This is a genomic window from Micromonospora humida (genome assembly GCF_016901255.1).
Classification (GTDB): Bacteria; Actinomycetota; Actinomycetes; order Mycobacteriales; family Micromonosporaceae; genus Micromonospora; species Micromonospora wenchangensis.
Genome location: NZ_JAFEUC010000024.1, coordinates 1 through 55834 on the forward strand (window position 1 = coordinate 1; position 55834 = coordinate 55834).

Below are 55834 nucleotides of genomic sequence, written 5' to 3' on the forward strand. Positions count from 1 at the left end.
CCCCAGACGAGTACGAAACCGCCTGGCACACCCACCAGGCGCAGCACGACGAACCAACTATCGTTCAGCCTGAGCCCACCGGCGCCAGGTAACCAACCCTCCGGCAAACCGGGGGAACCTCATCCAGCAGGGTGTCGCACTGCAGCCAGAAGATCCGGTCCACGACCTGCCGGCCCCGCTCGACCATTCCCAGGGTGCTGCGCGTCGTGTGCACCTGGCGTGCGAGGGCTTCCTGAATGAGTCCCCTCGACCAACGCAGGGCGGCGAGCTTACGGCCGAGATCGTCCCTGGCCTGTTGAAGATCCTGGCGATCAATCATGGGCTCGCCTTTCCGTTCGCATCGACCTGCGTCGAGCCGACTGTTGCGGCGCCCCGACGCACGGCGATTCGACGTTAGCGGATCGCACGCGACCTGGGCGTGGAGCTGGTGCGAATGGCGTGCTGGCCTGGCAGAGAGGGCGCCTGTGTCGAAAACCGGGGGAGCGGGGTTGGCACCTCGAACGTCAGCCACGATCACGGCGGAACACACTTCAGCCATCCCCACTCCCGGCCCAACGGGCACGGCAACCTCAGCCTGCCGCCGTCACCGACAGACACCCCGGACACGATGTGCGAGTTCGGTGGGCATCGGCCCTCTTCGACGAGCGCGGAAGAGCGTGCGGTGATGCCCATAAAGGGCGCGCGGCGCCAGCCCTGCCGCAAGGGCTTTCGGCGGTTCAGTAGCCCCACCGGTGCCGGACGCGGGTTTCGCGTACCGGGATTTCGGGGTGGGGACTTCGGGTTCGTCGCCTACGCCGACACCGACACCGCCCAGGACGTCCTGGTCCGCGTTGTCGGTGGCGACACCGACCCGGGAGCCCAGACCGCCCCCCTCGCACGCGCCCGCGAGTTGTGGTGGCTCTCCCGCGCCGTACGGGCCAAGTTACACCGCCATCTCCCGCGCCGTGCCGCTGCTGCTCGCCGGGTACGCCGGCGCCGCCACCACCGCAGCCCTGGCGATCTGGGCCCGGTGACCACGATGACCGCGACCACCACCCTCGTCGTGCAGGACCCCGTCGACGCCTACGAACTGTTCGCCCACGCCCGCACCGTGCTCAGGCTGCCCCTGGACGGCCGATGGCACCTGGTCGACCACGGCCGCGTCCACATGCTGCAGACCCTGCCCGGACAGGGCGCACCGGCCCTGGCCAGCGTGCACCTCCCCGTCGACGGCAGCCGGCACCCCGGCGAGCCCCACGCCGGCATCCCCGGCGGCTACGCCCTGCTCGCCTTCACCACCGACGGCGGCGACACCAACAGGACCCAGCGCCGGCACCGCGACCTCGCCGGCCAGGCTAGTGCGTGGCTGACCCACCGACGGCTTCGCTGGACCTGGTCACACGCCGACGGGCCCTTCACGACCAACCACGCCGATCTTGCGACCAGGGGCCAAATAGTTGATCTTTTTGGGGGTCTGCGCGGTCCCTGATCGCTGCCACGGTGGTTGACCGCTGTGAGTCGATCTCCTCTGAGCATCGGCGAGCTGGTCGAGCACTGGACCCTTGTCCCTGCTGAGCTGGACCTGGTTGCGTCCAAGCATGGCGAGATACGGCCGGGTTCGCGCTGTTGCGGAGGTTCTACGACCGGTACGGCCGCTTCCCGCGAGGTTGGGCAGATCTGCGCCCGGAGGCGATGGACTTCGCCTCTCGCCAGGTCAAGGCGGAGCCGGGTTACTTGGCGTTCTACGGAGACCAGGGCCAGCGGATCCATCACACCCCCAATCGGCTAGATCAACCCGACAACGCACCCAGAATCCAATCCACGGATTCAGGCTAAGGTCCGGTCCGGCAGCGGAACAGGGGCGCAGGACCGGCGGCAGGGTGGGGCGAGCGCCCCACCCTGCCGTTGAACTCAGCCGACCTGCAGGGTCACGTCGTCCAGCACGAAGCTGGTCTGTAGGTAGGCGTCCTCTCTGCCGGCGAAGGTCAGCGTGACCGTCTGGCCGGCGTACGCGCCGAGGTTGACGGTGCGCTGCGTGTAGCCCGTGGCAGCGTTCATGTTGGACAGCGCCGCCACGGTGGTGCCGTTGGCCTTGATCGTGAACACGTCGTAGGCGAGCGCCCCGTACTCGTTCGTGTCGATGTGCAGCCAGTAGGTCAGTACCGCACTGGTGCAGCCCGACGGGATGGTGACGGTCTGGCTGATGGCCTCGGTCGCGGTGTAGCCGTATCCGCCGAGCCACGCGTACCGGGTGCCGCTGCGCGGCACCTGCCCGATAGAGGTGCCGATCGCGCCGGTGGAGCCGGTCCACGGCGAGGTGCCGCTTTCGAACCCGCCGTTGAGGATCAGCTGGGCGGCGGTGCAGCCGCCCGGCCCGCCGGTCACGGTCAGCGTGTACGTGGTGCTGTGCGACACCGAACCCGCGCCGGTGATGGTGATGGTGTAGGTGCCGCCGGCCACCGACGAGCCGACCGCGATGGTGGCGGTCGACGAGCTGCCGGAGGTGACCGACGACGGGCTGAACGAGACCGTTACGCCCGTGGGGGCGCCGCTGGCGGTCAGGGTAACCGTCTGGGCGCTGCCCGAGGTGGTGGCGGTGCCGACGGTGGTCGTGGTGCTGGACCCCGCGTTCACGGTGCCCGACGCGGGGCTGGCCGAGATCGAGAAGTCGTTGGTCGGCGTCGAGGTGCCGACCGCCCGGTTCCACAGCGTGTAGGCGATGCCGTCGGCAGCCCGGTTCAGCGCGGTGGCGTCGATGTTGCTGAGAGTGTCGCACGAGGAGTGGTAGCAGGAGTCGTAGGACTGACCGGCCGTGCCGCCCCACTTCGACGCCTGGGCCGACGTCTTGGTGGCGCTGGCGCCCATCGCGTAACCGGAGGTCGGGATGCCCGCGTTCTGGAACGAGTAGTCGTCGGAACGGCCCTGGCCCTCGACGTTCTCCTCCGGCTGCAGGCTGAGGGAGTCCCAGTACGCCTTCATCGGCTGCGACGCGGTCGAGGTGATGTTGTTGATGAAGTAGCCGCCGTTCTTCGACGCGATCATGTCGAAGTTGTAGTAGGCCTTGATCGCCGTTCGCTGGGTACTGGTCAGCGAGTTGACGTAGAACTTGGAGCCGTTGAGGCCCTGTTCCTCGTCGGTCCACCAGCCGAAGCGGACCTTGTTCAGCATGGTCGGGTTCTGCGCGGCCAGCGCGAGGGCGACCTCGAGCAGCGCCGCCGAGCCGGAGCCGTTGTCGTTGATGCCCGGACCGACCGAGACGCCGTCCAGGTGGGCGCCGAACATGTAGACGTTGCTCGCGTTACCGCCCGGCCACTCGGCGATCAGGTTCGGGCCTGCACCGCTGGTGCAGCCGGAGGTGCAGGGCTGCTCGGTGACGGTGAAGCCGGCGGCCTGCAGCTTGCCCTTGACGTACGCCACCGACTGCAGGTAGCCCTGGCCGGTCGAGCGGCGGGTGCCGCCGTTGTTGGTGGCGATGGTGCTGAGCTGTGTCAGGTGCGCCTGCACGTTGGCGACGTCGATGTCCGGCGCGGTGCCACCGGGGGTGCCGCCGTTGACCGTGAGCGTGTACTGCGCGGTGTGGGTGATCGAACCGGCGCCGGTCACGGTGATGGTGTACGTGCCCGCAGCCGCACTGGACGTGGTCGCCACCGTCATCGTGGAGCTGTTGCCCGACGTCACCGACGTCGGGCTGAACGACACGGTGACCCCCGACGGGGCACCCGAGGAGGTCAGCGACACGGTCTGGGCGCTGCCGGAGACGGTCGCGGTGTTGACCGTCGCGGTGACCGAGGAGCCCGCGTTGACGCTGCCCGAGGTGGGGCTGACCGAGACGGAGAAGTCGGTGCTGGAACCGGTGCAGGTCGGGTCACCGGTCTGGGCCGGGACCGCGACCGCGTTCCACGCGTCCTTGGTCCGATTGAACAGGACGCACGAGGAGTCCAGGTTCTTCGCGGCGGTCAGGGTCGCGGTGCGGTACTTCTTGTGGGTCATGCCGGAGGTCTTCAGCAGCATGCCGCCGTAGAAGATCTTTCCGGCGGACTGGATGCCCACGCCGGTGACCGACGACGGGCCGCCCGAGCAGATGGGGCTGTTCGGCTTGCCGCCGCCCGGCGCGCTGCCCTCGGCGAGCAGGTAGAACCAGTGGTTGAGCGGACCTGCGGCCGCGTGTACCTCCGTGTTCGGGATCGACGAGGAGTAGCAGTTCGGGTGGCCGCCGACCAGCGAGGGGTTGTACATGTTGCGGATCGGGCCGTCGCCGACGATGTCGATCTCCTCACCGACCAGGTAGTCGGGTTCGTCGTAGGCGCTGGACTGGTTGGCGTATGCCTCGGTCAGGGCGCCGAAGATGTCGCCGGTGGCTTCGCCGAGGCCGGCTTCGGAGCTGGTGCCGCCGGGGGTGTTCTGGTCCATGCCATGGCCGAACTCGTGACCCACCACATCCATCGATGAGATCCAGTTGCCTGCCGAGTTCTTGCCGATCGTGATCGTCGAGCCGTCCCAGTAGGCGTTCTGCTCGTTCAGGCCGACCTTGATCGGCCAGCTGCCACCGTTGCCGTTGTGCCCGTTGCGGCCCAGCCAGGCCGACAGCATGTCCCATTCCTTCTGCGCCGAGTACACCGCGTCGACGCAGCCGGTCTCCTTGCTGGTGCCCACCCCGTTGCCCCAGCTGTCGTCCGCGCCGGAGAAGACGGTGCTGGTGCTGTAGTCCTGGCAGTTCAGGCCGGTGCGCGTGGTGTCGCGCAGGTAGTACGTGCTGCCCGACTGCGACGTGGTGATCGACAACGGGCTGGGCCCGTTCCACTTGCCGGTGCCGGAACCGGCCGCGGCGTCCTCCTGCTTGGCCAGCACCTGGCCGTTGCGCGCGTCCACGAAGACATGCAGGTGGCTGGGGGCCGAGGCGGTGCGCCCGGCGACGACGACCTCCCACGCGAGTCGCGCGGTGCTGTCCTTGACGTGCACCACGAGGGTGCGTGACTCGACCTGGTCGACCTTGGTGAGCAGGCCCTTGGCGGTCTGCTCGGCGCGGTCGGCGGCGACCGTCGGCACGACGGAGACGTTGATCTTCGTCTTGGTGGCGGCCGAGATCGCCCGGATGGCGCCCCGGCCGTCGGCGAGTACGGCGGCGTCGCCGCCGACCACCGGCAGGCCCCGGTAGGTGCGCTCGTAGGCAATGGAGAACAGGCCGTCCACCCACGGGATCACCATGCGACGGTCGTACTGCTCGAAGGGGCCTTTCGCCAGCGCGTCGTGACCGCCGTCGGCAGCGCGGTCGGCTGCAGAGATCGCCAGCGACAGCGGGCTCTGTGCAACCGTGGGTGTAGGGGGCGGGGTGGCTGCGGTCGACTGGGTGGCCACCCCGGTCACGGTGCCCAGGGTAAGCGCAACCGCGACAGCGGCCGCCATGGCAGTTCTTCGATACATCGCAATCCTCCCGCCGAGATGGGTTGAGGGGTGTGGCAGCAGGGCCCGTGTTGATGGGATCTCCGGCAACCGGTGACAGCTCGGCTTTGGCGATGACACTAGGAACGGCGGAGGCTGGCCGAAATCAGGGCAACCCCTTGCTCTGGTGCGCGAAGGACCGTCGGGCGCACTATGATCCGGTGCCAGATTCTGCGACGGCAGTGAATGCGCATCAGGGGGCCACCGGCACCATGCTGCCGGTGGTACCGGGCGTCGTGCGCGGCGCCCGTCGGGTGGTGCTGTTCGGTCCGCCCGGGATCGGCAAGACCGCTGCGGCCGGTGTACTCGGGCAGCAGCTGGGCATGCCTGTCCTAAGGCTGGCTCCGAGCCCACAGGACGCCCAGGTCCCCTACACCGGACTGCTCGAACTCGCACTGGCCCTCCAACCGCTGCCGGCCGCGCGGGAACTCGCGACCGGAATCGACAAGGCCGTCGGAGTGCCGGGCTCTGCCGATCCCGCCGGGACCGCTCTACGGCTGCGCCGGTTGACCGCCACCCTGCTGCTGGACACCCCGCCTCTGACACTGGTGGTGGACAACGCCCAGTGGCTGGATACGGCCAGCGCGGCCGTCTTGCGTTGGGCACTGCGCCTGGCTCCCGACCTTCCCGTCATAGCCGCAGAGCGAATCTGGCGCCCGGGGAGCGAAGGCCACTGGTGCGGCGAGGACCCCTGTGCGGTACGCATCCCGGCGCTGACACCCGATCAGGTCGCAACCCTGCTGTCGCCGTACCGGCTAACCCCCTACGAGGTCACGCAGACCCACATCCGCAGCGGAGGGAACCCGGCCCTAGCCCTCGCATTCGCCGGGGCCCGCAGCCGCGCCACCGACCTGCCGGCCGCTCAGGGTCTCGTAGACGACCTGGTCCTGCCGCCGGCCGCCCGCCGACTGGTGAACGAATGGCTGGGCACTGTGTCGGCCGAAGTTCAGGAACTGTTGACGGTCGCCGCACTCGACGACCGGCCCGACCGCGAACTGCTGAGCCGCCTCGCCGGCCCGCCCGCCGACAACCTTCTCGCAGAGGCCGAGGCAGCCGGACTGATCAACATCGGGCCGGCCGACGGGAAGATCCGGTTCGCCGCCTCCGCGATCGGTGCCGAACTCGCGGCCCGACCGCCGGTCGCCACACGCAGGCTCCTGCACACCCGCCTGGCCGAAGCCAGCCGCGACAGCATCCGCCGCGACCGTCACACCACGCTGGCGGCCGACACCAACGACCCGCAGTCGGCCGACCGCGCCGCCCGCGCCGCCGCCCGCGCCCGGCTGCGCGGAGAACCCGCACTAGCGGCCGAACTCTCCCTCCTCGCCGCCGAACGTACCCCGGAGACCGACGCCGACCTGCTCACCGAACGGGCGCTGACCGCCGTACGCGACGCCGCCCACAACGGCGACCTGCCCCGCGGCCAGGCCGCCGTCCGCCTCGTCCTGCACCACGACAGCAGCCCCGCCAACCGCGTCAACGCCCTCATCTCCCTGATCGACTCAGGCGGACAGCACCTGCACAACGGCGACAAGCTGTTCGCCGACGCACTTCACGAAGCGGCCGGACATCCGGACCTGACCGCGCAGATCCTCATCCGCCAGGCGATCTGGGCCAACGTCAACGGCGATCCCGACCGGGCGTGCGCCCAGGCTGCCCGGGCCGCCAGCCTCGCCCGGAGCGCTGGCGACACCGCCACCACCGCCATGGCCCTCACGATGCAGGCCCGCATCCAACGCATCCTCGGCCGCCCCCAAGCCGAGACCACGCTCGGCCACGCCCTGTCCCTGCCACGCAGCACTCACATCCCCGTCAACGCCAGGCCCGAACAGCTCTCCGCCCGGCACGCCATCTTCGACGACCGTCTGGACGAAGCCCGCAGCGCACTGCTGCCTCTGCTCGTCGAAGCCGAGCGGACCGGAGACGCCGAAGCCACCGTGGATGTCCTGCGCAGCCTCGCCGAAGTCGAGATCCGCGCCGGACGGTGCGGACTGGCCCTCGACTACGCCGGCCGCGCCCTGTCGCTTACCGACAGAGCCGCCTTGGACCCCGCACCAACGTGCTACACCTCCGCCCTGGTCGAGGGCACCGCCTCGTGCACCGACTCCGCCCTCGCTCACGCACGCCGCGGGGCGGACACCTCCCGCCGGGAGGACAACAAAGTCTTCCTCTCCCGAAACCTCTTCGTCCTCGGACATCTTCTCCTGGTCACCGGGCGTCCGAAAGAAGCCCTGGAGGCGCTGGAAGAGGTCCGTACGCTTGAGAAGCGCCAGCAGGTCCGCGACCCGTCCGTCCTGCGCTGGCACGCCGACCTCGCCCAAGCCCTCATCTCCCTCGGCTACCTCGACCAAGCCCGCAAACTGCTGACCGATACCCGTCGCACCGCGACTGATCTAGATAGAAGCTGCGTCCTCCCCGTGCTCGACCGCTCCCAGGCACTCCTGGAAGCCACCCTGGGCAACTACGATGCGGCCGCCGACCTCCTCACCGCAGCAGCCGACCACCTCCGCCACCTGCCCATCGAACACGGTCGAACCCTCCTGGCCCTCAGCCACACCGAACGACGCGGACGCCGACGCGCCAGCGCCCGCACCGCGGCGCAGAGCGCCGCCGACCTCTTCAGCACGCACCAGGCACACCCCTGGATCGAAGCCGCCACCCGCACCCTCCACCAACTGGAGCCCGTCCCCGCGCACAGCAGTACGCTCCCCTGCCTCACCTCCGCCGAACAGCGCTGCGTCGAGCTCGCCGCCAGCGGAGCGACCAACCGCGACATCGCCACCGCCCTCACCATCAGTGTCAAAACAGTCGAAGCAAACCTCACCCGCGTCTACCGGAAGCTCGGCATCCACTCACGCGTCCAACTCGCGCACCTTGCAGCCCTGACGGCAGCGCCGGCAGAAGCCCTGCAGCCCGGCCTGGCGCATCAGCCTGGCAACGCGTTTGCGCCCACTTCCGACTCCGGTGCCCAGGCGTAACTCGGCGTGCGGCGTAAAGGAGCGGGTTGGGCGAGGATCGCACGTGCTTCCCCGGACAGCATCCTCGCTACGTCAAGTCGCAAAATGCCGTGACGAGGATTTAGAATCGAGAAAGTTGACACAAAAAGCAACAGAGGCGGCCGGTTTGCTACTGTAACCGCCAGCAACGGAGCGCAGCAGCTATCCAATGCGACCAACAAACAGAGGTAATGAACGGCTGAATCGCAGGCAGTCGGCCTACCGACATGCATAGATGACGGTCTTAGGAAACCGATGCTCTATCCCCTGAGCTACGAGGGCGCGAGCGCCTAGTCTAGCGACCTGCGGGTTCACCTGGGGTGGCAGGGAGTGGCCCACGTCCGCCCGCAGCACCCGGACCCCCGTTCGCCCAGCCCAGGACCACAGCTCGAGCACACGAACCCCCGTTTGCGACCACGAGCGGCTCTGGTCACCTGCGTTGATGCCGGTTGACCCGGGCTGGCATCTGCTGCCGAGCGCACGTCGCGCACATCGTCGAAGATCATGATGCGCGCGGGTAGACCAATGTCGTCCCGTCGAGGACGTGCTCGGGGCGCACGATCGCCGGGTGTCGGACCGCAGCGTGGAACTGGGCGGCCCCAGCAGGGAACGCCAGATGGGCGCGGTTGTGGCGGTCTTGACGAACCAGCGGCGCTCAGACGCCTCGACGCCGTAGGAGACACACCCGGAGCCTTGGGCATCGAAGACCGTAAACGGGTTGAATATTGACTTGGGTGAGCACGGTTGGGGCGTGCAGTCGCCCTAGCGCGTCGCGTACCTGTCGCGCGGTGGGTTCTGTGGCGGGAGACAGTGCGAGGACGATGTTGTTCTCGGAGTCGGGGGTGACTTCCACGATCGCCACACCGGTCGGCACCGACGGTAAGGCCCGCAATCCGAACACCGGAGGTTCCGCAATTCGAACATGCCCTTGCCGCAGATCGAACGCAACTTCCATCGCAGATCGAAACCACCATAGCTATCATGATGGCGTGCCGACACCGCATCTGATTCCGCGTCGGGCCGCCGCGCAGGTCGACGCCGCCTTGGCCGACACCCGCGTCGTGCTGATCAGCGGAGCGCGCCAGGCAGGCAAGAGCACGCTGGTCCGCATCGTCGCCGGCGATCGTCTCGCCGAGCGCCGTGATCTCGACCGGGCGCAGGACCGAGCGGCGGCGATCGCCGATCCGGTCGGGTTCGTGGACTCGCCCGAACTCCTGGTCATCGACGAGATTCAACGCGCTCCGGAGCTGCTGCTGGCCATCAAGGCAGCCGTTGACGAGGAACCTCGCCCGGGCCGTTATCTGCTCACCGGCTCGTCTCGCCTCTTCGGCATGGTCGCTGCCCCGGACGCGCTGCCCGGCCGGATGGAAACCGTCGAGCTCTGGCCGTTCTCCCAGGGTGAACTCGACGGAGCACCGGACGGATTCGTCGACGCCCTGTTCGCGCTCGGTCCGGATCTGCGACACGAGTCGGAGGTGACCCGCGCCGACTACGCGGCCAGGATCGTGCGCGGCGGCCTGCCCGAGGCCACCACCCGCACCGACCCGCGCCGCCGCCAACGGTTCCTCGACGCCTACGTCCAGGCCCTCATCGACCGCGATGTCCGGCAGCTGTCCGACATCCAGCACAAGGGTGAGCTACGCAAGTTGGTACGCCTTCTCGCGGCCAGATCCGCGACCATCATCACCGCCAACTCCCTCGAATCCGCACTCGGACTGAGCCGGCCAACGATCGCCCGCTACCTCCAAGCCCTGGAAGAGATCTTCCTGATCAAGCGGATCCCCGGATGGTCCCGCAACCTCGGCACCCGCACCACCGCCGCACCGAAACTGATCTTCGTCGACTCCGGCATCGCCGCCAACGAAACCGCGACCGACGCGCGGACGCTGCTCCGGCCCGGTGCACCGTTCGGGCCACTACTCGAATCATTTGTCCTATCCGAACTATCCCGCCAGCTCACCTGGTCCGAACAGTTCGTCGACCTGTCCCACTACCGCGACCAGAGCAGGTACGAAGTCGACGCGGTGCTCGAAAACAGATCCGGCCACGTCGTCGGGATCGAGGTCAAAGCAGCGACCGCCGTCGGGCCCGACGACTTCCGTGGCCTACGCCGACTCGCCGAACGTCTCGGCGACGACTTCATCGCCGGTCTCGTCCTCTACACCGGCACCTCGACGCTGCCGTTCGGCGACAAACTTCGCGCTCTACCAGTCAGTGCCTTGTGGCAGGTTTCCACCCCGCCAGCAGACTGACCTCGCTCCCTCCGCAGATCGCTCCCAGCCGGCCAGAGCGACGGCCACGGGCCGTATGGGACGCGGCTGTCATGGTTCCTGGACTGCATCGGCGGTCTCGCGCCACTGATCGACACCCTCGAACGCGATATCCTGGCCAACGTCCGGAGGATCGGACGCGACGAGGACGTGTTGCCACCGGGGCCGCCCCGCGAGCGACGACCGACGTCCGAGGTGGGCAAGGCCCCCGGTGGGGCATCGGATCTTGGTCGACTGCTGTCTCGCCTGGAGCCTCGCTTCAGGGTCCGCCGCACCCCCTCCGACCTGCAAGGTCAGCCTGGGAAAGACGCAGAGAACGTGTCAGGAACTGCCCGCCGTTTCCGTGGCGCTTCCGTGGGTTTGCGCGGCGACCATGGTGACGAGGGTGTCGATCAGCTCTTCGGCGGTGGTCTGCCATTTGTCGCCGGCGAGCTGGCCGGTGATTTCCATGCCGGCGATGCCGTCGGCGCTGGCGAGGAGGAGGGCGGCGTACCGCCGGGCGTGGTGTTCGCCGGCCACGGCGGCGACTACCCGAAGGGACTCGTCCTGCGTGGGCTGGGCAGCCCGGGCGAACGCGGTGGGATCGCTGGCGGGGCTGCTGAACATCAGGCGGTAGAGATGGGGTTGGCGGCGGGCGAGGTTGATGAAAGCGGCGAGGAGGGCCCGCAGCTTTGCGGCCGGTGTGAGGTCGGGGTCTCGATGGACGGCGCCGATTCGTTCACCGAGTTCGCCCCAGGCCTGGCTGCCGACCGCGATCATGAGGTGTTCTTTGTCCGGGAAGTGCCGGTAGGGGGCTCCGCGGGTGACTCCTGCCCGCGCCCCGACGGCACGGAGGGTCACGGCTTCGAGGCCGCCGTGGTCGAGCAGCTCGGCCGCCGCTTCGAGCAGGGCCTGGCGTGTCGCGGCGGCGGTTTCAGCCCGGATCATCCGCTCATCCTATGGCCGGGTCAGGACGCCTTTGCCGACCGTGGGCGAGGGGTTGTGGCTACCGGCTCCTGAGGTTGCTACGGCTGTTCGGCAAGCGACCCGAGGTGCTGGCCCAGGTTTCGTTCGAGGTCGTCGATCCCGATCCGGGCGACGAGTGCGCCGACGGCCCGCCCGCGAGCCTTGACGCCAGGTCCCGTGGCGGATCGGGCGGACTCGACGAACGACGCCAGCAGGTTCTCCTCCGGCGGCAGGGTGGAGCGGTTCACCTGGGTTTTGACCGCCGTGATGGCGTCTCTGTCGAAGCTGGCGATACGCCGGGCCACAGCGTTGACGACGTCGTCGAGTTCGGCGTCGGGAATCGCCCGGGTGGCCCAGCCGTACTGTGCGGCGCGGTCCGCGTCGTAGTCCTGACCGGTCAGGAGTACCTCCAGGGCCCGGTCGCGGCCGAGGAGGTGGGTCAGTCGTTCGGTGCCGCCGGCACCGGGGACCAGACCGAAGCCGACCTCGGGCTGGCAGAAGATCGCCTGTTCCCGGCTGGCGTAGCGCAGGTCGAAGGCGGCGGTGTACTCCGCGCCGCCACCACGGGTACGCCCCCGGATCGACGCGATGCTGACGAACGGTGCGGCGGCCAGGCGCACGCCGAGTTCGACGAACCCGGGCAGGGGCCCGCTGCCGGCCATGGCCGCGATGGCCGGTATCTGGTCGCTGTCGACGTGGTTGAGGAAGAACCCCGGCGTTGCGCTGTCGAAGATGACGACGCTGACCTGTTCCTCGCCGCTCAGACGGTCGACGACGTCGAACAGTTCTGCCACGGTGTCCGCGCCGATCAGGTTGAACGGTGGACTGGCGAATGTCACTCGACGCACCTTCGACGTCTCGTCGACCACGGTGAACTGACTCATGGAGATTCCTTCCGCTGGTCGGGTGGTGTAGGCGCGAGGTTCAGCGGCCCAGGGTGGGGGAGTGCGCCATCTGCCGGAGTCCTTCTTCCACGGTGATCATCGGCTGGTAGCCAAGCCGACGTCGTGCCCGGGTGATGTCGTAGACGCGGTCGCGGCCCATGAACGAGACGATCCACGGGGTGAGCGGTGGTGCGGTGGTGCGGCGACGGGCTTTCGCGGCGGTCTGCATGAGCGTGGCCAGAGCTGAGGCGACTGCCCGGGGAACGCTGTTGGCCGCGCTGACGTCGATGCCACGGGTCGCCAGCAGAGGGGTGAAGAAGTCGCGGGCGGGGCGGGGGCTGCCGTCGGTGACGTAGCAGACCAACCCGTGATCCCCACGGTCGAGGGCCAGCGTGATGATGTGGGCGAGGTTGTCGACGTGGCAGAAGTCGACCATGTGCCGTCCTCCGTCGATCCAGGAGAATCGGCCGGCCTCGACGGAGTCGACGAATCCCTGCAGGGTGTGGGTCATGCCCCGGCCCCACAGGAACGGCGGCCGGATGACGACCAGCGACGTGTTCCCGTGCGGCAGGGCAAGCAGTTCCTGCTCGGTGCGGAGCTTCACGCGGCTGTAGGCGATGTTCGCCGTGCCCGGGTCGGAGTTCTCGTCGACGGTGTGGTCGTGGTTGGTGCCGGTGGAGACACTGGCCGCGGACACCAGGACGAATCGCTTGACCTGTGCGTCCACGGCGGCCTCGTAGAGGGCGCGGGTCGGCAGCAGGTTGCGGTCGACGAAGACCTGGTCGGGTCCCCAGAAGGCCATGAAGGCCGCCGAGTGCACCACGGCGTCGACCTCGCCGAGGATCGGTAGCCACCCGGGCCCGCTGCCGGACGCGACCAGGTCCGACAGGTCACCGCTGACCGGGAGCCCGCCGGCCGATGTGATCGCGTCCGCGGCGGCCGTGGACCGCGCGAGCGCGTGCACCGTGTGCCCGTCGTCGACCAGCCTCCGGAGGATTGTTCCTCCGGCGAAGCCGGATCCACCCGTGAGAAAGACTTTCATTGATGCTCCTCGACGATTGCGTGACGCCCCTGGATTAGGTGCGGAGGTCGACTCCTGCAGGCCGAGGGCCCCGGCGTTGCAAGATGACAGCGTCATCACAGTCAGCGTAGGGCAATTGAGATGACGCCGTCAACAGTTGGGATGACTTTGTCATCAGGGGGGCGACCCGTGGGCGCGAAGGTGCGGTTTGACGGCGGGCGAGCTCTGCGGCTTTACTATTCTCCTAGTAAAGCAGGAGGGCGCGATGTTCCACTTCCGGCTCGACACCGGCTCCGGCGTACCGCCGTACCTGCAGCTGGTCCACCAGGTCCAGCAGGCGGTCCTGCTGGGTTTCCTCCGCCCCGGTGACCGCCTGCCCCTGATCCGGGAGGTCGTCGAGTCGCTGGCCATCGATCCGAACACGGTGGCGAAGGCACACCGCCAACTGGAGCAGGAGCACCTCGTCACCGGCCGGCCGGGCCACGGCACGTTCGTCACCGACACGCTGCCGGCTGCGGTGCCCCCGGCCACCTACACCTCCCTGCGGAGCGGCCTGCAGACCTGGCTGCGGAGGGCGTACGCCGCAGGGCTCGACGATCAGGCGATCGCCGGCCTGTCCGCCAGCGTCCACCACCGGACCGAGACGAATGCGCAGTCGGCATGACGACCCAACCCGCGCTGCGTACGCAGAACCTCGGCAAGCGTTACCGCAAGGGCTGGGCCCTGCGCGACTGCACCCTGGAGCTGCCCCCCGGCCGCGTCAGCGCCCTGGTCGGCCCGAACGGCGCCGGCAAGACCACGCTGCTGCGCCTGGCGGTCGGGCTGCTCACGCCCACCACCGGCTCGGTCGAGGTGCTCGGCGAGTCGCCCGCCACCAACACTGTGCGCGCGCTGACCCGCATCGGCTTCCTCGCGCAGGACCACCCGCTCTACCGCCAGTTCACCGTGGCGGACCTGCTGCGCTTCGGTCGCTCCTGCAACGTGCGCTTCGACCACGAGCTGGCCGCGCGACGCCTGACCCGGCTGGGCATCCCGCTGCACGCCCGCGCCGGTGCGCTCTCCGGCGGGCAGCAGTCCCAGGTGGCGCTCACGCTGGCGCTGGCCAAGCGACCCGACCTGCTGGTCCTGGACGAGCCACTGTCCAGCCTGGATCCGCTGGCCCGGCAGGAGTTCCAGCGGACCCTGATGGGCGCGGTCGCCGACAGCCGGCTGACCGTGCTGTTCTCCTCCCACGCCCTCCACGAACTGGAACGGGTCTGCGACCACCTCGTGGTGATCAACCACGGCCGGGTCGTGCTCGCCGGCGACATCGAGTCGCTGCTGGCCGAACACCGGCTGCTCGTCGGTCCCCGGGTCGGGACGGACCACCGCGACCCGTCGGTGATCGAGGTCAGCCACAGCGACCGGCACACCACCATGCTGGTACGCCAGGCGGCGACGCCGGTCATCCCCGGCTGGCAGGCGAACCCCGTCGGGCTGGACGAACTCGTGCTGGCCTACCTGCGCCGACCCGCCGACCCCGACGCCGAAGACCGGGAGCAGACCGCATGACCTGGATGATGTGGCGTCAGCACCGTACCGAGGTCCTGGCACTGACGGTCTTCGTCGGCGTCATCGCCGTGGCGCTGTTCGTCCTCGGCCGGCCGATGCACGCCCTGTTCCCGATGGGCCCGACACACTGCCTGGTGCCCCCGCTGGACGAGGGCTGCCGGTCCGCACTGGCCCGGCTCCAACAGGACCACGGCTACAGCACCACCGTGCTGATCCTGCTCAACTTCGTCCCGTACGCGATCGGCGGTTTCCTCGGCGCGCCGCTGCTCGCCCGGGAACTGGAGACGGGCACCTGGCAGCTGGCCTGGACCCAGGCGGTGCCCCGCAGGCGCTGGCTGACCGTCAAGATCCTGGTGCTCGGCACCGTCAGCGTCCTTCTCGCTGCGGGACTGTCGACGGTGGTCGCCTGGTACCGGCAGCCACTCGACCCGCTGGGCGGGTTCGACATCACCGGCTTCGACCTGACCGGGGTCGTGCCCATGGCGCACACCCTGTTCGCGTTCGCGCTGGGCGTCGCCGCCGGACCGGTGCTGCGCCGCAGCCTGCCGGCCGCCGCCGTGGCGTTCCTGGCGTTCCTGGCCGTACGCGTCACCATCGCCGGCTGGATCCGCCCGCACTTCCGCACGCCGGTCACGAGCGTCCAGGCGTTCGTGCCGGGAGCGGGCGACCTCACCGACGGCACCACCAACGCCCGGGACATGATCCTCGACCAGGGGTTCGTCGACGCCGACGGCCGCCACATCACCGGACTCGAGGCCGTGATCATGGAGGGGAGGGCGCGGGAGGCGGGCGGCGACCCCACCATCTACCTCCACGACCACGGCGTCCAACGCTGGGCTGTCTACCAGCCCATCGAACGCTACTGGACCTTCCAGACCATCGAGACCGTCACGTTCGTCGGGCTGGCCGTGCTGTTGCTGGCACTGGTCTTCTGGCGGATCCGCCGCCCCACGTTCTGACCGGACGGGCCCACGGCGAACGCCGGCGCAGGGCGGTTGCCCTATCCGGCGACGGTGGCAGCACGGCGGTCGGCCCGCCGGACGATGTCCTGGAGCATGAGCAGCACCAGCGCCATCATGAGGAACACCGCGAGGTAGAAGCCCCAGGCCACGTTCACCTCCCTGTCGTGGAGCCGGTCACGCACGATGTCGCCGAGCCGGACCCCACCCGCGACCTCGTCCGCCGCGACGAAGCCGTACCCGCCCGGCGCGTCCACCGACGGGATCGCCAGCCAGGAGACGGTTGCCACGAGCAGACCCGTCGTCGCGGTGAGCAGGAACAGCCAGCGCAGCCGCGTCCGCCACCTGGTGGTGGCGGCACCGCAGGTGAGATGGCCGACCGCCGCGGTGACGCCGAGGAGCACGGCCAGCGACCAGGCCGACGAGCTGTGCCATGCCGTGGCCGTGTTGACGTGGTGGGTCTCCTGCCCACTGCCGTACCGGATGACCGTCCAGCTCAACCGGTACCAGGGGAGGAAGCTGTCGACGAGCAGCAGCAGGCCGAGCGCGGCGACGGACCGCTCCCACCAGGGTGCGCGGAGGAGCAGACCGTGCAGGTGGTGTGGGACAGCGACTCGCATGGACGAATGTTGGCCTGTCACCACCTTCCGCGTCATCCGGGGTGGACACCCGGGTGCGGGCCGTGCCCACGGCCGGGCGCACCGTCGTCGCGCTCGACCCCGACGACGACGGGCCGCCGCGCCGGCCCCGGGTGGGCTTGCCCGCGGGGGCAGGGAGGACTGCCCCTAAGACGGTCGGTGCCCGCGTACCGCGGCGACCGGGGTCGGGACAGGGTGGCCGGGTCGACTGTCGCCGATCCGAAAAGAGCGGTCATGACCTGGCAAGAGAACTACTGGGACGATGCCACGCAGAGCCCGGACTACTTCCAGCTTGTCGAGTTCGCCACCGTCCTCGACGGCGACTACGGCACCCGGATGTTCGGCCGGTGGATCGCGCAGATGCACCCGGACCGCCACGACCTGATCCGCAGCCTGGAGTACCTGCTGGTCACCTACCGGCACGGCGACGACGTGCGGGCGACGCTGGACACGTTCGAGCGCCAACTGCCCCGGCCGTGGGACGACTGGGCGATGGGCACCGCGCTGGCGGAGACCGCCCGACGGTTCCCGGACGTGCCTGTCGAACTCCGGGACGACGAGGACTTCGCCACGCTGGCCGAGCTGCTGCGCGACGACGAGCAGCTGTTCGCGCTCTGGCGGGAGGAGGTGCAGCAGGCCGCGGTCATGGCGCTGTCCGTCCCCGAGGTGATGCCCGCCTTCGTGGCGTCCTGCCAGGCCCTCGCCGAGGAGGCGCTCCGGTACCAGGGCCGGGGCAAGGAGGAGGAGAGCGACGAGGAGGACGAGGAGAGCTACGACCACTCCGGGTACGACCGGGCGTTCGGTCACATCGCGTCCGACGACGACCTGGTGGTGCCCCCCGCCCCGGAGAAGTCGGTCCGGTTCGCGCAGCCGCTGGTGGAGGGGGAGGACGCGCCGGAGTGGCAGCACGGCGAGTTCAAGATCGGGGTGGCCTTCACGCTGAACCCGGAGGCCAACTCGAACCTGCCCGGTCACTACTCCTGGGCGCAGACCCAGGCCCTGGTCAGCCCGTGGGGCGTGGATGTGGACGAACTCGCCACCATGATCGGGACGGCGATGAAGCGGATGCCCCGCATGTACCGGGACGACCGGCTGACCATCCACGTCTTCCCGCAGTACGTCTTCATCACGGTGACGATCGACTCGGCCCTCAACGCGCACAACACCGGGATCATCGCCACCCTGACCGACGACGGGGCGTACGCGCACTACGTGCAGTTCAAGGACCTGGTGATGTTCTACACCGACGAGAGCGACATGGACACCCCGATCTACAACGTGCTCAAGACGTTCGGGGACCCGTGGGCCGGTGGCACGGCCGAGAGCTACGTGGTGCGCCACGGCCGGGGCCGCAAGGCGCACTTCACCGTCGACCCGGTGCGGACCAGCCACGAGCAGAGCGTGGCGGCGGTCGTCCGGCGCTGCTCCGGCGGGCTGGACGTCCGGGTGCTGTCGGCCCGCCCGCAGTAGGGTGACAGCCGGCGGGGGCGCCGGGGCGGTGCCCGAACGGGCAGGCGGGACTGCCCGCAGGACTTCCCGTACGGTCGCGGTCGACCCGGACGGGCCGCGTTCACTGTCCACCATGGCAGCCTCAGCGTCCCGGTCCCTGCGCGCCGCGTCGGCGATCGCCGTGCTGGCACTCCTGGTGGCCGGTGCACCGCCGGCCGCGTACGCCGGGCTGTTCGCGGCACCACGACCGGCCGGTGGCCCGGCGTTGCGGATCAGCGTGGGCGACGGCGTCGCCCCCCTGGTCGGCGAACCCGCCGGGACGACCCTCGGGCTGACCCCGGGTGGCTCGGCGGTGGTCACCCGCACGGTGACCACCGCGACCATCCCGCCCCGCCCGGACGTGGTGCTGCTCGCCGACACGACCGGCAGCATGCAGGCGGCGCTGAACGACGTCCGGGTCAACGCGAAGCGGATCGTCGACGACATCAGCGGCGTCCAACCCGACGCCCGGTTCGCGGTCGCCGAGTTCCGGGACGAGGGCGACGAGTTCGTCTTCCGCCTCAACCGGGACCTGACCGCCGTGCCGTCCGAGGTGCAGAACGCGGTGAACGTCTGGACCGCCGGGGGCGGTGGCGACGACCCGGAGGCCGGCCTGAACGCCCTGCACGCCGTCGCCACCGGAGCGGTCAGCCTGCGGACCGAGAGCAGCCCGATCGTGGTGATCTTCGGGGACGCGCCGTCGCACGACCCGAGCGTCGGCCACGACCTCGCCGGCACCATCGGGGCGTTGACCACCCGGGGGGTGCGGGTGGTGGCCGTGGACGTCGGCAACCCGGGCAGCTACTCCCTCGACCAGACCGGGCAGTACACCGAGATCACCAGGCAGACCGGGGGCGTGCTGCTCAACGCCGCCGGCCCCGCCGAGGTCTCCAACGCCATCCTGGCCGGCATCCGCGCCATCCAGAGCACCGTCGGCGCCCGGATCACCGACTGCGACCCGCAGCTCACGGCCTCCGTCACCCCGGCCGAGCAGACCGTCGACAGCGGCGGCACCGTCGACCTCACCGTCGCCGTCGCGGTCGACCCCGCAGCCCGCAACGGGGAGTACGCCTGCCGCCTCGACGTGTCCGTGGACGGCATCGTGCAGGGCGAGCCGGAACGGCTGACCGTGACCGTCAGCGGCGCGGCACCCGACGTACCGGTGCTGCACTCCGACGCCACCACGCTCGACCTCGGGGAGGCTCCGCTCGGGGTGCCCTCGGCGGCCCGGACGGTGACCCTCACCAACACCGGCGGCTACCCGCTGACCGTGGCCGCCGCCCTCGCCGAACAGCCCCTCCCGGCGGTCTTCGCGGTGACCGGCTCCACCTGCGCCGGGGTGCTGGCCGTCGCCAGATCCTGCACGATGGCGCTCACCGCCACCCCCCGGGCGATCGGCGCGGCGACGTCGACGCTCAGCCTCGCCAGCGCCACCGACACCGGCGGGGTCGCCGCCCAGTCGCTGGCGCTGAGCGTCTCGGGTCGCAGTCCGACGTTGCAGTTCAACCCGGGCGTCGGCCGTCCCGGCCAGGTGGTCACCGCGCTCGGCCAGGGCTTCCCGGCCGGTGCCGAGGTGCTGGTCGGCTGGGTCGACGGCGCCGGCACGGTGACGGCGGTCGCCGACGCGTCCGGCCGGTTCGCGGTGCCGATGGTGGTCTTCGAAGAGGGGCTCGCCGGCCCCCGGGCCGCGCTCGCCTCGGTGCCGGCGGTCGGCCAGGTGACCAGCGGTACGTTCCTGGTGCAGTCGGCGACCGCCCAGCCGGGACCCTTCACCCGCCGCCGCTGACCGGCCCACCCGCCGGGGCGCACGGTCCCGGGCCACGGCCGGGGCGCACTGGACCCGGGCCACCCCCGGCGGGGTCGCCCAGGGCACGCGGCCCGCTCAGCCGACCAGTACCTGACCGGTGGCGACGATGCTGCCGGCCGGCAGCGGCGCGGGATCGTTGCAGGTGTTGACCTTGTCGCCGTGCCGGGCCGCCGGCTTGCCGTTGATCAGCACCAGCGGGCTGCCGGCGATGATCGTGCCCTGGTTGTTCGGTGGCATCTGGAACGGCCCACCGGTCGGCACGTGCGGCGGGGCGTTCACCGCGACGCTGCCGACGACGGCGGCCGGCTTGCCCTCGATCAGCACGTCGGTGCTGCACCCGTTGGCGATCGTCCCGGCGAACGGCATCGGGGTGGGTGTCGGCACCGGCCCGGCCGGTGAGGGCACCATGATGATGTGCGTGTCGGTGCCGACCACCTTGTCACCGAGCTTCGCCGCGGGTACGCCCACGATGACAACCTCCCCTGAGCGACGGGACGGGATCAGATCAGCCCCTCGCGGATGGCGTGCGCGACCGCCTGGGTGCGGTTACGGACACCGAGCTGGGTGGTGATCTCGTGCACGATGTTCTTGATGCTGCGCTCCGAGTAGGACAGCTCCCGGGCGATCGTCGCGATGTCCGCCCCGGCGGCGATCATCCGGAGCACGGCGAGCTGACGCGGGGACAGCGGCAGGATGGTCAACCCCCGGGGCGCCAACACCTGCCGTTGCGCCCGGCCCACCCGGATCAGCAGCGAGCTGAGCAGGTCGGTGGGGAGCCTCGCCTCGCCCCGGGCGGCGGCCCGGACCACCTCGCGCAGCAGGGTGGCGGTGCTCTCCGAACGGCGTACCAGGCTCAGGCCGCCCGCCTCGATCGCCTGCAGGCCGGCGGTGTCGTCGAGCTGCCCCACCACCAGCACCGGTCGGGGGGACGGCCGCCCGGTCAACGCGTCGAGCTGGGCCAGCAGCCACCCGTCCACCGTGTCGGCGACGATCACCAGGATGTCCGGGTCGTCGTCGGGGCCGGCCACCACGACCGGCCGGGTGCCTGCGGGTTCGTCCGGCCCGACGGTGTCGAGCTGGGCCGTCACCCCGGCCTGGGAGATCGGGTCGCGGGAGCGGACCGCCGCGCGGACCGGCACCGGGTGGACGGTGTCGGCCGGGTCGGCGGTGTCGTGGGAGGAGCGCGGGCCGGGGGCCTGCCGGGCGGCGGCGTGCGGGTCGCTCATCGGCTAGGGGAGGGGCTCGGGGTGGGCGCGACCGGCACGAGCTGACCGGCGAAGTACGCGGCCGGGGTGCACGCCGTGGTGCCCGGGTTCGCGCACTTCACCGCGACCGTCACCGGCTGGCCGGCGGAGAACCGCAGCGGCTGGACGAAGTGGTAGTCCAGGTCCCGGAAGTTGTTCAGGCCGGTCTCCAGCAGCACCGTGTCGCCCCGCCGCACCTGGAGCAGGCCGGCGTCGCCGTGCGGATTCTGCAGCACGATGTCGGTCACCCAGAGCACCTTCTTCTCGGCCGGCCGGTAGGTGGAGAGGGTGAACTCGTTGGCCGTGGTCGGCGACGCGCTGGTCGCCACCCGGAAGTCGGCGGCGGTCTCCGGGTCGGCGTTGTCGAGCGTCCCGCCCTGGGCACCCGGCCCGTTGCCGTTGCCCTTTCCGGTGTCGGTCGTCGGGCTCGGGGCCGCGCTCGGTTTCGGGCTGGCACCGGCGGCGACGATGGCCACCTTCTCGGCCTTCTCGGCGGTCTGCGCCGCCTCGCTGGCCTGGGTCTTCACCTCGGCCACCTCCTGGGACAACTCCTTGGTCTCCACCTGGGCGGCCTCCTTCGCGGTGGACTGCACGGTGGGCTTGAGCACCGCGAACCAGAGCCCCACCAGGGCCACCGCCGCCGCGGCGGCCACCAGCACCACCCGGGGCGACCAGGCCGGCAGGACGGACCGCTGCACCAGCAGGCCGTCGCTGGTGATCGGCTCGGCGTCGGGACGGGTCACCGCCACCTGGAACGGCAGGTTGCGGTCCGGGCCGAGCAGGAACCGCTTGCGCGGGCGTACCCGCAGCTTCACGAACGTGGCGGTGCCCGGCCGCAGCACCGGCGCGGCCGGCAGCACCCGGAAGGTCAGCAACCGGTCCGGGTCGGCGGGCAGCACCTCGACCGTGGTCTCGACGTTGCCGGTGTTGTCGATCACCAGCTGGTGCCGGGCGGCGCGCCGCGCCTGCGAGGTACGGGGCACCAGCTCCGTCGCCAGCTCCACGAAGGGCTGCACGGTGACGGTGCCCTCCTCGACCACCGAACCCTCGGGGTTCTCCCGCCCCCGCACCCGTACCCCGAAGTCGACGCTGCCGGCCGGCACGGTCGCCGCACGCGGCGGCGTGAACGTCACCCGCGCCTCCTGCTCGGTGCCGGGCAGCAGGTTCATCGTCGCCGGCTCGACCTCGGCCCACGGTGCGGCGTCGCCGACCACGTCCAGGGTGAACTGGTCGACGACGGCGGCGGTGTTACGCACCCGGACGGTGCAGCCGACCGTGCCGCCCGCGGCGACGGTGAGGTCGGTCTCGACAAGTCCCACAGCGACACTCATGCGGGCAGTGTGGCCGCGCGGGTGCGGCCGGCAGAACCACGATCGAGGAACACCAAGGGGCAGCCGTGGCTACCTGAACGGGCAGCGGAACGCCTGATCGGGCAGCGGGCGGTCAGCGCGGCTCGCTGATCCCGCCCCTCGGCCGGCGGCCCGCCACCCCGCCGGGGCCGGCGGGTCGGCCGCCACCGCTGTTCACGCTGACCTCGCGCGGCGGCGGAGCCAGGTCGGTCTGCGTCTCGGGCACGAACGGCACGAGCAGTTGCAGGTGCAACCCGGTCCGGGCGGTCCCGCCATACCCGACCCAGGCGGAACCGGCGTCCCCCTCCCGCCGGGGCGCGCTGCGCACCACCACCGGCTGGTTGGCGCGGGCCACCGCACCGGTCAGGAACCCCGACGGCAGGGCGGTGCAGCTCGCGCAGCCCACCAGCAGGTCACCCAGCAGCCGGTGCTCCCGCTCGGTGTCGGCCGCCCAGGCGGTCAACAGGTAGCTGAACCGGTACCGGCGGCCCGGCGGTCGACGCCCGACGAGCTGGCCGTCGGCGTCGCGCAGCTCGTCCCAGGTCGCCGAGACGCCCGCCGAGTCCTCCTCGACGTCCAGCAGGAACGCCGAGACCAGGTCACCGTCGGCACGCTGCGCGCACCGGTCCGGCGGGTCGAAGACGACCGGCACGTCCGCCGGCAGGTAGTGGCCCAACCAGGCCCGGACCGACAGGTCGACATCCCAGATCATCCGTCCACCCTGCCGGCTGCCCGAACGGGAGCGCGGGCGGCGGCCGGGCAGGCCGTCGGGGCGGATCGGTTGCCCTTGGGGGCAGTGGTGCCTACCCCGGTGGCGTCCCGGCGGGCAGCCCTGACGGGCGGTCGGCGTTGGCAGGCTCGGCCCCATCACACAGTCGTACAGGAGGTTCGATGCCGACGTATCTGTCGCCGGGCGTCTACGTGGAGGAGGTTTCCTCCGGGTCGAGGCCGATCGAGGCGGTCGGGACGGCCGTCGCCGCGTTCGTCGGCTTCGCCGAGAAGGGGCCCGTCGACGAGCCCACGCTCATCACGAACTGGACGCAGTACACCCGCACCTTCGGTGGTTTCGTGGCGGGCAGCTTCCTGCCGCTGTCGGTCTACGGCTACTTCCTCAACGGGGGCGGCTCCGCGTACGTGGTCCGGGTGGGTGGTGCCGGCGCGGACTCCGCCGCCGACGAAGCCGCCGGTGAGTCGTACGCGGCCGCGGCCGTACCGGCGGCCGGCGACAACGGCCGGCTCTCCTTCACCGTCCGGGCGGCGCTGCCCGGCCCCGCCGGCCAGGACCTCTCGGTCGAGGTCGCCGACGCCTCCGAGGGCGGCGACGACGCGTTCAAGCTCGTCGTCAAACAGGCCGGCAAGCCGGTCGAGACGCTGGACAACCTGACCACCAAGCGCGGCGCGGGCAACGTGGTCACCGCCGTCCGCCAGCAGTCCAAGCTGATCCAGATCGAGGAGGCGAAGGGCGCGACCCTCGCCCCGCCCCGACGCGGCGCCGAGATCACCCTCGCCGCGCCCGCGCTGCCGGCCACCACGACCGGCACCGGCGACCTGCGGGTACGCGCCGAGGACTACGTCGGCGACGTCAGCGACCGGACCGGCTTCGCCGGGCTGGAGGCGATCGAGGACATCACCATGCTCTGCGTCCCCGACCTGGCCGCCGCCCACCAGCAGGGGGCCATCGACGACGAGGCGTTCAAGGCCGTCCAGTTGGCGATGATCGCGCACTGCGAGCTGATGGGCGACCGGGTGGCCATCCTCGACCCGCCGCCCGGCCTGCACCCGCAGCGCCTCAAGGAGTGGCGGATGGACGTCGCCAGCTACGACTCCAAGTACGCCACCCTCTACTGGCCCTGGGTCAAGGTGATGGACCCGGCGCAGGGCCGGGCGGTCTTCATGCCGCCCAGCGGGCACGTCGCCGGTGTGTGGGCCCGCAACGACGACACCCGGGGCGTCCACAAGGCACCCGCCAACGAGATCATCCGGGGTGCGCTCGCCCTGGAGAGCGGGCTGACCAAGGGCGAACACGACCAGCTCAACCCGATCGGGGTCAACTGCATCCGGGCCTTCCCCGGGCAGGGCATCCGGATCTGGGGGGCGCGGACGCTGTCCAGCGACGCCGAGTGGCGCTACCTCAACGTCCGGCGGCTGTTCAACTGGATCGAGAAGTCGATCCTGCTCGGCACCAACTGGGTGGTCTTCGAGCCCAACGACCCCCGCTTGTGGGACGCGGTGCGCCGGGTCATCACGATGTTCCTGCGCCGGGTCTGGCGCAGCGGCGCGCTGATGGGCGACACCTGGTCCGAGGCGTTCTTCGTCAAGTGCGACGCCGAGAACAACCCGCCGGAGAACCTCGACGCCGGCATCCTCACCGTCGACATCGGCATCGCCCCGGTCAAGCCGGCCGAGTTCGTGGTGTTCCGACTCTCCCAGCTCTCCCAGGGCTCCGGCGACTGACCGGCCCCGGCGGCGAGCACCCGACCTGAGCGACGACGAGACCAGGAGAAACGAGCATGGCCGGTCAGGGTACCCAGGACCCGAAGCAGAACACCCAGATCATCAGTGCCGCCGTCTTCCGGCTGGAGGTGCCGGGCATGTCGGCGATCAACTTCGCCGAGCTGGTCGGGATCAGCAGCGAGGTGGAGAACGCGGAGTACATGGCCGCCGGCACGACCGGGCCGATCTTCTCCCGGCACTTCGGTCGGACCAAGCCGCCGACGGTCACCCTCAAGCGGGGCCTCGACCTCAACGGCGACCTGTGGCTCTGGCACCAGAAGGTGCGCAACATGATGTACGACGCCTACCGGGACTGCGCCCTGAAGCTCTACGGCCCCGGTGACGACCTCAATGGCGACGCCCGGCTGACGTACATGATGACCAACGCCTGGCCGTCGCGGGTGGAGGTCAGCGGGGTCAAGGCCGGGGCCACCGACATCGTCTACCAGACGGTCACGCTGATGTGCGACGACCTGTTCGACTTCAATGCGCGGATCTAGCCTCGCCGAGCCCGCCGCCGCACCGGCGGCGGGCCTGCGGACCGAGTACCCGTTCGTGCTGCCGCGCGGGCTGGTCGACGACCGGGGCGGGGTGCACCGCGAGGGCACCATGCGACTGGCCACCGCCCGCGACGAGATCACCCCCCAGGGCGATCCCCGGGTACGCCGGAATCCGGCGTTCCTCGCCGTGCTGCTGCTCGCCCGGACGGTGACCCGCATCGGCGGGGTGCAGACCGTCGACGTCGACGTGATCGAGCACCTCTTCGCCTCCGACCTGGCCTTCCTCCAGGACCTCTACCGACGGATCAACCAGCAGGGGCACACCGGGGCAGAGGTGGTCTGCCCCCGCTGCGGGGAGCGCTTCGCGGTGGACCTGGCCAGCGGCTGACCCGACGAATCCTGACCCAGCCCCGGGCGGCCCGACGCCGCACACCCGAACCGGAATCTGAAGGAGGTGGGCATGGCCTGGTCGTTACGGCCCGGACAGCCGTTCTGGCCGCGTCGCCGCCGGATGGTCGGGGCACCCGCACCCGCACCTGTTCCGGTCGCGTCGTGGGTGTCCACCGACCGGTACCCGGTCCTGCCACGCCTGCCCCTGCTGACCGTGGCACCCGCCTCGGCGATGGTGACCATCCCGCAGCCCGGGACGGCCACGGACGACCCGTCGCGGTGGACGGCTACCGCTGCGGCCGGGTGGACGTCACCCGCTCCGGTCCGGCCGGCAGTGGCCGGTCCGGGTGACGGGTGGCCGGTCGCCCCGGTGGCGTACGAGGCACCGCCGACCGGGGACGACGCGTCGCCGTTTCCCTGGTCGGGCGGCCATCTGCCGGGAGTCCCACAACCGGTTGCCGGCCCGGCGACCGGGATGCCGTCGCCACCCGATCCGACCCGGTCGGGCGGCCACGGTTCCGCCCTGGACCGTGGTCCGGCTCCCGACAACGGTCCGGCCCTCGGTCGTGGCGTGACTTCCGGCCACGGTCCGGTCTCCGGCCACGGTCCGGCGGTGGTGCCGGGGGCGATTCCGGGTCCGGCGGGGGACGGCGGTTCGTCGCCGGACGCGGGGTGGAACGTGGCCGGTGGTCCGGCCGTAGACCAGCGTTCGACGGTGCAGCGTGGCCCGAGCGGGGCGGCGAACAGGCCCGGGGGAGAGGGTGCCCTGCCGGCACCGGGTCCGACGGGCGGGCCGGAGAATCCGCAGCAACCACCGTCCGCCGGGCGATCCGAGGGGGCCGGGGAGGATGCCGCAGCCGCCCGGACGGCGGCGCAGTTCGCCGCCGCCGGTCTGCCCACCGCGCAGGTCTGGCCGCCGCCGGGATTCGAGGTCGCCTACCTGGCGGCGGAGGCCACCCGGGCCGCCGAGGAGTCCCGGGCGTCGGCCGGGGGTGGGCGTGCCCGGCCGGCGCAGCCGGACACCGGCCGGGGCACAGCCACCGCCGCCCCGGGTCACGACGGTCGGAGCGATCCGGAGGAGACCCCGCCGTCGGCCGGTGAGGTGCGCCCGGTCGAGGTGGCCTTCGCCGGACGTCGGGGCCGCACCGCCCGACCGACGACGGCGCGACCGCACCAGGAGCCGGCCTTCCCGGCGGACCAGGGATCAGCCGATCCGGGTGGCATGACCGCCCCGCCCACCGTCGCCCCGGGGCGGCCCGCCGGGCCCGCCACCCGGGAAGGCGGGTCCGCCACCCGGGACCAGCCCGAACCGGGCAGCCGGATCGGCCCGGACGATGCCACCGGCAGCGACCGCGACGCCCCCGCCGACCGTCGGCGGGACGGCTCGCCGGGCGGTGGGCAGGACCGGCCGCCGGGCGTCGGGCAGGATCGCCCGGAGTACCCGGCGCGGGTGACCGGTCCGGCGGACCACCGGGGCGGGACCCTCGACGGGGCCGGTGCCGTGGCCGGATCGGCAGCCGCACCGCCGGCACACCCGGCCGGAGGGACCCGGGACGGCGTGACCGCAGGTGCCACGGCACCGACCCGGCGCGCGGACCCGGCCGACTGGCCGGGGTCCGGGAACCGGCCAGTCGCGGACCCCGCCGAGCGGCCGGGGTCCGGGAAGCGGCCAGTCACGGACCCCGACCAGTGGCCGGCGTCCGGGAGCCGGCCAGTCACGGACCCTGCGGAGCGGCCGGCGTCGGAGGGCCAGCCAGGACCGGCGGGGCGCGACATCGCGGACGAGCGGCCGGGGCCGGCGGCAGCGCACGACACCGGGGACTATCGGCCCGCCCCACCGGTGGGGCGCGACACCCACCGCCCCGAGCCGGTGTCCGCGCCGTCGTCCTTCTTCCTCACCCGGCGTCCGGAGCAGTCCCCGCCGGCCGGGCCTCCGTCGGGTGTGGACCGGGAGCACGGCCGGGCCGCACAGGTGCCGCCGGCCGGCCCGGGATCGGCGGAAACGGTGCCGTCCGGCGTGACGCACCCGCCCGTACCGGCAGCCGAGCGGGTCGACCGGCCGATGGCCGTACCAGTGGACGCGCAGGTCCCGGCGTACCCCGTCGGGGTCGTCACGGCCGCGCCGACGGTGGCGGACGACCGGCCGGGCCCGGCACCGACCGCCGTGCGGGAGGCCGGCCCGCTGGCGCACCGCGCGGGTCCGCCGCCCGCTGCGGTGGGCGACCCCGAGCTGCCGGAACAGGTGCCGGCCGCCCTGGTGGACGGCTTCCGGCAGCGGTACGGCGTGGACGTCGCGGCGGTGCCGGTGTGGCGGGGCGCGGCGGCCACGGAGGTGGTGCAGCAGGCCGGAGCGCGGGCGGCGACCCGGGGTGGTGAGGTGCTGCTGCCTGCCTCGGCCGGGCCGCTGGACGCGCCGCCCGCCCGCGCGCTGCTCGCCCACGAGCTGGCCCACGTGGTGCAGCAGCGGGCGTTCGGGGCGACACCGCCGGCCGAGTCGAGCGGCACCGGCCGGGACCTGGAGGCGCGGGCGCTCGCCGCCGAGCACGCCTTCGGCGACGGCGGCGGGCCGGGTGTCGGAGGCCCGCTGCCACCTGTCGCGCCGCCGGCCGACGGAGGTGTCGCGCCGACACCTGCGGGTGCCGCCGGCATCTGGGGGACCACCCCCGGCGGCGGGCTGACCTGGCAGGCGAAGCCCGGTGCGGGAGGCGTACCCCCGGCCGCGCCGACCGGCCCGCCGACCGCCGCGCACCCGCTCCAGCGGGCGGCGATGGACACCCCGGCGGCCACCCTCGACGACCTGCGGGCGCTGGTGCGGGGCGAACTGGACCAGCAGCAGGAAGCCGACCAGCCGGCGGCGGCCGGGCCGCCCCTGGACGCCCTGCGGGCCGAGGTGGCCGCAGCGACGGCGGCACCCGCGGTCGACCGCAGCGCGGGCCGGATCGCCGAGGTACGCGACGCGGTCGAGCGGCTGCGGGCCGAGCTGCGCACGGTGGCCGACCGGGGACGGGCCACGGCGGCCCGGCTGGACCAGGAGGCCGACCGGGTGCCGGACCGGTCGCCGGGCCGGCCGGTAGACCTGGAGAACCCCGACGACCTGGAGGAACTGGCTGGCCGCCTGTACGGGCGGTTACGCGGACGGCTGCGGCAGGAGCTGCTTGTCGACCGGGAACGCAGCGGACGGCTGACCCAGTTCCGCTGAGCACGCCGGGCGGCACGACGCACGGCAGGTGGCAGGACGCACGGCAGGTGGCACGACCGCACGGACGCGGGACCAGGACGAGGCGACGAGGAGGGCGAAACGATGGCAGGCGGTCTTTCCACCGCGGCCCGCTTGATGGGCGGCTTCTTCGAGGTCACCGGCGTCAACCACAGGTACCTCGTGGTCATCGACGACGAGCGGTACAACCTCGGCTCCTGGTCCCGGGTCTCCGGGCTGGGGGTGACCTGGCAGGTCTGCGAGTACCGGGCCGGGGACAGCAACGACGTCTTCACGTACGTGGGGGAGCCGACCTACAGCCGGATCCGGCTCAGCCGGGCTGTCTGCTTCGACTCGCAGGTCGTCCAGGAGTGGCTCTGCCAGCAGGCCAACCGGTACCGCCCGCTCAGCGGCACGATCCAGCTCGTCGACAGCGTCGGCCTGAAGATCGTCGGCTGGGACCTGAAGCACTTCTTCCCGGTCGGCTGGTCGGTGTCGGAACTCGACCCGAGCCACAGCGGGGTGGCGGTCGAGACGCTGGAACTGGCGCACACCGGCTTCCTGCACGACGACGTGAAGTTCTCGCTCTGATGGCCGCCGTCTCCGCAGGCCAGCTCGGCGGGATGCTGGGCGACCCGAGCCAGACCGCGCAGGGGCTCGCCGCAGGCGGCCTGCTCCAGATGTTCCGCGACGGGCCAGGGGTCAAGCGGACCCTCAAGCTCGGCCTGGCGATGCGTTTCCAGGTGACCATCGGCGACGTCCCGATCGGGCTGTGGCGGTCCTGCCGGGGCCTGCGGGCCGACTTCCGGCCCGAGGTGGTCCGGGTGACCGGCGACTACGTCGGCCAGTACCACCTGCCCGGCGAGGTCAGCTACGCCCCGGTCGTGCTGGAACGGGCGGTGCACCGGGAGAGTTCCGCGCAACTGCAACAGTGGCTGGTCGGGGTGCTGCGCTCGTGGCAGGACGGCACCGGCGACGACACCCGGACCACCGCCCGGATCACCCTGCTCGACGCCGACGGCGAACCGGTCACCAGTTGGCTGCTCTACGGCGTACGGCCGTCGTCATGGACGGGCCCGGACCTCTCCTCGGACAGTAACCAGGTCGCGGTGGAACGGCTGGAGCTGGTGCACGAGGGGTTCTTCCCCGACCTGCAGGCCAAGGCGGAGACGGCCACCCTGTCGTCGCCGACGCTGGGCCGGGTCGCGTTCTCCTACAACCCGGCCAAGATGGGCATCACCCGCTCCTCCCGGGCGTCCCAGCTCGTCGGCCGGGGCCGGGGGGTGGAACTCACCTCCGACACCGCGTTGCGGGTGATGGCCGGCGAGGTGCTGCTGGTCGGCGCGGGGGTGGCCCAGGACGTGCAGAAGCTGATCGCCTTCTCCGGCCCACCGAGCGTCGACGAGCAGAGCCGCACCGCGTCCAGCATCGAGCTGCCCCGGTTGACGTTCACCTGGGGGAAGCTGTCGATGGCGGTCAACCTGAGCACGCTGAACGTCAACCTGACCCGGTTCGACGGTGACGGGCAGCCGGTGCGGGCCCAGGCCACCCTGGACCTGATCGTGATCGAGGGGGAGATCTTCCCCAAGCGGGGTGGCCCGGTGCCCACCCGGTCGGTGCGGACCGACCCGGCGCAGTGGCGGCAGCGGGCGCTGGCCAGCGGCCTGGACGACCCGATGCGGGCGCAGGCCAGGGGCGCGTCCGTCGGGGCGCGGCGGTAGTGGGGGCGAGACGATGACCGCGATCGACCGGCACGGCCTGCTCTGGGGTACGGCGACCCTGCGCCCCCGGGTCACCGTCGGCACCGCCGGCCGGGCGCTGCCGACGGCCGCCGCCGACCAGTTGGTACGGGTGGTGGTGGACACCCAGGCCGCCCTGCCGGACATGTTCGAGCTGACCTTCGCCGACCTGGACGGCAACGTGCTGCGCACGGCCGGACTGGAGCTGGGCACCGCCGTGCAGGTCTTCGGCCCGACCGGGGACGGCTCGGCCGAGCACCGGCTGATCAGCGGCGAGGTGACCGCCGTGGAGGGGCACTTCGTGGACGTCAGCGCCCACGTCGTGGTGCGCGGCTACACCCACGACCACCGGCTGCACCGCGTGCGGCGGACCCGTACCTTCCTCAACCAGTCGGATGCGGACGTGGCCCGGCAGGTGGCGACCGCCGCGAAACTGTCGGTCGGCACGATCGACGCCACCACCGGCCGGCTGGCCCACCTGTCCCAGGTCGCCCAGACCGACTGGGAGTTCCTCACCGCCCGGGCCCGGGAGATCGGCTACGAGATCGGCGCCGACGGGGACCGGTTCCACTTCCGCCGGGCGGCCACCGCCCGCCGGGCCGGCAGCCCGGTGCCGTTGACCTTCCGGGGCAACCTGCGCCGCTTCCTGCCCCGGGTCAGCGCCGGCAACCTCGCCCCCGAGGTCGAGGTGCGCGCCTGGGACCCGGTCGCCGCGACGACGGTGGCGAGCCGTACCGGGACCACCGCCGACGGGGTGAGCCTGGCCGGCCGGACGCCGACCGCCGCCGCCGACACGTTCGTCCCCCGGGGTGCGCAGGCACCGCCCCGGGCCGGCAACAGCGCGGTCGGTGACGTCGGGCCGGCCCCCGGACCCCGCGCGCACGTCCTGGTCGGCCGGGGACTGCCCGTGCCCGGCCGGGCCGACGGCGCGGTCACCCAGGTCGCGAAGGGGCTCGCCGCCAGCATCGGTGGCGGCTTCGCCGAGGCGGAGGGGGAGGCGCTGGGCGACGCCCGGCTGGTCGCCGGCACGGCGGTCAAGGTGGACGGGGTGCCGGCCCCGTTCGCCGGCACCTGGACGCTCAGCGCCGCCCGGCACGTCTTCGACGAGGCCGGGGAGGGCTACCGCACCGAGTTCACCGTCGGCGGGACGCAGGACCGGTCGCTGCTCGGACTGGCGAACGTCGGCGGCGGTGGTGACCCGGGCGGCCCGGCCCGGATCGACGGGGTGGTCTGCGGGGTGGTCAGCAACGTCAAGGACCCGCAGAACCTGGGCCGGGTCACCCTGGCGTTGCCCTGGCTGTCGCCGGACCACGAGACCGACTGGGCGCCGGTGGGGCAGCTCTTCGCCGGCCCGACCGGGGGCGCGTTCTTCGTGCCGGAGCCGGGCGACCAGGTGCTCGTCGCGTTCGAGTTCGGCGACGTACGCCGCCCGTACGTGCTCGGCAGCCTGCCCAGCCGGCACACCGGCTACGGCCTGGACGGCGGCCAGTCGTCGTCGACGAAGCCGGGGGCGAGCGGGGTGAAGTCGGTGGGGCAGACCAGCTCGGTGATCCGGCGCGGCCTGCTGTCGCCGTCGGGCAGCCGGCTGGTCTTCCACGACGAGGTGCCGCCCGGCGGCAAGGGGCAGCCGACCGCCGCCGACGTGGTGCTCGGCACCAGGGGAGACAAGCTCTCGCTGGCGATGGACCAGGTGGCCGGCACGGTGACCCTGCGCTGCGCCCCCGACAAACCCGGCAAGTTGCTGATCGAGTGCACCGGACAGACCGCCGTGGAGATCAAGGCCGGTCCGGGCGGCAGCCTCACCCTCGACGGCGGCACCAGCCTGAAGCTCAAGGGCAAGACGGTCGACATCAGCGGTACGCAGGTCAACATCAGCGGCACCGCGTCGACCGCCATCAAGGGCAAACCCATCCAGCTCAACTGAGGAGTGCCATGCAGGCCGACGTCATCGGCACCGGGTGTGCCTTTCCGCTGCGGGTGCAGCCCAACGGTCGACTCGCCACGATCAGCGGCACCGCCCTGCTGGAGCAGGCGATGTGCGTGATCCTGGCGACCTACCCGGGTGAGCGCCCGATGCGGCCGGAGTTCGGCTCCCGGCTGCGCGACTTCGTCTTCGAGCCGGTCACCGGGCAGACCCGGCGGGCGGTGGCGGTGGAGGTGCGCGCCGCCCTGGAACGCTGGGAGACCCGGGCCGAGATCGACGACGTCACCGTCACCGAGGATCCGGCCGGCGGCGACGGGCTGCTGCACATCGAGATCCGCTACCGGGTACGCGACACCGACGAGCCCGGCACCCTCGGGCTCAACCTGCGGACCCTGCCCGGTGACCGGGAACTGACCGGTACGGGGGTGCTCGGCTGATGGCGCTGCCCGCCCCCGACCTCGACGACCGGGGCTTCGACGACCTGGTCGGTGACGCCCGCCGGTTGATCGCCGACCGCTGCCCCGAGTGGACCGACCTGCACCCGGCCGACCCGGGGATCACCCTGATCGAGACGTTCGCGTCCCTGACCGACCAGCTCATCTACCGGCTCAACCGGGTGCCCGACCGGCTCTACGTGAAGTTCCTGGAGCTGATCGGCGTACGCCTGGTGCCGCCCACGGCCGCCCGGACCACGCTGACCTTCTGGCTGTCCACCCCGGCCCGCGCCACCCAGGTCGTGCCGGCGGGGACGCGGGCGGTGACCGTCGGCGACGGCGGGGACCCGCTGGTCTTCGCCACCCTCGCCGACCTCGCCGTGCCGCCCTGCGCGTTGACCCGGCTGCGGGTCCGGACCGCCGACGGGATCACCGACCAGACCGGCGCCCTGGAGCTGGGCGGCCCGGTGGCCGCGTTCTCCCCGGTGCCGCAGCCCGGTGACGAACTGCTGATCGGGCTGGACCGGGCGGTCGGCGGCTGCGCGGTGCGGCTGGAGTTCGAGGGCCGGGTCGACGGCGTCGGGGTCAACCCGCTGCACCCGCCGCTGCGCTGGGAGGCGCGTGGCACCGACGGCTGGCTCGAATGCGAGGTCGGGCTGGACGAGACCGGCGCGTTGAACCGTCCCGGCGCGATCCTGCTGCACGTGCCCGCCGGACACCAGGCGACCCTGGTCGACGGGGAACTGGCCGGTTGGCTGCGGGCCCGGGTGGTCACCCCGCAGGAGGGGCAGCCCGGCTACAGCGCCTCCCCGGTGGTTCTCGGGCTGGCCGCGAACACCGTCGGCGGCACCACCGGGGCGGTGCACGCCGACCTGGTGGACGACGAGGAACTCGGCGACTCCGAGGGGGTGCCCGGCCAGCGGTTCACGCTGACCCGCCGGCCGGTGCTGGCCGGCTTCGGCGACCCGGTGCTGGAGGTCAGTTCCGACGACGGCTGGCAGCGGTGGTCGCCGGTCGAGCACTTCGCCGGCAGCGGCCCCGAGGACCGGCACTTCCTGCTCGACGGGGTGGCCGGTGAGGTGGTGTTCGGCCCGGCCGTCCGGCAACCCGACGGCACGTTGCGCCGCTACGGCGCGGTGCCGCCCCGGGGCGGTCGGCTGCGGCTGCGCCGCTACGCGGTGGGCGGCGGCAGCCGGGGCAACGTCGGCGTCGGCGCGGTCACCGCGTTGCGGACCTCGATCCCGTACGTCGCCGGGGTGGAGAACCGGCACCCGGCCAGCGGCGGGGTGGACGGCGAAACCCTGGACGAGGCCCGCCGCCGGGGCCCGCTGACCCTGCGCAGCCGCAGTCGCGCGGTGACCGCCGAGGACCACGAGGTGCTGGCCCGGGAGGCCGCCCCGGAGCTGGCCCGGGTCCGCTGCGTGCCGAGCAACGGGGACGGACCGCCGGTGGCGCGGCTGCTGGTGGTGCCGGCGGCGCCCGCGCAGGACGGGCGGCTGCGGCTGGAGGACCTGATCCCGGCCGAGTCGAGCCTCGCCCGGGTGGCCGGGCGGCTGGACGCCACCCGGCTGATCGGCACCCGGGTGGTCGTCGAGCCGCCCCGCTACCGGGGCGTGACGGTGGTGGCCCGGGTCGTCGCCCGGCCCCGGGTCGTCGTCGAGCGGGTCCGGGAGGAGGGCCTGGCCGCCCTGTACGGCTTCCTCAGCCCGCTGGCCGGCGGCGGCCCGGACGGTCGGGGCTGGCCGTTCGGGCGTCCGGTGCAGGCCGGTGAACTCTTCGCCGTGTTGCAGCGGGTACGCGGGGTGGAGCTGGTGGAGGACCTGCGGCTGTTCACCGCCAACCCGGTGACCGGCGAGCGGGGCACCGAGGCCGGCCGGATCGACCTGGAACCGGACAGCCTCGTCTTCTCCTTCGACCACCAACTCCGGGTGGAGGAGCACTGATGCGCGGCCCGGTCGACGTGGCGATGCCGTACCCGATCGCCGGTTTCCTGCCCGCCCTGTTGCAGGAGGACGACCTGCTGGTGCGCTGGACCGAGGGGCTGGACGAGGTGCTCGCACCGGTGGTGTCCACCCTCGACTGTCTCGACGCGTACCTGGATCCGGAGCTGACCCCGCCGGACTTCCTGCTCTGGCTCGGCCACTGGGTCGGTGCCCAGCTCGACGAGAACTGGCCGGTCGAGCGGCAGCGCGCGATGGTGGCCGGCGCGGTCGTCGCGCACCGGCTGCGCGGGACGGTCGCCGGGCTGCGGATGGCCCTGGAGCTGGCGACCGGGGGCGAGGTGGAGGTCCTCGACTCGACCGGGGTGTCCTGGTCGACCCGGCCGGAGCCGCTGCCGGACTCGCTGCCACCGGCCCGGGTGCACGTCCGGGTGCGGGTGGACGATCCGGCCGCGGTGGCCCGGCACGCCCTCGACGAGCTGTGCCGTGCGGTCGTACCGGCGCACGTGACGACGACCCTGGAGGTGCTCGACCGTGATCATCTGTCGTGAGTGCGGCAACCACAACGGTGACGCGGACACCTTCTGCGGTTCCTGCGGCAGCTTCCTGGAGTGGACCGGCGAGAAGACCGTGCCGAAGATCCCGGTCGAGACGGTCCAGGAGGCGGAGCAGGAGCTCCGGCAGAAGCCGACGCTGCTGCAACGTATCGCCGGGGTGATCGCGCCCGCGCCGGGCGGCTCACCTGTCGACGAGGGTGTGGTGCGGGTCGGCAGCGGGACGGGCCGGGGAGCGTCCGGCCTGCCCGGCGGCCCACCGGGTCTGCGTCCCGGGCCGCCGGGGGCGGGTCCGGCTGGGGGCCGCCCGGGTCCGCCCGGGGTGGGTCCGCCGGGGACGCGGCCGGGTCCGCCCGGCCTGGGCCCGCCCGGTGCGATGCCGCCCGGTGTGCGTCCCGGCCCGCCGGGGACGACGCCGCCGGGCGTCCGGTCCGGTCCGCCCGGGTCGCGGCCGGGTCCGCCGGGGTCCGGTCCGCCGGGCGTCCGGTCCGGTCCGCCGGGCACCGGCTCTCCCGGGGTGCGGTCCGCGCCGCCGGGGACGTCGCCGGCCGGGTCCTCCGCTGCCGGCGGGCCGGCCGCGACGGTTGCGCCCGACGGCGGTCCGGCACCGGTGTCGACGCCGCCGCGCCGGTTGCCACCGCCGCCACCGGGGGTGCCGGCCGCCCGGCTGCCGGACCGGGCGGCCCGTACCGTGCCGCCGGGTGCCCGTACCGGCCCGTCCGGGGTGGACCCGGCGGCCGGCGGGACGTCGTCGCCGGCCGAGGACACCCCGGCCGGTCCGCCGGACATCGTCCCGACCGTGGCCGTCGGGTCGCCGCGCCGGCTGCCGCCCCCACCGCCGGGGGTGGCCGGGGCGAAGCTGCCGACCGCTCCGAGGAATCCGGCCTTCCCGCCCCGGCGCGACACGCGTGCCGCGCCGCACACCAGCGCCTTGGTCGCCGCCGACGGGTCGGTCGACTCCGTGCTGCCGGGCGCGCCGGCCACCGGCGGGCGGGTCGGTTCCCGGGCCACCGCCGCCGCGACCGTCGAGCCCGAGGAGGTCAGCCCGCAGGCGGTCCGGCCCCGGGTGGCCACCGTCGGCGCGAAGGCATCCACCCGTCGACGGCAACCCGGTGACCTGATCTGCGGCGAGTGCGGCGAGGGCAACGCGCCGACCCGCCGGTTCTGCAGCCGGTGCGGCGACTCGCTGCGGACCGCCCAGGTGGTGCGTCGACGCTGGTGGCAGCGCCTGCTGCCGCGCCGTGGCCCCCGGGTCACCGCGGCCGGGACCCGTCCCGGCGCGCCCGGCGGCGGCCGACCCGGTGGGGTCGGTGGCGTGCTGCACGCGATCTACCAGCGGTCGAACGCGGTCGCCGCGGTGCTGCTCTTCGCGATCGGGGTGGCCTACCTGATCTATCCGCCGCTGCGGGAGCGGATCAACGGGGCGGTGTCCGGGCCGGTGACCGGGGCGCGGGACTGGGCCGACCGGAAGATCAACCCCCGGTTCGTGGCGGTCCGGCCGGTGCAGGTGACCGGCGGCGCGTCGGTCCGCGACCACGGGCCGGAGCTGAGCGTCGACCAGTACCGCAACACGCACTGGCAGGTGCGCTGGGACAAGGAGAAGCCGCCGACGGTCACCCTGCGCTTCGCGGCGAAGGTCGACCTGGAACGGCTGATCGTGACCGCCGGCACGGCCGAGGACTACACCGCGACCCACCGGCCGATGACCCTGCACCTGGTCTACTCCACCAACCGGTCGGACACCCTCACCGTCGAGGACACCGGGGAGCCCCAGACGTTGACCCTCGACGGGGCCGACGGGGTCACCACCGTGCAGATCCAGGTCACCGACGTGCACCGGGCCGAGAAGGGCACCGACGTGACGGTCAGCGAGTTCGAGTTCTTCGCCCGGGAGTGAGCGGTCGCCGGGCAGCGGGTGACGTCGGGGCACCGGGCCCCGGCGGCGGCACCCGACAACCACCACCACCGTCGGCCGACCGGTCCGACGGTCCCACGTCGGAGGTGTATCCGTGACAGAAGTCGCCATCGCCCTGAACACCACCGCGAACATGATCGGGTTCGCGCAGGGTCAGGCCAAGGGCCTGACGGACGGGGTGTTCCAGGTCAACGGGTTCAGCAACGCCGGGTTCCGGACCGAGCTGCCGCTGAACCAGTTGATCTCACCGGTGCCGATCGCCCACGGCCAGCTCGTCATGGTCCAGGGCGGCCAGTCCCGGCAGCACGTCTACTGGCTGCGCTACGTGCGCCGGGGCATCGGGATCACCGACAAGAAGCGGGTCTGCGTGGAGCTGCTGGTGCGCTTCACGACCTTCGACTACGTACCGAAGGACGGTGAGGGTGGCCCGACCGAGCAGGAGCTGGAGATCCTGCGCGACTACCCGCTCTGGGGGATCACCGACCTGAGCGTGTCGCTGCTGGCGACCGGCCGGGGGCGTAACCCGTTCAACAAGTTCAACGAGTCCGGCAGCCTGACCTTCGAGGTGGCCGCCGTCAATGGCGGCATGCCCCACCTGCGGATCAACTACCGGGTGCAGCACCAGGCGAAGAACCTGCTCGGCGCGCCCCTCGGGTTGAGCCACAACGACGTCGGCGCGTTCCTGGTGCACAGCAACGGCAGCTTCGAGATCAACCCGGGGGAGGGGCGGACCGAGAAGCACTTCCGGATCACCCCGCTCAGCGGCAGCGTGCACGACCGCCCGACCCGGGCCGTGCCGGAGGACGAGGACGGTCAGCCGGTCACGACCGGCATGCTCAAGGCCCAGCGCATCGAGCTGGGTGGGATCGACCGCGGTGGCCGGATGCTCGACCCGCACGAGCACAAGGGCATGAAGGTGATCGGCTTCGAGCGGATGGACGGCCCGAACACCATCACCGTCCTCAACGACGGTCAACCGCCGGTGGTCGCCTCGGCGGCGGACGACGAGGGGCACGAGGCGTCGCTGCGACTGGAGTACGTCCGCGACGGGGCCGTGCTGGGCCGGAAGGTCCGCACCAAGATCAAGGCGTTGCTGCTGCTGCGGTTCACCATGGTTTCGTACGTCACCGCGCCCGACGACGGCCACCGGCAGATGGTCTACGTGGGCGGGGTGCGCTACACCGCCTTCCGCAACGTCTCGCTGCGGGTGCTGGAGGTTGGGCACGGCGATCCGGTGGTGGTCGGCGAGAAGGGCCGGCAGTACGACGTCGACGCGGTCAAGAACCGGCACCACGAGGAGTCGACGTTGTTCTTCGGGCCGTACGTCGAGGAGGTGCCGGGGCAGGTCGGGGTGCAGCTACGCATCGACTGGACGGCCGAGCACGCCGGCGCGGACGGGCGGAGCCGCCAGCACAGCAACAAGGGGCAGTTCCGCCTCGGGATCGACTCGTCCGGCAGCCCGGTGCTCCGCCTGCTCGACGCCGACAGCAACAAGTACTTCACGGTCACGGGCTGAGGGGGAGACGACCGATGAACTATCCGGAGACCTTCGACACCACCGGCCCGGCCGGCCTCGACGACGCGTACGCCTACCTCTGCTGGGCGGCGGTCAGCGCGCACGGCATCCTCGCCGAGCAGCCGGACGCCGGCTGGGAGCAGGTGCCGGACCTGCTCGGGCAGGGCTGGGGCGACCCGGGTTGGTACCAGCGCAACGGCTGGCTGGCCGACTTCTACGACACCGTCTACCACCACGCCAGCGCCTTCCCGCCGGTGCAGATCTTCGCCGTCGACGAGCTGGGTGAGCCGGCGACGGAGATGGCCCGGGTGATCGACTCGGTGACCCAGAACTGGATCGCCGCCGCGCACCAGGCCGCCGACCAGGACGGCTACGACCAGCACAACTACGACCAGGCCGGGCAGGACTACGACCAGGCCGGCTACGACCAGGCCGGGCAGCACTACGACCAGCACGACCAGGACGGCTACCAGCAGCAGGAACACGGGCCGGACGGGTCGGCGTACCCCACCGGGCAACCGGAACCGGCCGATCAGGTCGGGCCGACCGACCAGGTCGAGCCGGTCGGGCCGACGCCGGAACCACTGGCCGACCTCGACCCGGAGGCCGCCCGGGAGGTGCTCGACCGGGTGGTCGACGACGAGGTGGACGACCTCTCCGTGGCCGACCAGCGGGTCCTGGCCACGGTGCTGACCGTCGAGAAGTACCAGTACCTGGCCCGCGAGTACGACCTGGTGTGACCCGACCGGTGCCGGGCCGGGACCGCCCCACCAGCGGCTCCCGGCCCGCCACCGGCGGGCCCGATGGACCGACCGGCCATCGTCGTGCCCGGGGCCCGTCGACCGGTCGAGCAGGGACGACACCCCGTGACCAGCATCGAGTACGAGCCGGAGGAGCTGTCCGGCAACCGGTTCGCCGTGACCGGCTTCCGGGACGCCGGACTGCCGGTCGGGGAGTTCCTCGCCGACGACCTGTGGCCCGACGGGTTCGACGGCGCGGTGTGGCTGGACCGGGGCACCCGGATCCACCGGCACTGCTACTGGCTGCGCTACCGCCACCGGGGGCCGGGGGGCCGCAAGCTGGTCGCGGCGGAGTTCCTGATTCGGTTCGGCACCTTCCCCTACCGGCACCGCCCCGGCACCGACAGGTACTCGCCCCGTTCGGCGGCACCGCTGCCGGGCCTGTGGGGGATCGAGGACCTGAGCATCTCGCTGCGGGACACGGGTGCCGGCGGCCGGAACCCGTTCAACAAGTTCAACGACCCCGGCCACCTCGTCTTCGAGCCGACGATGGTGTTCGCCCCCGCTGCAGGCACCGGTGCCCCGGTGCCGGCGATCCGGATCGGGTACCGGGTCCGGCACGCGGAGAACCCCGTGCTCGGTCCGGCGGTCGCCCCGGGCCACGAGGAGACCGGGGCGTTGACCGTGCACAGCGACGGCGCGGTCACGCTGGAACCGGCGTCCGGGTCCTCGTCGTGGCGGCTGGTCCCGGTCAGCGGTGCGGTGCACGGGCGGCCGTTGGTCGGGGCCGACCCGCCGCCCACCCGCAGCCTCACCGTCTACCGGGCGACCGGCGTCACCGTCCCGCCGCCGGTGACCGCCCTGCGGGTGCTGACCGGCCGGGCCCGCCGGGGCGCGGTCGAGGTGCAGGGATTCGAGCAGGTCGCAGGCCCGCCGCAGATCGAGGTGTGGCACGACGGGCACCCGCGCCGGCACCGCGCGTCGATGGGCGTCGACACCCGGGACGACGGCATGATCGTGGAGTACGCCCGGCCCGGTGACCCGGCCGAGGGCCCGCGGGCCGGCCGGGTCCGGGCCCGTCTCGCGTTGCACCTGCTCACCTGCTCGTACCTGGTCGAGTCGAACGAGTTCGCCGACGCTGTGGTCTTCCACCACGGCCGCCGCCACCCCGGGTTCGCCGACGTGTCGCTGCGCCCGCTGCCCGACGACGCCGACCCCGCCCCGCCCGGGTCGGTCGGCTCGCGGCTGCGGTTCGTCCCCGAGTGGTACGACGGCCCGGACGGCGACCTGCCGGGCCTGCTCGTCCGCTGGTCCGAGGTGGCGGTGGCCCCGGCCACGGGCCCCGGCACCCCGCTCGGCGGCACGTTCCTGATCACCGTGGACGCCTCCGGCGGGCCGCTGGTCCGCTTCGGCGACGAGCAGACCTACCGCCACCTGACCGTGACCAACTGAGCGGAGGACACCGTGCCGAGTCGGATGCGGCTGGTCGGCTACCGGCCCGACCCACCGGTGGGCGACGCCTTCACGGTCACCGGGTTCGCCGGTGCCGGCTTCCCCGAGCAGGCGACCCTGCGGGACCTGGTCACCCCGGCGCAGCCCTACCTCGCCGGCACCGGGATGATCCGGGGCGAGCAGCAGCGGCGGCACTCGTACTGGCTGCGCTACCTGCGTCGGCGGGGCGGCCCGACCGGCCCGAAGCGGGTCTGCGTGGACCTGCTGGTCCGGTTCACCACCTTCGACTACGTGCCCGCCGACGTCGGGGCCGGCCCGGCGTCGTCCCGGCAGGCCGCGTTGGCGTCCTTCCCCTGCTGGGGCGTCGCCGACCTGAGCGTGTCGCCGCACGCCGTCACGGCCGGCCGCAACCCGTTCAACAAGTTCAACGAGGTGGGTTCGCTGGTGTTCACCGCCCGGCTGGAGGCCGGCCACGGGACGATGCCGGCGGTCCGGGTCGGCTACCGGGTGCACCACGAGCGGACCACTGTCGACGGGGTGCTGCTGACCCCGGAACACGACGAGGTGGGGTCGTTCCTGGTGCACAGCGACGGGCTGTTCGAGGTGGCCGACCGGTCCCCGGCGACCCGCGCCCACTTCCTCGTCACGCCTGTCGACGCCGGGGTGCACGACCGGCCGCCGGTGGCGCTGGCCGCCGCCCGGCGACCCGACGCGGCCCGCCCGGTGTGGCACGCGACCGGGCTCACCACCGCCCCGACCGCGCTCGCCGCGCCCCGGCTGACGTCGTACGCCGACGACACCGTCGTGGTGACCGGCTTCGACGGGCTGGACGGCCCGCAGACGCTGACGGTCCGCGACGCGGCAGGTGGGCAGCGGACGGCGATGCTGGACGCGGCGACCCCGGAACCCGGCGCGTTGCTGCTGGCCTACCGGGCCGACCCGGGGCCGGGGCGGGCCGGTGGCGTCCGGCTGCTGCTGGGGCTCCGGTTCACTATGCACCGTTACCTGGTCGCCCCGGCCGGCGTCGACCGTGGCACCGCCCACCGGCCGCCCGAGGACGGCGACGCGCACGTCGACGCCTACTACGGCGACGACCCGACGGCCAACCGGGAGGCGTGGCCGGTGCTGTGGCACCGGGGACGGCGGCACCCCGGCCTGCTACAGGTCGCGCTCCTGGTGTCCGGGGTCGACGGCGGGCCCGGTCCGCGGGCCGTGCGCAACAGCACCGGAGCGTGGACCCGGCTGGTGCTCACCCCCGACTGGGAACCGGGCGGCGACGACCACCCGCCGCGCCTACGGATCGGTTGGCACGCGTCGCACGGGGACGACACCGTCCCGGTCGAGGGCCGGCTGGCGTTCGACGTGGACTCCGCCGGCCGACCGACCCTGGCCCCGCTCGACGACGAGAGCCGCCGCCGGTTCACCGTCACGGGCTGACCGGCACGTCCTCGTCGCGGGCGGGCCGCAGCCGCCGGGACAACTCGGCGATCTCCCGCCGGTACGTGGCCTGCTGGGCCGCGTCGACGCCGCCGTCCGCGCCGAGCGCGACCAGCAGCCGCAGCGCGCGGACCTGGCCGAGCAGGTGCCCGGTCTCCCGGTGGGTCGCCAACGCCTCCTCGGCGGTGCGGGCGGCGGTCATCGGGCCGGTGGCCCGCAGCGCCTCGGCCGCCACCATCAGCGCGTGCCCCTCCCACACCCGGTAGCCGGCGGCGCGGGCCACCGCGCGGGCCTGCCGGGCCAGCGCGACCGCCTCCGTCGGATCGGTGTCCCGGTGCACCTCGGCCAGCCCGATCAGGGCCTCGACCTCCTCACCCCGGGCCCCGCCGGAGCGGGCGAGGTCGAGCGCCCGCCGGTGTTCGGTCGTCGCAGCCGGATCACCGTTGCGCAGGTGGATCGCGCCCAGCACGTTGCGGGCGGCGGCCTGCTGGGCGGGGTCGCCGATCAGGTCGGCGAGGGCCAGCGCGGCGTCGGCCAGCTCGGTCGCCGGACCCAGGTCACCGCTCTGCGCGCGCAGCGCCGCCAGCCGGCGCAGGCTCTCCGTCTCGGTCGGCCGGTAGCCGGTGCGCCGGCTCAGCTCCAGCGCCTCCCGCAGGTGGTCGAGGGCCTCGTCGTGCTGGCCGAGGGCGTGCTGCACCTCACCCAGGTTGCTCAGGCTGATCCCGGTGCTCATCCACATCCCGGTGCTGCGGGTCAACGTCAACGCCTGCCGGAAGACCTCGGCCGCCTCGCGGAGCCGTCCCATGTCCCGGTAGATCACCCCGAGGTTGCCGAGGCTGGTGCTGAGCCGCTCCGGGCCGCCCAGACGTTCGTGGATGCTGACCGCGAGCCGGGTCAGCTCCGCCCCCTCGGCCAGCCGGCCGGCCCGCAGGTGCACCAACCCGCAGGTGCCGTACGCCGCCGCCAGGCCCTCCGGCCAGGCCGCCCGGTGCGCCGCGTCGATCATGGCGGTGGCGTGGGACAGGCCCACCGCGTACTCGCCGCGACGCAGGTGCAGGCTGGCCAGCCCGAGCCGGCTCGCGGCCTCGCCGGCGTGGTCGCCGGCCTGCTGCGCGGCGTGCAGCGCGCTGGTCGCGGCGACCAGTCCGTCGCTGTGCGGGCGGAACTGGAAGTAGCCGCGCAGCGCGTCCGGGATCCGCCAGGCGGCCGGGTCGGCGTCGGGTTCGGCGGCGTGCGCGATCACCCGCATCAGGTTGGTGTGTTCCTCCTCCAGCCAGGCCATCGCCCCGGCGGAGGTGGGGAACGGCGACGCCCCGGCGGCCGGTCCGGTCCCGTCGGGCGGCAACCGCACCAGGTGCGGGTAGACGGCGACGGCGGCGGCCTCGGTGCGCTGCCGGTACCAGCCGTACAGACGCCGGGTGGCGGCCCGCAGCTCCGGCCCGGGGTCCTCGGCGGTGGCCCGTTCCCGGGCGTAGAGCCGCAGCAGGTCGTGGAACGTGTACCGGCCGGGTGCTACCTGCCCGACGAGGTGCGCGGCGGCGAGCCGGTCCAGCTCGCGGGCGGCCACCGGCTCGTCGATCCCGGCCAGCGCGGCGGCGGCGGCCACCGTGACGTCCGTCCCGGGTGCCGTGCCCAGCAGCCGGAACAGCCGTCGTGCCGGGGCGGGCAGGGCGGCGTACGACAGGTCGAACGCGGCCCGGACGGCTGCCTGGTCGTCGCCCTCGATACGCAGGTCGGCGAGCTGGTTGCCGGCGGTCAGCCGGGCGGTGTGCGCGCTGATCGACTGGTCGGGCTGGTCGATCAGGTTGGCGGCGGCGATCCGCAGGGCCAGCGGCAGCCGGGCGCAGACCGTCGCCAGCTCGGCGATCTCGGTGGCGCGGGCGACCCGTTCGGTCGGGATGATCCTGGTGAGCAGGGTGCCGGCCTCGGCGGCGGTGAGCACGTCGAGATCGATGCGGCGCGCGCCGTCGACCGCGACGAGCCCGCTGAGCCGGTCCCGGCTGGTGATCAACGCCAGGCAGCCGGCGCTGCCGGGCAGTAGCGGGCGCACCTGGTCGGCGCTGGCGGCATTGTCCAGCACCACGAGCATCCGGCGACCGTCCAGCATGGTACGCAGCAGCGCGGCGGCCTGCCCGGCGTCGACCGGCACCTGCTCGGCCGGCACCCCGAGCGCGTGCAGGAACCCGGCCAGGGCCTCCTCCTCGCGTACCGGGCTGGCCGTCGAGTAGCCGCGCAGGTTGACGTAGAGCTGCCCGTCGGGGAAGTGCCGACGCACCCGGTGCGCCCAGTGCACCGCCAGGGCGGTCTTGCCGACCCCGGCCATCCCGGTGATGGCGGAGATGACCACCGGACCCCGGGTCGCCGTCTCCCCGGCCAGCAGCGCGTCGAGCGCGGCCATCTGGGTGTCGCGTCCGGTGAAGTAGGCGACGTCGGGGGGCAGTTGTGCCGGCGGGCGGTGGCTGGGCGGGCGGGCCGGCGACGACGTCTCGGGCCGGTGCGGTGCCGCCCCGGGACGTACGGCCGGGGCGTCACCGGCGGCCGGGCGGGCGACCACCCGGGGCAGGTCCTGGCGCAGGATGCGCAGCTGTGCCTCGCGCAGTTCCGGGCCGGGTTCCACGCCGAGCTGCTCGGCGAGGCGGTCCCGCAGCTTGCGGTGCAGGGTCAGCGCACGGGCCTGCTGGCCGCAGGCGGCGAGGGCGAGCATGAGCCGGGCGTGCACCTGTTCGTGCAGTGGTTCGTGGCGGGCCACCGCGTGCAGCTCCCGGACCGCCCGGTCGGGCAGTCCCAGGTCGACGGCGAGCGTCGCGTAGGTGACGGCGGTGGCGATGCGGCGACGGTTCAGGGCGACGGCGGTCGGGTGCTGGGCCAGGCTCGCCGCCGCGTCGGCCAGGACCGGCCCACGCCACAGCGCCAGTGCGCCGGCCAGCCGGTCCAGGCTGGCCAGGTCGCCCGCGACGCTGCCCTCGGCGCGTTCGATCACGGTGGCGAACTCGCTCAGGTCGAGCTGGGTGGGGCCGACCCGGAGCCGGTAGCCGCCACCGACGTGGGTGATGGTGGTGCCGGTGTTCCCGGGCCGGTCCAGCACCCGGCGCAGCCGGGCGACGTAGGTGTGGACGAGGTTGAGGCAGCTGTCCGGCGGGTCGTGGCCCCAGAGCACGTCGACGATCTCGTGGCGGGACACGATCGTGTCCGGGTGCAGGGCGAGCAGGCCGAGCAGCATCCGTTGCCGGTTGGCGCCGAGCGCGACCGGTTCGGCCCCGACCTGGATGCGCAGCGGGCCGAGCACGTCGATGCGGAGGGTGGGTGCCGACGCGGCGGGTGGCGCGGGGCCGGGTGGCTCCAGGTGGGGCAGCCCGACGGCGTCGGCGATGCGTCGGAGGGATTCGGCCCGGGGGTTGCGGACCCGGCCCTGTTCGATGTCGCGCACCGCCCGGACACTGATTCCTGCCCGTTCGGCCAGCTGCTCCTGGGTCAACCCGGCACCCAGTCGTCGTCGTCGGATCTCAGCACCGCCGTCGGCCATCGACCGGCCTCCCTGTCATGGCTGCGCGTCCTTCCCACCAGCGCGGCCAGCACATGATTCTGCCGGTTGACCGGTCGGATGACCATGATCTTCCACACTCATTCACCGGGTGACACGCCGCCGAAACCTGCCGATCGGGCAGCAGCGGTCGCCCGTCGGGGCAACGGTTCTGCCGGTTCTGCCGGTGCTCCGGCGGCTCACTTTTGGACGGTCGTGCATTTGAGCAGCTCAAAACGTTGCCGCCCGGCAAGGATGTCGATTCGACGGCGTCCAGTCGGCCTCCAGTGCCCGGCCGACCACCGTCTCTACCGTGGACCACGGACACCGCCACCACCCGTCGGCCGGTGTCCACCTCGGCGAAGCGACTTGCACCGGTCACGGAACCGCACGGCACCGGCCTCCGGACCACCGATCTGTCCCCCTGCTGAACGGCAGCCTGGCAGCTGACGCTCGACTCAGCCCGGAAGCTAAGGAACCGCCATGAACGGACGTGCCCAGACCTACATCCGTACCCCCGACCCGATCTCCACGGCCGGGATCACCGCGGCGCTGCGGGGCCGGGCCGAGATCGAGGTCGTGCCCGCGCAGATGATCACCGCGGAGACCGTCGGCGTGGTCGCCGCCGACACCCTCGACCACGGCACGCTCGACGTGCTCCGCGCCGTACGCCGGCTGGGCTGCCGGCGGTTCGTGCTGGTCGCCGCCGTCGAGTCGGACTCGGCCCTGATCCCCGCGGTGGAGTTGGGGGTACGCGCCCTCGCCTCGCGCACCGAGGCGACCGGTCACCGGCTGGCCCAGCTCGTGGTCAGCACCGCCTCCGGTGGCGCGGCGATGCCCCCGGAGGTGCTCGGGATGCTGGTCAAGCAGGTGACCCGGCTCCAGCAGACGGTGCTCGCCCCGCGCGGCATCGACGTCAACGGTCTCTCGGTGCGGGAGAGCGAGATCCTGCGGCTGGTGGCCGACGGGATGGACACCCGGGAGGTGGCGACCCGGTTGAGCTACTCGGAGCGGACCGTCAAGAACGTGCTGCACGACATCACCAGCCGGTTCCAGCTCCGCAACCGCACGCACGCGGTAGCGTACGCGGTCCGGGAGGGGCTGATCTGACGCTCGGGAGGCGGGACGTGGCGGACGGAAACGCCGACGGGCGGCGGGTGACCCACGACGACCTGGGCGCCTGGCTGATCAAGGGCAACGCCGACCTGGTCGACCTCGCCGGCCGGTTCGCCCGGGACCCCCGGGTGACGGGCTGGTGCGTCCGCCCGGGCTACCGGGCCCGGTTGATGCGGGCCGGTCAGCCCGTGGTGTTCTGGGCCAGCGGCAGCCGGGGACAGTTGCCGTACGGCGTCTGGGGGATCGGCCTGCTCACCGGCGAGCCGGTGCCCGGTGGGGAACCCGGGTCACCCTGGACGGTGCCGCTGGACCTGACCGTGCTGCCCGAACCCCGCCGGCTGCACCGGGACCGGTTACGCGCCGACCCCCGGCTGGCCGGCATGGAGGTGTTCCGCCAGCCGCAGGCGGCCAACCCGTCGTACCTGACCCGGGCACAGTTCACCGCGCTCGCCGACCACCTGCCCGAGGCGGCCGGCGCCACCAGCGTACCGGCAGCGTGGTGACCACCCCGCGAGCCCGGCCCGGCCGTGCGAGATCCGGTCCACCACCGCCCACTCCTCGGCCACCTGCAACGGGTCGTGCCGGGGGAGCACCACACTGCCGGGACAGCGCCGGTGCCCGGCCACCGTCGCGCCGGATCAACCCTCCCGCGGGGCCGGCAGCCGCTGCCCGGACCCGAACGGATACCGGACCCGCGTGCCGTCGGGGGTGCGGATGGTGACCGGGAGGCGGCCGGTCGGTTGCGCACCGACCAGGGCGTCCGCCAGCGCGGCCAGCGAGACGTCCCGGTAGCCGTACGTCGCCAGGTAGGTGCGGACCGACCGGAGGTGGGCGATGTCGTACGGGGTGCCGACGGCGACCACCACCACCGGTAGGTGTGTCGCCAGCAGCGCCTCGACCAGATTCCGCTGGCGCTCGTCGTTCCCGACGTTGTTGGTGAGGACCACTGTGACGTCGCTCCTGGTGGCCGCCGCCACCACCTGCGCGACGGTGCCCCGGTCCGGCGACCCGGTGTACATCGGCGTCGGGACCAGCCCCCGGCCCCTCAGTTGGCCGGCCAGCGACGGTACCGCGGTGGCCCCCCAGCCGGTGACCAGCACGTGGCGGTGGGACCCGGACGGCACCGGCAGCACACCGGCCTCGTGGCGCAGCAGGGTGACCGATCGGCGGGCGACCTCCGCCATCGTCTCCTGGTCCGCGGCGGTGCCGACCAGCGAGTCGACAGCCCTGCTGCTGGTGTACGGGTTGTCGAAGAGGCCCAGGGTGGCTTTCAGGCGGAGGATCCGGCGCACCGACTGGTCGATGCGGTCCTCGGTGAGGGTGCCGTCGCGTACCGCGCCGAGCACCGTGGCGATGGCGGCGGGTGGGTCGGCCGGCAGCGTCAACTCGTCGTTGCCGGCCCGGACGGCGTCGAGGATCATCCGCTCCGGCGGGATGGCCGCCAGCGCGTCCGCGCGCAACGCGTCGGTGACGACGACTCCGTCGTACCCCAGGGTGTGGCGGAGCAGACCGGTGACGATGGGCGCGGAGAGGACCGCAGGCGTGCGGGAGGGGTCCAGCGCCGGGACGATCACCGCCGTGGGCATGATCGACTCGACCCCGGCGGTGATCGCCGCCCGGAACGGCTCCAGATGGGTACGCATGATCTCCGCCCGGCTCTCGTCGACCACGGCGACGCCGGTGTCGGGGTTCGCCTCGGCGGCACCGAGGCCGGGAAAGTGCTTGGCCGTGGCGGCGACCCGGTTGTCCTGGTAACCGGCGACGGCCGCCGCCCCGAACGAGGAGACCACGTCGGCCCGGTCGCTGAACGCGCGCGTGCCGTCGGCGGTGTTGTCCGGGTTGGTGATGACGTCTACCACCGGCGCGTGGTCCATGGTGATGCCCATCGCCCGGAGTTGACGGGCGGTCGAGGCCGCCGTGGAGTACGCCAGGTCGCTGTCGAACGTCGCACCGACCGCCATGCCACTCGGGGTCACCGCCGCCGGTGGCGGGACCCGGCTGACGAAGCCGCCCTCCTGGTCGGTGCTGAGCTGCACGGGCACCCCGCGCCCGCCGGCCGTCGCCGCACGCTGCAGCCCGTTGGAGAGTTCGGCGACCTGCTGCGGATTGTTCATGTTGTTGGTGTTGGTGAAGTAGATGATGCCGCCCGGGTGGAACTTTGCCAGCAGCTCTGCGCCGTTGCGCACGTCGCTGCCGTAGAGGGCCTGGTTGGCCGCGACGTCGGCGGGATTCGTGGTGGTGGCGGTCTCGCCGTGCACCTGGAGGACGAACAGCTGACCGACCCGCTCCGCCAGGCTCATCCGTGCCCTGACCTCGTCGACCCGTCGGGCGACGGTCCCGTGCGCGGTGGTGTCGTCGGCGGTCGGGTAGCTGGGCAGGTGGGACCGGGTGCCCACGCCGGCGATCCCGCCGACGGAGAGGAACACGGCAGCGGTGACGGCGAGCACGAGGACGGTCCGACGGACCGCCCCCCTGCCCACCCGGGACAGGTACGGACGACGATGGGTGTGTGGTCGCATTGTCGCAGTTCTTTCTGTTCCGGACACGCGGCATCCGACAGGTGCCGGCATCGATGACGGACGCCTTGCTGGAAGCCGAAAAGTATCGGCGTCCGCGCCGTGTCGACCGGCCGAGAAGCGTTTCTGTCAAGAAAGCCTGACGGTCGGCGGGAAAAGGCTCCGGACGGCGTACCCGGCATTCGGTCAGGATCGCCGCAGGGCCGGTCCGGTGGCCTGTCCGCCCGTGTGGTGCGGCACCGTTGCCGGTGGCACCGGCAACGGGGTGCCCTGCTCCAGTCGCAGCAGCGCTTCGGCGAACTGGACGATGTCCATGCCGTTTACCGCCGGCTCCTGCGGAGAGGACATGGTGGTGCTGCGGTCCTCCGGGACGAATTCACAGAACCAGCCGAGGATCTGCGCGCCCGGCATGTTGATCGTCACGGTGTTCCCCTCGGTCCTGGTGCTCAGCGACGAGGACTCCTTCTTGACCGCGGCCGACGCCGACGCGCTGAAGCAGAGGTTGCCGCCGCCCACGGCGGCCCGGCTGTCCATCACCGACTTGACGGCCGACATCTGCCCCTCGGCCGCCTCGAAGCGGATGGAGACGTCCTTGACCACCACGAACGCCACCGGGAAGCACGGCAGGATCGCCTCGTTCGCCCGGTCGGCGAGCTGGGCCAGGTCGTTGCGGCCGGTCGAGACCGGGGCGTCGGTCAGCCGGTGCATGCCTTTGGAGAGTCGGAACACCCCCGGGTCGAACCAGCCCCGGGAGATCTCCACCTTGGACGCCTTCAGCCCCACCTCGACGTGGCTGTTCTTGCTCAGCGCGCTACTGGTGTAGTCCGAGCCCGACGACGACGCGGTGCCGCCTGCGGACCACAGGAAGGGGTGGACCTGCACACTCGCCTGGGCGGAACTGCTCGTCTGGCTCGACGACGAGAGCATGTCGTCGTGGCTGAACGAGAACCGCAGGTCCATCCACCGGTCGGCGGCGGGCGAGGGGGCGGCGGTCGCACCGGTCTGCCCGGGCGGTGCTCCGGCGCTCCGGCTCGCGGGCTGTCGCTGGGCGACGAGCGCGAGCTGGGACTGCAGGGCGGTCAGTTCATCGAGTTGGGACTGGAGGCGGGCGAGGACCGCCGGCAGGTCACCGAAGGACCGGGCCTGGTCCGCCGCCAGTTCCCGGCCGGCGGTGGCCAGCGTCGTGGCGCTGGTGAGCAGGTTCGACTGTGCGGCCACCAGCTTCTTCTGCCCATCGAGGAGCTTGCCGAGATCGTCGGAGTTCAGGGCGCCGCCGTTGCCCCGCTTGGTCGCCTTGTCCTGCACCGGATTCTCCCCCAGGGCCGTGCTGGCCTGATGGACCAGCCCGTTGAGCTTGTCGCCGTCGAGTTCGGTGAGGCCACCACTCTCGGCCGCCAGGTACATCTCGACGGCGGTGACGGTGTTCTCGGCGTACACGTTGGCGAGGTCGTTCTGCGCCGCCACGTGTGCGGCCTCCGCCTTGCTCAGAGCTGCCGCGGCACCGGCGATCGTGCCCCCGGTCGGCATCTGACCGAGCTGCGCCTGGACCTGGCTGATCGTCGTCAGCAGGGCGCGCCGCCGGCCGGCCAGGGTCAGGGCGACGAACTGCGGCTCGTCGAGCAGGTCGACCGGATCCTGGTCGCTGGTCAGTTCGAGGAACCAGTCGCTGGGGGTCAGCTCGACGGGGTAGGTGAAGCCCCCGCCGGGGGCCGGGACCCGCGCGTCGAGGACCTGGTCGCGTGCCTCCTGGAGTTCGCCGCCGGGGCCGGCGTTGAGCGCCCCGATGATCGCGTCCATGTCGGCCGGGGAGAACACCGAGACGAGTCGGCCCTCGGCGGCGTCGATCAGGGCGAGTTGCCCCTCGGCGACCTCCTCGTACCACTCCAGGAACTTCTCCTTCGACAACCGCTGCCTGTTGTCGACGACCTGCTTGTCCCAGGCGGCCTTCTTCGCCAGCCACGACTCGTAGAGGGCGAAGTACCACTCCTGGAGGGAGCCGGTGAACGGCCTGCCGTCGACCTTGGCGTCCGGGTGGGCCGGCGTGGCCAGGAGCGCCCTCAGCCGGCTCTTCATGATCGGCATCGTCGAGTTGAACCTCGGCACGAGGACGCTGAGCGCCTGCAGGTACTGGGAGGACACCCGTTGACCGTTGCTTCCCCCGGTGACCTTGACGATGTCGAACATCTGGTCGGCGAGCCGGGACTCGGCCTCGGCGACCGCCGCCGGCTTGGGGCCGGTCGGGTCGTACATGAAGTCGCTCTGGTTGAGCATCGAGCCGGGCATCATCATGGTGAAGAACTGGTTGTCGTTGGTCCCGCCGAGGACCTGCACCAGCTTGTCGTAGATCTGCGCGATAGCCTGGTCCGCCATGGTCGTCTCCTGTTCGGGAGGCGTCGACCGTCAATTCGGGTGCGCGGTGCCGCGCCCGGTTCTTCGCGCCTTTCGCACGCAGATTGTCGACGCGATTGTTTCTCGCGACCGACGCTATCGGCGTCTCTGCTCCGGTCTCGGTGGTGAGGGCACTCTGTCAAGGCTGATTGTCTGTGCCGTGGAATGCGTGGTGCGCGCCGTCCGAGGTGGTACGGGCGGTTGGTGGACCGGCCAACCTCGTCGGCAAGTCCACCTTCAGCGAGTGCCCCGGCGACCCCAGCTACCACTGCGGCGCCTACACCGCGTTCTACGAGACCACCTCGGAACCTGGTGTCGACGTACCCGCTGGCGCAGGCGGCCGTCGCGCACGCCGACCTGGAGGGGGCGGCGGGCCCTGGGCAAGGTGGTGCTGACCGTCGACGGGTGAACCCCTCCCGTGGTGCCGGGCCGGCCGTCGCGGGCCTGCCTCCCGGCAGCGGTGGCCGACGAGCCGCATCGATGCCACGATATTCGTGGGAAATGCGCCCTGCTGTATTGGCCCGTGCGGGAAGTCTCGTACCGCTGACGCTCTGCCGCATCGACGAGCGTCCGCCGCGGTGCGACCGGCGGGTGTCGGACCCGAGCGAGGGGGCGGGCCCGACGGCTGTGGACGCGGTCGGCTCACGGCCACCCGCCCCGGCGGGCCACCGGCAGCGCGCGGGGTCCCGGCGGACCTCCGCCGGGACCCCGACCCGACGCGCGGACGACGGCCGGCGGCACCCGCCACCGGCCGTCGGCACGCGATACCCGGACCGGCGCCGCTCAGCCGGGAAGCTGGTCGACCCGGGTGAGCACCTCGTCGATCAGGCCGTACTCCCGGGCCTGCTCGGCGGTGAACCACCGGTCCCGGTCCCAGTCGGCCTGGATCTCGTCGAGGGTGCGCCCGCTGTGCCGGGCGATCAGCTCCTGCATCGTCCGCTTCACGTGCAGCATGTTCTCCGCCTGGATGGTGATGTCGGCAGCGGTGCCGCCCATCCCCCCGGACGGCTGGTGCATCATGATCCGCGCGTGCGGCAGGGCGAACCGCTTCCCGGCGGCCCCCGCGCAGAGCAGGAACTGCCCCATCGAGCCGGCCAGCCCCAACGCCAGGGTGGCCACGTCGTTGCGGACGTACCGCATGGTGTCGTAGACGGCCATGCCGGCGCTGACCGAACCACCAGGCGAGTTGATGTAGAGGTAGATGTCCCGCTCGCTGTCCTCGGCGGCGAGCAGCAGGATCTGCGCGCAGATCTGGTTGGCCGAGGCGTCGGTGACCTCGGTGCCCAGGAAGATGATGCGTTCCCGCAGCAGCCGCTCGAAGACCTGGTCGCCGAAGGCCGGCTGCCCGCCGTCCAGCATGCGCACGTCGTACCCGATCATGGTGACCACCCTCCGCGTCGCCGGCGGGCGGGCGACCTCACCCCGCCCCGGGAACCGGCGGGTCCAGCCTGCGCCGCCGGGCGGTCACCGCCCCAGCCTTTCTGCCGCCGGCAGATCCGCCGTCGGCAGAATCCGGCCGGCCTACCCGACCCGCACCCGCCGCCGGCCCGTCCGGGCCCACCGCCGCGCCGGCACCCTGGGGGTACGCGCAGCGGGGCGGGCGGCCGACGCCACGGCGACCACCCGGACGGCCGTGGCGGCCCTCGTCACCGGGAACCCGGCACCCCCGACCCTCGACGGCACGCCGCCGCCCGGACGGCCGAACCCGACGGTGGGCCGACCGACCGACAGGTGGGCGGCGGTGCCGTCGCGGCGGGCGGTCGGCACCCGGTCCAGCCGGGCCAGGCTGCCGCCCGGCGGCACGGGCACCCGACGCTCGACCCGGCGCAGCTCGTCACGGGCCTCTTCGAGCAGGTCGGACAGGTTGATCCCGAGCGCCCGGCAGATCGCCGCCAGCACCTCGGAGGAGGCTTCCTTGCGCCCGCGCTCGACCTCGGAGAGGTAGGGCAGGGACACCCCGGCCGCGGCGGCCACCTCGCGCAGGGTACGGCCCTGACGCAGTCGTACCCGGCGTAGCACGCCACCGATCACCCGACGCAGCAGCGACATGCGGGCCTCCTCGTGGCCGGTGTCCCGGGACCCTCCCATCATGCCGGTTTCCCGGGCCCGGCACCGCCCGCCGCGAGGGTGAGAGGGCGTTCACCACAGGTAGGGTCGGCGACCCGCCCGGTCGGTCCGCCTGTCAACCGCTATGTTGTGCTCGTGCAGGCGACCCGGGGAGAGCAGGACCGACGGTGATCCATTTCCCGGCGCAGCGGCGGGGTCCGCTCAGCGCGTTGAGTCTCCGCCTGGCCGCCGCCCTGGGCCTGGTCCTGCTCACCGTCGCCGTGGTCTATCTGGACCGTGGCGGCTACCGCGACGTGGACGAGAACGGGCTGACCCTGCTCGACTGCTTCTACTACGCGGTGGTCACCCTCTCCACCACCGGGTACGGCGACATCACCCCGTACGACCAGTCCGCCCGGTTGGTGAACGTCCTGTTCATCACCCCGGCCCGGGTGATCTTCCTGATCATCCTGGTCGGCACCACCCTGGAAGTCCTGACCGAGCAGTACCGGACCGGCCGTCGGCTGGGGCGGTGGAGGAGAACCGTGAAGGACCACGTCATCATCTGCGGCTACGGCACCAAGGGTCGCAGCGCGGTCTCCGCCCTGCTGGAGAACGGGTTGGACAAGTCCCGGATCGTGGTGGTGGAGCGCAACGGGACGGCGTTGCGGCAGGCCACCTCGGCCGGACTGGTCGCCATCGAGGGTTCCGCCACCCGCTCGTCGGTGCTGGAGGAGGCGCACGTCCGCAACGCCAAGGCGGTCATCATCGCCACCGACAGCGACGACGCCTCGGTGCTGGTGGCGCTGACCACCCGGCAGCTCACCGCCGGCCAGGTACGCATCATCGCCGCCGTACGGGAGGCCGAGAACGCCCCGCTGCTGCGGCAGAGCGGCGCGCACCACGTGATCGTGTCCTCGGCCACCGCGGGTCGGCTGCTCGGCCTCTCGACCTCCGCGCCGCCCCTGATCGACGTGGTGGAGGACCTGCTCACCCCCGGGCAGGGCATGGCGCTGGCGATGCGTTCCGCCGAGCGGCACGAGGTCGGCAAGTCCCCCCGCGAGTTGGAGTCCCTGGTCATCGCCCTGGTACGGCGGGGCAAGGTGGTCACCCTGGCGGACCGGGCCGGCGCGGTGATCGAGACCGGCGACATGCTGGTGCACGTCCGCGACGACCGCCCCACCGCCACCGCCACCCCCTCCTGACCGGCCCGTACCGCCTTCCTGGGCCTGCACACCGCCCCCGGCGGTCCGCCGACGCCGACGTGGCCGTGCCCCCGACCCCGGGGCACGGCCACGTCGCACTGCTCGGTCGACTAGCTGATCGTCCAGGTGTCGCCGGTGTGGAGGAGGGTGGTGAGTTGTTGTTCGGGGGTGTCGGTGGTGGTGTTTCGGGCGGTGGTGATTTGGTGTTGGACGAGGGTGTCGTAGGTGGGGCGTTGGGTTTGG

General features: G+C 72.5%; 42 protein-coding genes and 1 pseudogene. 26 read left to right on the forward strand and 17 right to left on the reverse strand.

All coding sequences use genetic code 11. The features are described from left to right. Window positions 1-64: 64 nt before the first annotated feature. A complete protein-coding gene (locus tag JQX11_RS31415; RefSeq protein ID WP_204928549.1) occupies window positions 65-319 on the reverse strand; it encodes a helix-turn-helix domain-containing protein in 255 nt (84 codons plus the stop codon). 699 nt (window positions 320-1018) lie between these two features. Between JQX11_RS31415 and JQX11_RS31420 the strand changes: the two genes are divergently transcribed. Continuing rightward, complete coding sequence (locus JQX11_RS31420; protein ID WP_124778772.1) at window positions 1019-1468, forward strand: hypothetical protein; 450 nt, start codon at window positions 1019-1021, stop codon at window positions 1466-1468. A gap of 422 nt (window positions 1469-1890) precedes the next feature. Here the strand turns inward: JQX11_RS31420 and JQX11_RS31425 are convergent, their stop codons facing one another. Beyond that, on the reverse strand, window positions 1891-5382 hold the full coding sequence (locus JQX11_RS31425; RefSeq protein WP_204928550.1) for a M28 family peptidase: 3492 nt from the start codon (window positions 5380-5382) through the stop codon (window positions 1891-1893). A 248-nt stretch (window positions 5383-5630) separates the two neighbouring features. On the opposite strand from JQX11_RS31425, the pseudogene JQX11_RS31430 reads away from it, so the two are divergent. Next, a pseudogene (locus tag JQX11_RS31430) lies at window positions 5631-8285 on the forward strand (helix-turn-helix transcriptional regulator); the annotation flags it as partial. On the opposite strand, the gene JQX11_RS33665 reads toward JQX11_RS31430, so the two are convergent. Further along, window positions 8271-8390, reverse strand: coding sequence for an IS3 family transposase (locus JQX11_RS33665; protein WP_223201434.1), 120 nt, complete (start codon window positions 8388-8390; stop codon window positions 8271-8273). The pseudogene JQX11_RS31430 and the gene JQX11_RS33665 sit on opposite strands and share 15 nt — an antisense overlap. Window positions 8391-9403: 1013 nt before the next feature. Between JQX11_RS33665 and JQX11_RS31435 the strand changes: the two genes are divergently transcribed. After that, complete coding sequence (locus tag JQX11_RS31435) at window positions 9404-10666, forward strand: ATP-binding protein (protein WP_204928552.1); 1263 nt, start codon at window positions 9404-9406, stop codon at window positions 10664-10666. 339 nt (window positions 10667-11005) lie between these two features. On the opposite strand, the gene JQX11_RS31440 is transcribed toward JQX11_RS31435, so the two are convergent. From JQX11_RS31440 to JQX11_RS31450, 3 genes are all read right to left on the reverse strand, one after another. Beyond that, window positions 11006-11611, reverse strand: a complete 606-nt coding sequence (locus JQX11_RS31440) for a TetR/AcrR family transcriptional regulator (protein WP_204928553.1) — start codon at window positions 11609-11611, stop codon at window positions 11006-11008. A gap of 77 nt (window positions 11612-11688) precedes the next feature. Then, window positions 11689-12513, reverse strand: a complete 825-nt coding sequence (locus tag JQX11_RS31445; RefSeq protein WP_204928554.1) for an enoyl-CoA hydratase/isomerase family protein — start codon at window positions 12511-12513, stop codon at window positions 11689-11691. Window positions 12514-12553: 40 nt separating this feature from the next. After that, window positions 12554-13555, reverse strand: coding sequence for an NAD-dependent epimerase/dehydratase family protein (locus JQX11_RS31450; protein ID WP_204928555.1), 1002 nt, complete (start codon window positions 13553-13555; stop codon window positions 12554-12556). Between the two features lie 244 nt (window positions 13556-13799). Here JQX11_RS31450 and JQX11_RS31455 point away from each other — a divergent pair, with 244 nt between their 5' ends. Genes JQX11_RS31455 through JQX11_RS31465 form a run of 3 tightly spaced genes read left to right on the forward strand, consistent with a single transcriptional unit; the run spans window position 13800 to window position 16044 of the window. Continuing rightward, window positions 13800-14198 carry a GntR family transcriptional regulator gene (locus tag JQX11_RS31455; RefSeq protein ID WP_204928585.1) on the forward strand — a complete coding sequence of 133 codons (399 nt, stop codon included), beginning with the start codon at window positions 13800-13802 and terminating at the stop codon, window positions 14196-14198. Further along, complete coding sequence (locus JQX11_RS31460; RefSeq protein WP_204928556.1) at window positions 14195-15085, forward strand: ABC transporter ATP-binding protein; 891 nt, start codon at window positions 14195-14197, stop codon at window positions 15083-15085. Before JQX11_RS31455 ends, JQX11_RS31460 begins: the two co-directional genes overlap by 4 nt. Further along, window positions 15082-16044, forward strand: a complete 963-nt coding sequence (locus JQX11_RS31465; RefSeq protein ID WP_204928557.1) for an ABC-2 membrane transporter-related protein — start codon at window positions 15082-15084, stop codon at window positions 16042-16044. The genes JQX11_RS31460 and JQX11_RS31465 overlap by 4 nt, the downstream gene beginning before the upstream one ends. 41 nt (window positions 16045-16085) lie before the next feature. Here the strand turns inward: JQX11_RS31465 and JQX11_RS31470 are convergent, their stop codons facing one another. Beyond that, window positions 16086-16664 carry a hypothetical protein gene (locus JQX11_RS31470; protein WP_204928558.1) on the reverse strand — a complete coding sequence of 193 codons (579 nt, stop codon included), beginning with the start codon at window positions 16662-16664 and terminating at the stop codon, window positions 16086-16088. Between the two features lie 252 nt (window positions 16665-16916). On the opposite strand from JQX11_RS31470, the gene JQX11_RS31475 reads away from it, so the two are divergent. Then, on the forward strand, window positions 16917-18152 hold the full coding sequence (locus JQX11_RS31475; protein WP_204928559.1) for a hypothetical protein: 1236 nt from the start codon (window positions 16917-16919) through the stop codon (window positions 18150-18152). Between the two features lie 112 nt (window positions 18153-18264). Next, window positions 18265-19956 (forward strand): choice-of-anchor D domain-containing protein, encoded by a 1692-nt coding sequence (locus tag JQX11_RS31480; RefSeq protein WP_204928560.1) that lies wholly within the window; start codon window positions 18265-18267, stop codon window positions 19954-19956. Window positions 19957-20052: 96 nt separating this feature from the next. Here the strand turns inward: JQX11_RS31480 and JQX11_RS31485 are convergent, their stop codons facing one another. The 4 genes from JQX11_RS31485 to JQX11_RS31500 all read right to left on the reverse strand — a co-directional run bounded on the left by JQX11_RS31485 (window position 20053) and on the right by JQX11_RS31500 (window position 23282). Then, on the reverse strand, window positions 20053-20445 hold the full coding sequence (locus JQX11_RS31485; protein ID WP_204928561.1) for a PAAR domain-containing protein: 393 nt from the start codon (window positions 20443-20445) through the stop codon (window positions 20053-20055). Between the two features lie 32 nt (window positions 20446-20477). Beyond that, window positions 20478-21203 carry a helix-turn-helix transcriptional regulator gene (locus JQX11_RS31490; RefSeq protein WP_204928562.1) on the reverse strand — a complete coding sequence of 242 codons (726 nt, stop codon included), beginning with the start codon at window positions 21201-21203 and terminating at the stop codon, window positions 20478-20480. Further along, on the reverse strand, window positions 21200-22552 hold the full coding sequence (locus JQX11_RS31495) for a COG1470 family protein (RefSeq protein WP_204928563.1): 1353 nt from the start codon (window positions 22550-22552) through the stop codon (window positions 21200-21202). The genes JQX11_RS31490 and JQX11_RS31495 overlap by 4 nt, the downstream gene beginning before the upstream one ends. A 112-nt stretch (window positions 22553-22664) precedes the next feature. Continuing rightward, complete coding sequence (locus JQX11_RS31500) at window positions 22665-23282, reverse strand: Pvc16 family protein (RefSeq protein WP_204928564.1); 618 nt, start codon at window positions 23280-23282, stop codon at window positions 22665-22667. Between the two features lie 179 nt (window positions 23283-23461). Between JQX11_RS31500 and JQX11_RS31505 the strand changes: the two genes are divergently transcribed. The 3 genes from JQX11_RS31505 to JQX11_RS31515 are packed head-to-tail and all read left to right on the forward strand — an operon-like array spanning window position 23462 to window position 25951. Next, the gene (locus tag JQX11_RS31505) at window positions 23462-25024 is read left to right on the forward strand and encodes a phage tail sheath family protein (RefSeq protein WP_204928565.1); all 1563 of its coding nucleotides are present in this window, start codon (window positions 23462-23464) and stop codon (window positions 25022-25024) included. 56 nt (window positions 25025-25080) lie between these two features. After that, window positions 25081-25563, forward strand: coding sequence for a phage tail protein (locus tag JQX11_RS31510; RefSeq protein WP_088643766.1), 483 nt, complete (start codon window positions 25081-25083; stop codon window positions 25561-25563). Beyond that, the gene (locus JQX11_RS31515) at window positions 25550-25951 is read left to right on the forward strand and encodes a hypothetical protein (protein WP_204928566.1); all 402 of its coding nucleotides are present in this window, start codon (window positions 25550-25552) and stop codon (window positions 25949-25951) included. Before JQX11_RS31510 ends, JQX11_RS31515 begins: the two co-directional genes overlap by 14 nt. Before the next feature lie 1206 nt (window positions 25952-27157). Here the strand turns inward: JQX11_RS31515 and JQX11_RS31520 are convergent. Further along, the gene (locus JQX11_RS31520) at window positions 27158-27424 is read right to left on the reverse strand and encodes a hypothetical protein (protein WP_204928567.1); all 267 of its coding nucleotides are present in this window, start codon (window positions 27422-27424) and stop codon (window positions 27158-27160) included. 546 nt (window positions 27425-27970) lie between these two features. Between JQX11_RS31520 and JQX11_RS31525 the strand changes: the two genes are divergently transcribed. The 12 genes from JQX11_RS31525 (at window position 27971) to JQX11_RS31580 (ending at window position 42800) form a co-directional block, all read left to right on the forward strand. Continuing rightward, a complete protein-coding gene (locus JQX11_RS31525; protein ID WP_204928568.1) occupies window positions 27971-29152 on the forward strand; it encodes an eCIS core domain-containing protein in 1182 nt (393 codons plus the stop codon). 102 nt (window positions 29153-29254) lie between these two features. Then, on the forward strand, window positions 29255-29740 hold the full coding sequence (locus JQX11_RS31530) for a phage tail protein (RefSeq protein ID WP_088643770.1): 486 nt from the start codon (window positions 29255-29257) through the stop codon (window positions 29738-29740). Beyond that, window positions 29740-30870 (forward strand): phage tail protein, encoded by a 1131-nt coding sequence (locus JQX11_RS31535; protein ID WP_204928569.1) that lies wholly within the window; start codon window positions 29740-29742, stop codon window positions 30868-30870. The genes JQX11_RS31530 and JQX11_RS31535 overlap by 1 nt, the downstream gene beginning before the upstream one ends. Before the next feature lie 13 nt (window positions 30871-30883). Then, on the forward strand, window positions 30884-32812 hold the full coding sequence (locus JQX11_RS31540) for a phage baseplate assembly protein V (RefSeq protein WP_204928570.1): 1929 nt from the start codon (window positions 30884-30886) through the stop codon (window positions 32810-32812). An 8-nt stretch (window positions 32813-32820) separates the two neighbouring features. After that, window positions 32821-33249, forward strand: coding sequence for a GPW/gp25 family protein (locus JQX11_RS31545; RefSeq protein ID WP_088643773.1), 429 nt, complete (start codon window positions 32821-32823; stop codon window positions 33247-33249). Further along, entirely contained in the window at window positions 33249-35189 is a 1941-nt protein-coding gene (locus JQX11_RS31550; RefSeq protein WP_204928571.1) for a putative baseplate assembly protein, read from the forward strand. Before JQX11_RS31545 ends, JQX11_RS31550 begins: the two co-directional genes overlap by 1 nt. Beyond that, window positions 35189-35737: a phage tail protein gene (locus JQX11_RS31555; RefSeq protein ID WP_204928572.1), complete on the forward strand. Its 549-nt coding sequence runs from the start codon at window positions 35189-35191 to the stop codon at window positions 35735-35737. The genes JQX11_RS31550 and JQX11_RS31555 overlap by 1 nt, the downstream gene beginning before the upstream one ends. Further along, window positions 35721-37637, forward strand: a complete 1917-nt coding sequence (locus JQX11_RS33250) for an NADase-type glycan-binding domain-containing protein (RefSeq protein ID WP_204928573.1) — start codon at window positions 35721-35723, stop codon at window positions 37635-37637. The genes JQX11_RS31555 and JQX11_RS33250 overlap by 17 nt, the downstream gene beginning before the upstream one ends. A 112-nt stretch (window positions 37638-37749) precedes the next feature. Next, window positions 37750-39171 carry a hypothetical protein gene (locus JQX11_RS31565; RefSeq protein ID WP_204928574.1) on the forward strand — a complete coding sequence of 474 codons (1422 nt, stop codon included), beginning with the start codon at window positions 37750-37752 and terminating at the stop codon, window positions 39169-39171. Window positions 39172-39185: 14 nt separating this feature from the next. Next, entirely contained in the window at window positions 39186-39911 is a 726-nt protein-coding gene (locus tag JQX11_RS31570) for a hypothetical protein (protein ID WP_204928575.1), read from the forward strand. A gap of 126 nt (window positions 39912-40037) precedes the next feature. Next, entirely contained in the window at window positions 40038-41363 is a 1326-nt protein-coding gene (locus JQX11_RS31575; RefSeq protein WP_204928576.1) for a hypothetical protein, read from the forward strand. Window positions 41364-41375: 12 nt separating this feature from the next. Continuing rightward, the gene (locus tag JQX11_RS31580; RefSeq protein ID WP_204928577.1) at window positions 41376-42800 is read left to right on the forward strand and encodes a hypothetical protein; all 1425 of its coding nucleotides are present in this window, start codon (window positions 41376-41378) and stop codon (window positions 42798-42800) included. On the opposite strand, the gene JQX11_RS31585 is transcribed toward JQX11_RS31580, so the two are convergent. After that, window positions 42790-46323, reverse strand: coding sequence for a BTAD domain-containing putative transcriptional regulator (locus tag JQX11_RS31585; protein ID WP_204928578.1), 3534 nt, complete (start codon window positions 46321-46323; stop codon window positions 42790-42792). The genes JQX11_RS31580 and JQX11_RS31585 overlap by 11 nt on opposite strands. A gap of 480 nt (window positions 46324-46803) precedes the next feature. Here JQX11_RS31585 and JQX11_RS31590 point away from each other — a divergent pair, with 480 nt between their 5' ends. Both JQX11_RS31590 and JQX11_RS31595 read left to right on the forward strand, forming a co-directional pair. Then, entirely contained in the window at window positions 46804-47430 is a 627-nt protein-coding gene (locus tag JQX11_RS31590; protein ID WP_204928579.1) for a helix-turn-helix transcriptional regulator, read from the forward strand. A gap of 17 nt (window positions 47431-47447) precedes the next feature. Continuing rightward, window positions 47448-47939 carry an EVE domain-containing protein gene (locus tag JQX11_RS31595; RefSeq protein ID WP_307826474.1) on the forward strand — a complete coding sequence of 164 codons (492 nt, stop codon included), beginning with the start codon at window positions 47448-47450 and terminating at the stop codon, window positions 47937-47939. A gap of 135 nt (window positions 47940-48074) precedes the next feature. Here JQX11_RS31595 and JQX11_RS31600 read toward each other — a convergent pair whose 3' ends face one another. The 4 genes from JQX11_RS31600 to JQX11_RS31615 form a co-directional block, all read right to left on the reverse strand. Beyond that, the gene (locus tag JQX11_RS31600; protein ID WP_204928580.1) at window positions 48075-49955 is read right to left on the reverse strand and encodes a glycoside hydrolase family 3 protein; all 1881 of its coding nucleotides are present in this window, start codon (window positions 49953-49955) and stop codon (window positions 48075-48077) included. 183 nt (window positions 49956-50138) lie between these two features. Then, window positions 50139-52322 carry a hypothetical protein gene (locus JQX11_RS31605; protein WP_204928581.1) on the reverse strand — a complete coding sequence of 728 codons (2184 nt, stop codon included), beginning with the start codon at window positions 52320-52322 and terminating at the stop codon, window positions 50139-50141. Window positions 52323-53123: 801 nt separating this feature from the next. Beyond that, window positions 53124-53720, reverse strand: coding sequence for an ATP-dependent Clp protease proteolytic subunit (locus JQX11_RS31610; protein WP_204928582.1), 597 nt, complete (start codon window positions 53718-53720; stop codon window positions 53124-53126). A gap of 141 nt (window positions 53721-53861) precedes the next feature. After that, window positions 53862-54389 (reverse strand): helix-turn-helix domain-containing protein, encoded by a 528-nt coding sequence (locus tag JQX11_RS31615; protein ID WP_204928583.1) that lies wholly within the window; start codon window positions 54387-54389, stop codon window positions 53862-53864. 185 nt (window positions 54390-54574) lie between these two features. Between JQX11_RS31615 and JQX11_RS31620 the strand changes: the two genes are divergently transcribed. Further along, entirely contained in the window at window positions 54575-55591 is a 1017-nt protein-coding gene (locus JQX11_RS31620) for a potassium channel family protein (protein ID WP_204928584.1), read from the forward strand. The last annotated feature ends 243 nt before the right edge of the window (window positions 55592-55834 follow it).

Coding starts and splice junctions, on each gene's coding strand:
- JQX11_RS31540 (WP_204928570.1), top strand. CDS start 30,884: ATGACCGCGATCGACCGGCACGGCCTGCTCTGGGGTACGGCGACCCTG.
- JQX11_RS31505 (WP_204928565.1), top strand. CDS start 23,462: ATGCCGACGTATCTGTCGCCGGGCGTCTACGTGGAGGAGGTTTCCTCC.
- JQX11_RS31450 (WP_204928555.1), bottom strand. CDS start 13,555: ATGAAAGTCTTTCTCACGGGTGGATCCGGCTTCGCCGGAGGAACAATC.
- JQX11_RS31550 (WP_204928571.1), top strand. CDS start 33,249: ATGGCGCTGCCCGCCCCCGACCTCGACGACCGGGGCTTCGACGACCTG.
- JQX11_RS31475 (WP_204928559.1), top strand. CDS start 16,917: ATGACCTGGCAAGAGAACTACTGGGACGATGCCACGCAGAGCCCGGAC.
- JQX11_RS31515 (WP_204928566.1), top strand. CDS start 25,550: ATGCGCGGATCTAGCCTCGCCGAGCCCGCCGCCGCACCGGCGGCGGGC.
- JQX11_RS31445 (WP_204928554.1), bottom strand. CDS start 12,513: ATGAGTCAGTTCACCGTGGTCGACGAGACGTCGAAGGTGCGTCGAGTG.
- JQX11_RS31465 (WP_204928557.1), top strand. CDS start 15,082: ATGACCTGGATGATGTGGCGTCAGCACCGTACCGAGGTCCTGGCACTG.
- JQX11_RS31610 (WP_204928582.1), bottom strand. CDS start 53,720: ATGATCGGGTACGACGTGCGCATGCTGGACGGCGGGCAGCCGGCCTTC.
- JQX11_RS31600 (WP_204928580.1), bottom strand. CDS start 49,955: ATGCGACCACACACCCATCGTCGTCCGTACCTGTCCCGGGTGGGCAGG.
- JQX11_RS31420 (WP_124778772.1), top strand. CDS start 1,019: ATGACCGCGACCACCACCCTCGTCGTGCAGGACCCCGTCGACGCCTAC.
- JQX11_RS31545 (WP_088643773.1), top strand. CDS start 32,821: ATGCAGGCCGACGTCATCGGCACCGGGTGTGCCTTTCCGCTGCGGGTG.
- JQX11_RS31530 (WP_088643770.1), top strand. CDS start 29,255: ATGGCAGGCGGTCTTTCCACCGCGGCCCGCTTGATGGGCGGCTTCTTC.
- JQX11_RS31470 (WP_204928558.1), bottom strand. CDS start 16,664: ATGCGAGTCGCTGTCCCACACCACCTGCACGGTCTGCTCCTCCGCGCA.
- JQX11_RS31585 (WP_204928578.1), bottom strand. CDS start 46,323: ATGGCCGACGGCGGTGCTGAGATCCGACGACGACGACTGGGTGCCGGG.
- JQX11_RS31455 (WP_204928585.1), top strand. CDS start 13,800: ATGTTCCACTTCCGGCTCGACACCGGCTCCGGCGTACCGCCGTACCTG.
- JQX11_RS31570 (WP_204928575.1), top strand. CDS start 39,186: ATGAACTATCCGGAGACCTTCGACACCACCGGCCCGGCCGGCCTCGAC.
- JQX11_RS31415 (WP_204928549.1), bottom strand. CDS start 319: ATGATTGATCGCCAGGATCTTCAACAGGCCAGGGACGATCTCGGCCGT.
- JQX11_RS31510 (WP_088643766.1), top strand. CDS start 25,081: ATGGCCGGTCAGGGTACCCAGGACCCGAAGCAGAACACCCAGATCATC.
- JQX11_RS31425 (WP_204928550.1), bottom strand. CDS start 5,382: ATGGCGGCCGCTGTCGCGGTTGCGCTTACCCTGGGCACCGTGACCGGG.
- JQX11_RS31500 (WP_204928564.1), bottom strand. CDS start 23,282: ATGATCTGGGATGTCGACCTGTCGGTCCGGGCCTGGTTGGGCCACTAC.
- JQX11_RS31605 (WP_204928581.1), bottom strand. CDS start 52,322: ATGGCGGACCAGGCTATCGCGCAGATCTACGACAAGCTGGTGCAGGTC.
- JQX11_RS31535 (WP_204928569.1), top strand. CDS start 29,740: ATGGCCGCCGTCTCCGCAGGCCAGCTCGGCGGGATGCTGGGCGACCCG.
- JQX11_RS31460 (WP_204928556.1), top strand. CDS start 14,195: ATGACGACCCAACCCGCGCTGCGTACGCAGAACCTCGGCAAGCGTTAC.
- JQX11_RS31590 (WP_204928579.1), top strand. CDS start 46,804: ATGAACGGACGTGCCCAGACCTACATCCGTACCCCCGACCCGATCTCC.
- JQX11_RS31490 (WP_204928562.1), bottom strand. CDS start 21,203: ATGAGCGACCCGCACGCCGCCGCCCGGCAGGCCCCCGGCCCGCGCTCC.
- JQX11_RS31615 (WP_204928583.1), bottom strand. CDS start 54,389: ATGTCGCTGCTGCGTCGGGTGATCGGTGGCGTGCTACGCCGGGTACGA.
- JQX11_RS31495 (WP_204928563.1), bottom strand. CDS start 22,552: ATGAGTGTCGCTGTGGGACTTGTCGAGACCGACCTCACCGTCGCCGCG.
- JQX11_RS31440 (WP_204928553.1), bottom strand. CDS start 11,611: ATGATCCGGGCTGAAACCGCCGCCGCGACACGCCAGGCCCTGCTCGAA.
- JQX11_RS31480 (WP_204928560.1), top strand. CDS start 18,265: ATGGCAGCCTCAGCGTCCCGGTCCCTGCGCGCCGCGTCGGCGATCGCC.
- JQX11_RS31555 (WP_204928572.1), top strand. CDS start 35,189: ATGCGCGGCCCGGTCGACGTGGCGATGCCGTACCCGATCGCCGGTTTC.